The sequence below is a fragment of the Vibrio sp. 10N.286.52.F8 genome, from assembly GCF_041468745.1.
Classification (GTDB): Bacteria; Pseudomonadota; Gammaproteobacteria; order Enterobacterales; family Vibrionaceae; genus Vibrio; species Vibrio crassostreae_C.
In genome coordinates this window covers 172,623-230,293 of record NZ_JBFRJF010000036.1, presented here as the reverse complement: position 1 = coordinate 230,293, position 57,671 = coordinate 172,623, and the positions used below count along the sequence as shown (strand labels likewise).

Annotated in this window: 43 protein-coding genes (2 of these 43 cut by a window edge); 14 read left to right on the top strand and 29 right to left on the bottom strand. The window is 45.9% G+C overall.

The features are described 5' to 3' along the window. The 5 genes from AB4133_RS17980 to gcl form a co-directional block, all read right to left on the bottom strand. A protein-coding gene (locus tag AB4133_RS17980) for a TetR/AcrR family transcriptional regulator (RefSeq protein WP_017065015.1) crosses the window boundary here: on the bottom strand, positions 1 to 296 show its start. 319 nt of this gene lie to the left of the window's left edge; 296 of the gene's 615 nt are visible here — the first part of the coding sequence; its start codon is at positions 294 to 296; its stop codon lies beyond the left edge, outside the window. A gap of 163 nt (positions 297 to 459) precedes the next feature. Next, positions 460 to 1,770: a glycerate kinase gene (locus AB4133_RS17975; RefSeq protein WP_372225221.1), complete on the bottom strand. Its 1,311-nt coding sequence runs from the start codon at positions 1,768 to 1,770 to the stop codon at positions 460 to 462. A gap of 242 nt (positions 1,771 to 2,012) precedes the next feature. Further along, positions 2,013 to 2,909, bottom strand: a complete 897-nt coding sequence (locus AB4133_RS17970) for a 2-hydroxy-3-oxopropionate reductase (RefSeq protein ID WP_017067345.1) — start codon at positions 2,907 to 2,909, stop codon at positions 2,013 to 2,015. A gap of 37 nt (positions 2,910 to 2,946) precedes the next feature. Next, positions 2,947 to 3,723, bottom strand: a complete 777-nt coding sequence (gene hyi / locus AB4133_RS17965) for a hydroxypyruvate isomerase (RefSeq protein WP_017065018.1) — start codon at positions 3,721 to 3,723, stop codon at positions 2,947 to 2,949. Positions 3,724 to 3,876: 153 nt separating this feature from the next. Next, positions 3,877 to 5,649 carry a glyoxylate carboligase gene (gene gcl, locus AB4133_RS17960; protein ID WP_372225219.1) on the bottom strand — a complete coding sequence of 591 codons (1,773 nt, stop codon included), beginning with the start codon at positions 5,647 to 5,649 and terminating at the stop codon, positions 3,877 to 3,879. Between the two features lie 314 nt (positions 5,650 to 5,963). On the opposite strand from gcl, the gene aceB reads away from it, so the two are divergent. Together aceB and AB4133_RS17950 are read left to right on the top strand one after the other, a co-directional pair. Continuing rightward, positions 5,964 to 7,589 (top strand): malate synthase A, encoded by a 1,626-nt coding sequence (gene aceB, locus AB4133_RS17955; protein ID WP_372225218.1) that lies wholly within the window; start codon positions 5,964 to 5,966, stop codon positions 7,587 to 7,589. 102 nt (positions 7,590 to 7,691) lie between these two features. Beyond that, a complete protein-coding gene (locus AB4133_RS17950; RefSeq protein WP_008220964.1) occupies positions 7,692 to 8,132 on the top strand; it encodes a heme-binding protein in 441 nt (146 codons plus the stop codon). Between the two features lie 99 nt (positions 8,133 to 8,231). Here AB4133_RS17950 and AB4133_RS17945 read toward each other — a convergent pair whose 3' ends face one another. Beyond that, the gene (locus AB4133_RS17945; protein WP_017061583.1) at positions 8,232 to 8,714 is read right to left on the bottom strand and encodes a MarR family winged helix-turn-helix transcriptional regulator; all 483 of its coding nucleotides are present in this window, start codon (positions 8,712 to 8,714) and stop codon (positions 8,232 to 8,234) included. Positions 8,715 to 8,837: 123 nt separating this feature from the next. Here AB4133_RS17945 and AB4133_RS17940 point away from each other — a divergent pair, with 123 nt between their 5' ends. From AB4133_RS17940 to AB4133_RS17920, 5 genes are all read left to right on the top strand, one after another. Further along, positions 8,838 to 9,731: a DMT family transporter gene (locus tag AB4133_RS17940; RefSeq protein WP_372225216.1), complete on the top strand. Its 894-nt coding sequence runs from the start codon at positions 8,838 to 8,840 to the stop codon at positions 9,729 to 9,731. A gap of 143 nt (positions 9,732 to 9,874) precedes the next feature. Continuing rightward, positions 9,875 to 10,798 carry a LysR family transcriptional regulator gene (locus tag AB4133_RS17935; RefSeq protein WP_017071978.1) on the top strand — a complete coding sequence of 308 codons (924 nt, stop codon included), beginning with the start codon at positions 9,875 to 9,877 and terminating at the stop codon, positions 10,796 to 10,798. 171 nt (positions 10,799 to 10,969) lie between these two features. Further along, the gene (locus tag AB4133_RS17930) at positions 10,970 to 12,652 is read left to right on the top strand and encodes a hypothetical protein (protein ID WP_372102155.1); all 1,683 of its coding nucleotides are present in this window, start codon (positions 10,970 to 10,972) and stop codon (positions 12,650 to 12,652) included. 73 nt (positions 12,653 to 12,725) lie between these two features. After that, positions 12,726 to 13,379, top strand: a complete 654-nt coding sequence (locus AB4133_RS17925) for a hypothetical protein (RefSeq protein WP_372056015.1) — start codon at positions 12,726 to 12,728, stop codon at positions 13,377 to 13,379. A gap of 367 nt (positions 13,380 to 13,746) precedes the next feature. Then, positions 13,747 to 14,598 (top strand): DMT family transporter, encoded by an 852-nt coding sequence (locus AB4133_RS17920; RefSeq protein WP_372225213.1) that lies wholly within the window; start codon positions 13,747 to 13,749, stop codon positions 14,596 to 14,598. Positions 14,599 to 14,769: 171 nt separating this feature from the next. On the opposite strand, the gene AB4133_RS17915 is transcribed toward AB4133_RS17920, so the two are convergent. Genes AB4133_RS17915 through AB4133_RS17905 form a run of 3 tightly spaced genes read right to left on the bottom strand, consistent with a single transcriptional unit; the run spans position 14,770 to position 17,355 of the window. Beyond that, a complete protein-coding gene (locus AB4133_RS17915; protein WP_372129825.1) occupies positions 14,770 to 15,951 on the bottom strand; it encodes an MFS transporter in 1,182 nt (393 codons plus the stop codon). After that, positions 15,941 to 17,059, bottom strand: coding sequence for a phosphotransferase (locus tag AB4133_RS17910; RefSeq protein WP_372225211.1), 1,119 nt, complete (start codon positions 17,057 to 17,059; stop codon positions 15,941 to 15,943). The genes AB4133_RS17915 and AB4133_RS17910 overlap by 11 nt, the downstream gene beginning before the upstream one ends. A gap of 11 nt (positions 17,060 to 17,070) precedes the next feature. After that, on the bottom strand, positions 17,071 to 17,355 hold the full coding sequence (locus AB4133_RS17905) for a GNAT family N-acetyltransferase (RefSeq protein ID WP_371724941.1): 285 nt from the start codon (positions 17,353 to 17,355) through the stop codon (positions 17,071 to 17,073). Between the two features lie 274 nt (positions 17,356 to 17,629). Here AB4133_RS17905 and AB4133_RS17900 point away from each other — a divergent pair, with 274 nt between their 5' ends. Continuing rightward, positions 17,630 to 18,376: a flagellar brake protein gene (locus AB4133_RS17900; protein WP_017067648.1), complete on the top strand. Its 747-nt coding sequence runs from the start codon at positions 17,630 to 17,632 to the stop codon at positions 18,374 to 18,376. Positions 18,377 to 18,560: 184 nt separating this feature from the next. Here AB4133_RS17900 and AB4133_RS17895 read toward each other — a convergent pair whose 3' ends face one another. Then, positions 18,561 to 20,921, bottom strand: a complete 2,361-nt coding sequence (locus AB4133_RS17895) for a Lon protease family protein (RefSeq protein ID WP_137001363.1) — start codon at positions 20,919 to 20,921, stop codon at positions 18,561 to 18,563. Between the two features lie 240 nt (positions 20,922 to 21,161). Here AB4133_RS17895 and AB4133_RS17890 point away from each other — a divergent pair, with 240 nt between their 5' ends. Both AB4133_RS17890 and AB4133_RS17885 read left to right on the top strand, forming a co-directional pair. Continuing rightward, a complete protein-coding gene (locus AB4133_RS17890; RefSeq protein WP_171733388.1) occupies positions 21,162 to 21,656 on the top strand; it encodes a hypothetical protein in 495 nt (164 codons plus the stop codon). Between the two features lie 12 nt (positions 21,657 to 21,668). After that, positions 21,669 to 23,297 carry an ABC transporter ATP-binding protein gene (locus AB4133_RS17885; protein ID WP_372225209.1) on the top strand — a complete coding sequence of 543 codons (1,629 nt, stop codon included), beginning with the start codon at positions 21,669 to 21,671 and terminating at the stop codon, positions 23,295 to 23,297. Between the two features lie 196 nt (positions 23,298 to 23,493). Here AB4133_RS17885 and AB4133_RS17880 read toward each other — a convergent pair whose 3' ends face one another. Together AB4133_RS17880 and AB4133_RS17875 are read right to left on the bottom strand one after the other, a co-directional pair. Then, positions 23,494 to 24,507 (bottom strand): LacI family DNA-binding transcriptional regulator, encoded by a 1,014-nt coding sequence (locus AB4133_RS17880; protein ID WP_137001361.1) that lies wholly within the window; start codon positions 24,505 to 24,507, stop codon positions 23,494 to 23,496. Positions 24,508 to 24,603: 96 nt separating this feature from the next. After that, positions 24,604 to 27,678, bottom strand: a complete 3,075-nt coding sequence (locus tag AB4133_RS17875) for a GH116 family glycosyl hydrolase (protein WP_372225206.1) — start codon at positions 27,676 to 27,678, stop codon at positions 24,604 to 24,606. A gap of 64 nt (positions 27,679 to 27,742) precedes the next feature. On the opposite strand from AB4133_RS17875, the gene AB4133_RS17870 reads away from it, so the two are divergent. Further along, a complete protein-coding gene (locus AB4133_RS17870) occupies positions 27,743 to 28,690 on the top strand; it encodes an aldose 1-epimerase (protein ID WP_372225204.1) in 948 nt (315 codons plus the stop codon). A 141-nt stretch (positions 28,691 to 28,831) separates the two neighbouring features. Here AB4133_RS17870 and AB4133_RS17865 read toward each other — a convergent pair whose 3' ends face one another. The 11 genes from AB4133_RS17865 to AB4133_RS17815 form a co-directional block, all read right to left on the bottom strand. Continuing rightward, positions 28,832 to 31,246 (bottom strand): GH36-type glycosyl hydrolase domain-containing protein, encoded by a 2,415-nt coding sequence (locus tag AB4133_RS17865; protein WP_372225203.1) that lies wholly within the window; start codon positions 31,244 to 31,246, stop codon positions 28,832 to 28,834. A gap of 108 nt (positions 31,247 to 31,354) precedes the next feature. Further along, positions 31,355 to 32,446, bottom strand: a complete 1,092-nt coding sequence (locus tag AB4133_RS17860; protein ID WP_372052400.1) for an ABC transporter ATP-binding protein — start codon at positions 32,444 to 32,446, stop codon at positions 31,355 to 31,357. Then, positions 32,446 to 33,795, bottom strand: coding sequence for a GH1 family beta-glucosidase (locus AB4133_RS17855; RefSeq protein ID WP_372154568.1), 1,350 nt, complete (start codon positions 33,793 to 33,795; stop codon positions 32,446 to 32,448). Before AB4133_RS17855 ends, AB4133_RS17860 begins: the two co-directional genes overlap by 1 nt. Before the next feature lie 17 nt (positions 33,796 to 33,812). Then, the gene (locus tag AB4133_RS17850) at positions 33,813 to 34,661 is read right to left on the bottom strand and encodes a carbohydrate ABC transporter permease (protein WP_017061568.1); all 849 of its coding nucleotides are present in this window, start codon (positions 34,659 to 34,661) and stop codon (positions 33,813 to 33,815) included. A 46-nt stretch (positions 34,662 to 34,707) separates the two neighbouring features. Continuing rightward, entirely contained in the window at positions 34,708 to 35,694 is a 987-nt protein-coding gene (locus AB4133_RS17845) for a carbohydrate ABC transporter permease (protein WP_017070431.1), read from the bottom strand. 67 nt (positions 35,695 to 35,761) lie between these two features. After that, entirely contained in the window at positions 35,762 to 37,009 is a 1,248-nt protein-coding gene (locus AB4133_RS17840) for an ABC transporter substrate-binding protein (protein ID WP_017083012.1), read from the bottom strand. A gap of 18 nt (positions 37,010 to 37,027) precedes the next feature. Continuing rightward, positions 37,028 to 38,035, bottom strand: a complete 1,008-nt coding sequence (locus AB4133_RS17835; RefSeq protein WP_372225200.1) for a LacI family DNA-binding transcriptional regulator — start codon at positions 38,033 to 38,035, stop codon at positions 37,028 to 37,030. 446 nt (positions 38,036 to 38,481) lie between these two features. Then, positions 38,482 to 40,500, bottom strand: coding sequence for a methyl-accepting chemotaxis protein (locus tag AB4133_RS17830; RefSeq protein ID WP_372225198.1), 2,019 nt, complete (start codon positions 40,498 to 40,500; stop codon positions 38,482 to 38,484). Positions 40,501 to 40,699: 199 nt separating this feature from the next. Then, entirely contained in the window at positions 40,700 to 42,040 is a 1,341-nt protein-coding gene (locus tag AB4133_RS17825) for a carbohydrate porin (RefSeq protein ID WP_372225196.1), read from the bottom strand. A 373-nt stretch (positions 42,041 to 42,413) separates the two neighbouring features. After that, positions 42,414 to 44,474, bottom strand: a complete 2,061-nt coding sequence (locus AB4133_RS17820) for a prolyl oligopeptidase family protein (RefSeq protein ID WP_372225193.1) — start codon at positions 44,472 to 44,474, stop codon at positions 42,414 to 42,416. Between the two features lie 11 nt (positions 44,475 to 44,485). Further along, positions 44,486 to 45,403 carry a LysR family transcriptional regulator gene (locus tag AB4133_RS17815; RefSeq protein WP_017061562.1) on the bottom strand — a complete coding sequence of 306 codons (918 nt, stop codon included), beginning with the start codon at positions 45,401 to 45,403 and terminating at the stop codon, positions 44,486 to 44,488. Positions 45,404 to 45,637: 234 nt separating this feature from the next. Here AB4133_RS17815 and AB4133_RS17810 point away from each other — a divergent pair, with 234 nt between their 5' ends. The 3 genes from AB4133_RS17810 to AB4133_RS17800 all read left to right on the top strand — a co-directional run bounded on the left by AB4133_RS17810 (position 45,638) and on the right by AB4133_RS17800 (position 51,691). Next, positions 45,638 to 47,332 carry an L-lactate permease gene (locus tag AB4133_RS17810; RefSeq protein WP_017061561.1) on the top strand — a complete coding sequence of 565 codons (1,695 nt, stop codon included), beginning with the start codon at positions 45,638 to 45,640 and terminating at the stop codon, positions 47,330 to 47,332. A 201-nt stretch (positions 47,333 to 47,533) separates the two neighbouring features. Then, on the top strand, positions 47,534 to 48,673 hold the full coding sequence (gene lldD, locus AB4133_RS17805) for an FMN-dependent L-lactate dehydrogenase LldD (protein WP_010432610.1): 1,140 nt from the start codon (positions 47,534 to 47,536) through the stop codon (positions 48,671 to 48,673). A gap of 162 nt (positions 48,674 to 48,835) precedes the next feature. After that, positions 48,836 to 51,691, top strand: coding sequence for an FAD-binding and (Fe-S)-binding domain-containing protein (locus tag AB4133_RS17800; protein WP_372225190.1), 2,856 nt, complete (start codon positions 48,836 to 48,838; stop codon positions 51,689 to 51,691). A gap of 130 nt (positions 51,692 to 51,821) precedes the next feature. Here AB4133_RS17800 and AB4133_RS17795 read toward each other — a convergent pair whose 3' ends face one another. The 6 genes from AB4133_RS17795 to AB4133_RS17770 all read right to left on the bottom strand — a co-directional run. Continuing rightward, complete coding sequence (locus AB4133_RS17795; RefSeq protein WP_102501619.1) at positions 51,822 to 52,064, bottom strand: hypothetical protein; 243 nt, start codon at positions 52,062 to 52,064, stop codon at positions 51,822 to 51,824. Between the two features lie 160 nt (positions 52,065 to 52,224). Next, positions 52,225 to 53,961, bottom strand: a complete 1,737-nt coding sequence (locus tag AB4133_RS17790) for an ABC transporter permease subunit (RefSeq protein ID WP_372225187.1) — start codon at positions 53,959 to 53,961, stop codon at positions 52,225 to 52,227. Positions 53,962 to 53,965: 4 nt separating this feature from the next. Continuing rightward, positions 53,966 to 55,477 carry an ABC transporter substrate-binding protein gene (locus tag AB4133_RS17785; protein WP_372225184.1) on the bottom strand — a complete coding sequence of 504 codons (1,512 nt, stop codon included), beginning with the start codon at positions 55,475 to 55,477 and terminating at the stop codon, positions 53,966 to 53,968. Positions 55,478 to 55,542: 65 nt separating this feature from the next. Next, positions 55,543 to 56,394, bottom strand: coding sequence for an ABC transporter ATP-binding protein (locus AB4133_RS17780; RefSeq protein WP_108110863.1), 852 nt, complete (start codon positions 56,392 to 56,394; stop codon positions 55,543 to 55,545). Next, entirely contained in the window at positions 56,391 to 57,149 is a 759-nt protein-coding gene (locus AB4133_RS17775) for an ATP-binding cassette domain-containing protein (protein WP_372225181.1), read from the bottom strand. The genes AB4133_RS17780 and AB4133_RS17775 overlap by 4 nt, the downstream gene beginning before the upstream one ends. 220 nt (positions 57,150 to 57,369) lie before the next feature. Further along, positions 57,370 to 57,671: the 3' end of an MATE family efflux transporter gene (locus tag AB4133_RS17770; protein ID WP_372225178.1), read on the bottom strand. Its footprint extends 1,036 nt past the window's final position; the window shows 302 of its 1,338 coding nt (coding positions 1,037-1,338); the start codon falls outside the window, past its right edge; the stop codon is at positions 57,370 to 57,372.

Here is a 57,671-nt window from a genome sequence, read left to right as displayed (position 1 = left end):
TGTGGATGATCGCGAGAAATGATCAGCTTGGTTTGAATATATTGAGACAAGGCTTCAACAGGATCGCTGAGCTCTTCAATCGGACGAGACGCTTCTAGTAAAGGCTGAGTGACGGTTTCAAGCACAGCGTTGTAGAGCTTATCTTTTGAGCTGAAATAATAGAATACGTTAGGCTTGGGAATGTCGGCCGCTTTCGCGATATCGGCCATTTTTGTTGCAGCATAACCATGAGTGGCGAATTGTTCACACGCGACTTCGATGATTAAATCTTGATTCTTTTGTCTGATCCTAGACATATTGCATCCTTTACAGCTCGTTACTAAAATCATAGTAATCAACGTGCTTCATTAGTCCAGAAGATAATCTCAGAACTCAAGGTCACCGCATTGATAACAATAAAATGGCCGCTCTATTTGTTAAGAAGCGACCATTCCATACCGTGTTTTTGAACTGTTCAAGTTAAAGAATCAATATTGCGCGGAAGTCATTCACATTTGTCAGCGTCGGCCCCGTGGTAAGAAGCACATCGACTTGCTTGAAGAAATCGTAGCTGTTGTTGGCATCGAGGTAGTCTTGCGCTTTAAGCGACAGGCTCGAACCTTGTTGCCATGTTTGAGGCGTGATCCATGCGCCCGCATTGTCTTCCACGCCATCAATCCCGTCGGTATCAGCAGCCAATGCAAATATGTTGTCTTGGCCTTTAAGCTCGTTATATAGGCTCAACAAGAACTCACAGTTACGCCCACCGCGACCATTGCCTTTAACGGTTACTGTGGTTTCGCCACCGGAAAGTATCACGCAAGGCGCCTCAAATGGGTGCTTGTGATTGGCCACTTGCTTAGCCAACGCAGCGTGCACCTTCGCAACATCTCGCGCTTCTCCCTCTATGCAATCACTCAACACATAAGCCGGAATGCCTAAGCCTTCAGCTTCTGCTGCAGCGGATTCCAATGCCGACATCGGGGTCGCGATAATATGGTGCTCTGCATTTTTCCAACATACGTCATCTGGCTTTACGGTTTCTGACTCTGGATTATTTAACCATTCAAATGCCGTGCGTGGTGTTTCTATTTGGTAACGCTCTAAAATTGCCATCGCATCAAAACGCGTGGTGGTGTCGGGTACGGTTGGGCCAGAGGCAATCACACTAATGTCATCGCCCGGCACATCTGAAATCGCCAAAGATACGACTCTTGCTGGGTAAGCAGCCTTTGCTAGTCGCCCACCTTTAATCGAAGATAAATGCTTGCGAACACAGTTCATCTCATCAATGGCAGCGCCTGATTTAAGCAACGCCTTATTGATTTGTTGCTTCTCTGCTAGGCTGATGTCACCACCGGGCAAACTTAGCAAAGCAGAGCCACCGCCTGACAGTAGGCAAATAACCGTGTCGTCAGCACTCAAACCACTCACCAATTGCAGCATACGTTGGCTCACTTCTAAGCCCATCGCATCTGGCACGGGGTGCGCCGCTTCAATCACTTCGATATGTTCGCAAGGGGCGGTGTGTTCATAACGAGTCACCACCAAGCCTTCAAGGTCACGCAACGCAAGGTCTTGTTGTTTCTTTACCTGCCAAACCGCTTCAAGCTCTGCTGCCATTGATGCGGCCGCTTTTCCTGCTCCTATCACCACAGTACGCCCAGCTTGATTAGCAGAGCGATAAAAAATGTCTTGAGGAAGAAAAGGTTCGATGTGATTTTTAGGTAGCGCCTGATTAACAGCACTTGAGAAAAGGGTTTGCAGAAACTGCTTAGCATCAATGTCCATCAGCCACTCCTTAGTTGACGGAGAAAAAAAGAACCCCGATACAAGGCCAAAGGGTGCCTGCTAAGATCAAGTTGGAAAGGAACAACTTCAACCTCTGCCTCGTATCAGGAACGCGTATAAAAGGAGACGAAACTACGCGATTTATAAACAAACTGTTGGGCTACGAATCGATAGCAGCCCTAATTAATTAACGGATAATCGGTTGATTGACTAACCACTAAACGGACAAACCGTTAACTAGATTAACGAATCGAGTGGTCAGAACGTTTCTCAATCGCTTGGATAAGCGCAGAGTGGTCCCAACCTTCGCCACCCATTTCGGCACACTCGCCAAACAACTCTTGAGCGTTAGCCGTATTAGGTAGTGCAACCCCTAGCTCTTGTGCGCCCGTTAGCGCTAAGTTGAGGTCTTTTTGGTGAAGTGAGATTCTAAAGCCCGGGTCGAATGTGCCTTCAACCATACGCTCACCGTGCACTTCCAATATCTTAGAGTTAGCAAAGCCACCTAATAAAGCCTGACGTACTCGCGCTGGATCAGCGCCTGCTTTCGAAGCAAAGACTAACGCCTCAGACACGGCTTCGATATTCAGAGCAACAATGATCTGGTTCGCCACCTTACAGGTTTGACCCGCACCGTTGTCGCCCACCAGCGTAATATTCTTACCCATGATTTCAAATAGCGGACGTGCTTTGTCAAAGGCGTCTTGCTCACCACCAACCATGATAGTCAGCGCTGCATTAATAGCGCCTACTTCGCCACCTGATACCGGTGCATCAAGGTATGAAGCACCACCTTCATTGATTCGCGCTGCAATTGCTTTGGTCGCGATTGGCGAAATTGAACTCATGTCGATAACCAGTTTTCCAGCTGCACCGCCCGCCATTAGGCCTTTCTCAACACCGTTGTCACCAAACAGGACATCTTCCACTTGAGGGGTATTCGGCACCATTAGGATAATGATATCCGCTGCTTCAGCCGCTTCCGCTGGTGAGTGGCAGACCGTTGCACCCGCTGCCACAAGATCGGCAGGTGCTGCATTAAAGTGATCCGACAGAATCAAATCGTGACCTGCTTTTTGAAGGTTACTCGCCATAGGTTTCCCCATGATGCCAGTTCCGATAAATGCAATTTTAGACATGTTGTTCTCCTTAACGTTTGAGGGTTACCAGACGCAATTAACGGTACTGGTGTAGCCAACCAAGGCCTTCTGTCGTCGTTGTTTTTGGCTTGTATTCGCAGCCAACCCAGCCTTGATAACCAAGCTCATCAAGATAATTGAGCACGAATGGGTAATTGATTTCTCCAGTCCCCGGTTCGTGTCGACCTGGATTGTCAGCCAGTTGAACGTGTGCGATTTGACCAATGTTCTGCTGCATGGTCGGCGTAAGATCGCCTTCCATAATCTGCATGTGATAAATATCGTATTGGATAGAAAGGTTATCGCTCCCTACCTCTTTGATGATCGCTTTGGCTTGCTCAGTCGTGTTCAAGAAGAAGCCCGGAATATCACGGGTATTGATCGCCTCTATCACTAAGCTAATGCCTTCTGCTGCTAGCGCGTTCGCCGCGTAATGCAGGTTAATCACAAACGCCGATTGCGCATCTTGTTGGGTCACACCTTGCGGAACAATCCCGGCCAAGCAATTCACTTGAGCACAGCCGAGCGATTTTGCGTAAGCGATGGCTTTAGGTACACCCGCTTGAAACTCTTCAACTCTTGCTGGGTCTACCGCGATACCGCGGTCGCCAGCGTCCCAATCACCCGCAGGCAAGTTAAATAGCACTTGCTCTAGGTTATTAGCCTCGAGCTTTTGTTTAATCTCATCCGCATCAAAGGCATATGGGAAAAGGTATTCGACACCTTGAAAGCCCGCTTCTGCGGCAGCTTCAAAGCGATCCATAAAATCAACTTCCGTGAATAACATTGACAAGTTTGCTGCAAATTTTGCCATGACTCTGTCCTTATTCTTTATTTGGTGAAACTATGACTGTTTAGTGAAGCAACGGTTATTTGATGGAGCTACGGTTGCTTAGTAAGGCTCCGATTTCTTGGAGACTTTCCGTAGAGCTAAACCTCAGCTCTACGTATACACATGACTTAATGATTACTTGTACGCTAACGCTGTTGGGGCATCGCCGCGGCTTTCGGCAAGTGGCTCAAATTCGTTGATGGCATTGATCTCTACGCCCATCGCAATGTTGGTTACTCGCTCAAGAATCAGCTCAACGACCACTGGCACCTTGTGCTTGTTCATCAGCTCTTTGGCTTGCTCAAACGCTGCCGCAATTTGCTCTGGTTCACGAACTCGAATCGCCTTACAACCTAAGCCTTCAACAACGGCTACATGGTCAACACCGTAGCCTTCAAGCTCTGGCGCATTCTGGTTATCGAACGCCAGTTGTACACAGTAATCGATATCAAATTGACGTTGCGCTTGGCGAATCAAGCCTAAATACGAGTTGTTCACCAACACATGAATGTATGGCAGATTGAATTGCGCGCCGACTGCCAGTTCTTCAATCATGAATTGGAAATCGTAATCTCCAGAGATAGCGACAATATCGCGATTTGGATCGGCTGCTCGTACACCTAATGCGGCTGGTGTTGTCCAACCCAATGGGCCAGCTTGACCACAGTTGATCCAATTACGCGGCTTATAAACATGTAGGAACTGAGCGGCAGCAATTTGCGACAAACCAATGGTGCTCACATAACAAGTGTCACGACCAAATGCCTTGTTCATCTCTTCATAAACACGCATCGGTTTCATTGGTGCTTCATCGAAATTGGTTTTACGCAGCATGGTCGATTTGCGTTCCTGACACTCGCTTGCCCAAGCATTTCGGTTCGGCAATTTGCCAGCGTCACGCCACTCTTGCGCCACTTCAACCATTAGCTCTAGCGCTGCTTTCGCATCAGAGACAATGCCTAAATCTGGGCAGAACACGCGGCCAATTTGCGTCGGTTCAATATCAACGTGAACAAACTTTCGGCCTTCGGTGTAAACATCGACAGAGCCGGTATGACGGTTTGCCCATCGGTTACCGACACCAAACACAAAATCAGAGTTCAGCATGGTTTCGTTACCGTAACGGTGAGAAGTTTGTAGCCCTACCATGCCTGCCATTAATTCATGATCATCTGGGATCGAGCCCCAACCCATCAAGGTTGGAATCACAGGAACTCCAGTGATCTCGGCAAACTGTTGCAACAATTCGGACGCGCCAGCATTAATCACGCCACCACCCGATACAATCAGCGGTTTTTCCGATTGAGACATCATGGTTAATGCTTTCTCAACCTGCGCGCGTGTCGCTTGTGGCTTATAAGGTTCTAGCGGTTCATAGATATCGATATCAAATTCAATCTCAGCCAGCTGAACATCAATCGGTAGATCAATCAGGATTGGACCCGGACGACCCGAACGCATTAAATGAAAGGCTTTTTGGAATGCACGTGGCACTTGAGCCGGTTCAAGAACCGTAGTCGCCCACTTAGTGACTGGTTTAGCGATAGATTCAATATCAACCGCTTGGAAGTCTTCTTTGTGAAGGCGAGCACGCGGAGCCTGACCTGTAATACATAGGATTGGGATTGAATCTGCAGACGCCGAATAAAGCCCCGTGATCATGTCCGTTCCCGCAGGGCCAGAGGTACCAATACACACACCGATATTGTCTTGATTGGTACGCGTGTACCCTTCGGCCATATGCGATGCACCCTCTACATGTCGAGCTAAGACGTGGTCGATTCCTCCAAGCTTTTTCATAGCCGCATACATAGGGTTAATTGCTGCGCCGGGAACACCAAATGCGATGTCTACACCTTCACGTTTAAGCACTTCTACCGCTGCTTCAATCGCTTTCATAATTGCCATTCGAACCTCCATTTCATATTGTATACAATTAAACTAACTTTTGTGTACTATGAATCATCCTCAGCATTTATCAAGTCCAATTTGAAACAATTTTGTTACATCAACCTATCCTATTGAACAGCAATTAAGCCTGAAAAGCTTACAATTCATTGCTTTACATAAAATATCTTTACGTAAAAATAAATCACAAAAAGATCAAATGATAAATAAATGTTAAATACCCTTTGCTTGTTTACAATTTATGCAATATAAATATCCTTAAAAAGAGCATTTTGTATACAAAATGACATCGTATTGTGTAAAGGAGACAAGCAATGATGAATGACGTGAAAGAGAGAGAAGATGTGCTGTGTATGCAGGTGCTTGGGAAGATGGACAACTCCGAGTACAAAGAGATCTTGTCTAAAGATGCATTAAAGTTCTTAGAAGCCCTTGTTAATAAGTTTGGAGATCGCCGTCATACCCTGCTAAATGACCGCGAAATAAAACAAACTCAATATGACAACGGTAAGTTACCCAATTTCAGAAAGGACACCATTTCCATTCGCCAGAATAAAGAGTGGAAAGTGGCTACACCGCCGCCAGAGTTACTGGATCGCCGCGTAGAGATCACCGGACCTATCGAAAGAAAGATGGTGATCAACGCGCTAAATTCAGGCGCAAAAGTCTTCATGTGTTGCTTTGAGGATGCGTCTTCCCCGACTTGGGCCAATATGGTCGAAGGGCAAATCAACCTAAGAGACGCCAACCTTGGCACCATTAGTTACTTCGATGAGAAGAAGCAGAAGCGTTACCAATTAAACGACGATCCTGCACTGCTGATCGCACGCCCACGAGGCATTCACTTGCCAGAGCAGTCCATTCAATTCAACAATCAGCCTATCGGCGGTTGCTTGATGGACTTCGCTTTGTACTTTTTCCATAACTATCAGTCACGTGCAAAACAAGGCTTAGGTGTTTACTACTACATTCCCAAGCTTGAGAGCATGGAAGAAGCACAGTGGTGGGACGATATTTTCAGCTTCACCGAAAACTATTTCCACGTACCCAAAGGCACCATTCGTGCGACCGTGTTGATTGAAACTCTGCCAGCCGTATTCCAAATGGAAGAGATCTTATACGCCATGCGTGATCATATCGTAGCGATGAACTGTGGCCGTTGGGATTACATCTTCAGCTACATCAAAACGCTGAAAAACCATAAAGACCGCATCTTGCCAGACCGCCACGGGATCGGCATGGATCAAGAATTCCTCAACGCCTATAGCCAACTGTTGGTGCGCACTTGTCACGCTCGTGGCGCATTAGCAATGGGTGGGATGTCAGCCTTTATTCCAGCAAAAGACCCGCAAGAAATGGCACGTGTAACCGCCAAGGTTATCGAAGATAAACAAAGAGAATCTCAGAACGGACATGATGGCACATGGGTCGCACACCCTGCACTGGTTGATTTGGCAATGTCGATCTTTGATAAGCACTTAGATGGCAAAGTAAACCAAATGGATTTCCAAAGCCCAGAGCATGTGATCAATGCAGACTCGTTGCTAAAGCCTTGTGAGGGCAGTCGCGACGAAGTAGGAGTACGTAAGAATATACGCATCGCGCTGTATTACATCGAAGCTTGGATTCAAGGCTACGGCTGTGTGCCTATCTACGGCCTCATGGAAGATGCCGCGACTGCTGAGATCTCAAGAGCCAATATCTGGCAGTGGATCCACCACGGGGTAACACTCGATGATGGCCAAACCTTTACCAAATCATTATTCCACTCTTGGCTTTACCAAGAGCTAGACACGATAAAACATGAAGTCGGAGACTCGCGCTATACAGCAGGTCGATTTGAAGAGACAGCTGATCTTTTCTATCAACTTTCTACAGCCGAAGAGTTCGCTGCCTTCCTAACTTTACCCAGCTATGGGCTATTACAAGAGTCCAGTTAGGACTCTTGTACCGAGCTGAATCAGTCAATGATATTCACAACAAGCGTAATGATTGGCTGGCTGAGCTTGGTACGTATGCCCCTTGAAAAACTAGGAGATAACATGGGAAGTTTGACTCTACAACAAGCGTTAACCATCATCGATGGAACCTTAAAAGCAGGAAACAAAATCCACACAGAACCTTTGACGGTCGCCGTCTTAGACAGCGGTGGCAAGCTGATTTCTCTGCAACGTCAAGACGGCTCTAGCATGATGCGACCAGACATCGCGATCGCTAAAGCGTGGGGGGCACTCGCACTGGGTTGTTCCTCTAGAAAACTCGCCCAAGATGCTGACAACCGACCAGCATTCATCTCCGCCGTAAACGTACTCGCACACGGAAACATGGTGCCAGTGCCAGGGGGCCTACTGATTCGAGATAAGGATAAAACGGTACTTGGTGCGATTGGGGTCAGCGGTGACATCTCAGACATCGACGAAAGTTGCGCCATCAACGGCATTGGTTGTGCAGAACTGTTCAGTGACGAGATGCTGCAAGCTTAACTCGCCAATTCGCTGTACTTGAAGTTCTTAAACAAGCACAAAAAAACCGAAGCGATTAAGCTTCGGTTTTTTATTGAATCTAAAGGAAGATCAGAAAAACTACTCGTACGCGCTCAACCATGTTTTCAGAAGTTGGTTGGTGTTCTTCTTCTGACTCGCAGACAATGATTTAACCAGTTTTTTCTGCATTTCGACATGTTCAGTCATCATTTGGTCAATCAGAATAAGACCATCTTTTGTTAACTGAACACTCACGCTGCGTCTGTCTTCTTTGCTGTGTTCACGACTGATCAGCCCTTTGGCTTCTAGCTTATCAAGGCGATTGGTCATCGCGCCAGATGTCAGCATCATGGATCCAATCAGTTCAGATGGCGTCAGTCGGTAAGGCTTCCCAGAACGTCGCAACGTCGCCAGCACATCAAACTCACCCAGCTTCATGTCGTATTTTTTATGAAGCTCGGCAACTTGCGTCTCCATATACTTGGCAATACGCATAATCCGACCCATCATTGCCATAGGCTCAGTATCTAGTTCGGGCTTTTCCTTTGCCCATTGCTCTACTACGCGGTCGATAGCATCCATTTGCAATCTCGCTCCGTTGTTAGTCTGATTACTTCAAACTAGTTTAACATAAAGATACTTTACAACCACTAGTTCTCAGTATACAGTTCACACAATAGTTATCTTAACGTAAAGATATTTTAAATGAACATATTATTAGCAATGATCCCCGCTTTCTTTTGGGGAACAACTTATGCAGTGACGCAATTTACGCTACAGGAGTGGCCACCATTATTATTGGGTGCTTTGCGTGCGTTACCTGCTGGTTTGTTATTGCTAGCAGTAAAACCAACACTGCCTAAAAAAGGCGAGTGGCAAATCATTTTCACACTGGGCCTTATCAATATCGCGACCTTCTTTGGCTTGATCTTCGTGATGGCGCTAACGCTGCCTTCGGCAATCTCTGGCGTGGGCATGATCTCCGTGCCGGTGTTCGCGATGATCTTCCACTGGGTAGTGAAAAAACAGCGCCCGCATCTGATTCAGGCCCTTTCGGGTATTGGCTTGATCACCTTAGCGTGGATACTGTTTAACCCAAGCCAAATTGCTCTGAACCCAATCGGTTTAGGCGCAATGTTCGCCGCAATAATGTGTATTGTCATCGGCAGCAGCATTACCAAGTCACTGGGTAACCGCATGCACTGGTGGAAGGTATTAACGTGGCAGTTGATTCTGGGTGGTACGATTTTGTCTGTCGCGTCTGGCGTTCATGCATTCATCGACCCACAGCCTTATATTAATGCTGTCACTCATTTCGATACTCGCAACGCTATGGGTCTATTGTGGGTGATTGGACTGAACACAGCGCTGGGTTACGGCATGTATGTGTGGTTGCTACAACGTATGTCGGTGGTTGATTTCACCTTCGGCGGTATTGCAAACCCAGTTGCGGGCATCTTGACCGGTATGGTGTTAATGGGTGAATCATTTACTCCAGTCCAATATTCACTAATGACTGGCATGATCGTGATGTCATTGATGCCGCAGCTTATCCTTGCAGTAAGACAAACCAAACAAGTTAAGCCTGTTACGCAATAGAATTTACATATAGTAACGACCTACACAAAAACCCGCCAAGTGCGGGTTTTATTTTACCGACTTCACATCTATATAATATATCTATTTGTTCTCTAACGACGCACACCTTATTATGAATTCAATCATCAATTCAGGCGTTCGATATGGCAAAAGATCTCTTCTCCAACTTAGACTTAAATCTTCTTCGCACTTTTATCATCTTGCATCAAGAACGAAACATGCGAAAAGCAGCTGAACGTCTCTTTGTATCTCAACCAGCGGTCAGTAAAGCCCTACAAAGGCTGCGTGACCATTTTGACGATGAACTGTTTGTAAAAACACACCATGGCTTGCGCGCGACTGATCACGCGACAATGTTAGCGGAAAGCATTTCACCAATCTTGGATGATCTTTCTTCAGCACTCAATAATAGTAATGAATTCAACCCTAGTGAACTACGCGGGCCCCTCAAGTTAGCGTTATCTCCTTTCCTCCTTAGCTCACTATCAAGTAAGTTATTCAAAGCAATTCGCTCTCAAGCTCCGCATGTTCAAGTTCAGCTATTAAGCTGGTCTAAAACAACGATGGCTGACATCATTAATGATGAGGTGCTGATTGGTTTCAATTATGAAATTAACCACGCCCCCAAGGAGCTCTTACAACAACCGATAGCCCAAGACAGTTTTAAAGGTTACTTGAGAGAAGGCCATCCTTATCAGAAAGATTTTATTGAAATCAAAGATGGCGTTAAGTTTGAGCTAGCTACAATTATTGCGATAGATTGGAACTCTCATCAAACACTTGCAGAAAAAATAATGAAAATCAAAGGACTAGAAGCAAGAATAGGCTTCCGTTCAGAGCTGCCATCAGCGGTTATTGATGTAGTACAAAACTCCGACATGATGTTCCCTGCCTCGAAATTTTTAGGCATAGAGAAGAAAACCTCCTTACGGGCCATCGACATCTTATTTGACAACAAGGATATCAACCCTATCGTGTGTGCATACTTTCACCACAAACATCGTAACAGTCCTACAACTCTATGGCTTAAGAAGATATTGGATAACCTTCTCAATAATAACCAGTAGTTATCACCCTCTTTACTCTGTTTCATTAATAACTAATCGTTAAGGCCTCTATTCTTTTAAGGAATTAGAGGCTTTTTTATTCAGTCCATATACTTCTCTCATCGGCTAGGAACGCCACATAACACTGCAAGAAGCAAACCTTGTTCCTATACAATTATTTGAGAGTAAACCATGAAACTAAAACTACTAAGCACTGCTATCGCAGCGACATTCCTTGCTGGCTGTTCTTCTTCTGGTAGCAGCGATAACGGTACAAGTCCTGAACCACAGGTTGGCGTTGCTGATGTTATTTACAACGAAGAACTACGAACAGCATATATCATCGGCGATGAAGGTAACAATGCTGTAGTGATTGGAGATGGTGAAGGTAACGCTGTAGTAGCTGTAAATGGTGAAGTATTCACTATCCAAGGTGATGTTGTTGTCGACGCGAATGGCGATATCGTTGGCACAGTGGTTACAGACAATAGTGTTGCGACCGTTTATATCAACGATAAATCATATACATTAGCTGTTGAAAATGGCCGATTGATCATCGAAGGTTCAGTGTTAGACCCAGAATTTGGTGATGACGAATGGGGACCTTCTGCTGGCAATGAATTCTTTGCTAATTACATGATTGTAGACGACCTTGGAATGCCTGTAGCGCTTATCGAAGGTGACAACGGTAACTACATGTGGGTCATCCAAGGAGAGGATGCTTATTACCTTAACATCAACGGTTCAGATGCTAAACCAACTCACAAAATCGTAGATGGTGAAGTGCTAACGATGTCTGGTGAAAGCACTGGGATCACGGTAGAAACTCATCGTACTGATGGTCAAATTACACATTTAACATTCAATACTCCTCGCGGTGAAGAAATTATTATTCGCCATGAAGACGGCCGTTTAATCGCTACTGTTTTTGGCCACGGTCATGAACACGAAGGCCCTGATTCCGCGCCTACTTACGGTGATATAGATGACGTTTTAGGCACAACTATCATTACTCTAGACAACGGTGAGACACTGATTTTAAAAGATGGTGTTTTATACCACCCAAGTTCAGATAGCGGAGCTGTGCTCAATGCTGATGGAACAATCACTAATATGGATGGCGAAGTTATCGCTCACGCTGAAATGCAAGAGCTCGGTTTTGTTGTAAGCTTAGAAAATGGCGCAGAAATTACGTTCCGTAATGACGATGGACGCCTTTTCGCTGCAATAACTGGCAAACCAAATATTGAGAACCCAATTGAACGTCCAGCTCCAATAAACCCTATTGAAGGTGAAGCGTCTAACGAATTACCAACTATTGGTTATGACCTCGATGGCAATACTCTTACTGTCACTCTTCTAGATGGTACTGAAGTCGAGATCAAAGATAATGGCGTAACTGGTGGTGTAATTGTTGGGCCAGAAGGAACAAAAACAGTTTCAAAAGCAACTATGGACGCTTATAAACAAGCAGCTGAATTACTATCCATTGATGAGCAAAAAGCTCTTGTTACTGTGTTCTTAGTAAACCAAAGTGGTGACGTTATTAATGACGACGCTCGCAGGGCTCTATGGCAAACTCAAAAAGACTCTACGTTAGCTTGGGCTAAGCAGTCACCAGAAAATACAGCTAAGATGCTACACATCATTGCTATTGAAGTCGATGAATTAGGGAAAGCTCCATACTCTCTAGGTTACTACCTGTTGACCGGCAAGAAACAAAGTATTGATGATATTAAAAACACGGCACAGGATAAAGTAAGAGGCCTTTCAGATATCCAGAAGCAAGAGTTAAAAGGTAAGATTCAATCTCTTTCTCAAGAGCAACGTCAGCAAATTAAACAAGCAGTAAAAGACCGCGCTAACCGCAGCTAATAAAAAATAATAAATATAAAAGCAAAGGAGCCGCTTATTAGCGGCTCCTTTTTATTTGAGAGTTGAGAACACGATGAAACGACTATTGATCACTTTATTGATGCCCTTCGCCATATATGCAAACGACCATCAATTACAAACATTAAGCTACCACGAGCCGAGTTTAAGTTTTCAAACAGCTAAAGCTGGAGACAACTGGATAGGTACAGTATCCGGCGTAATTCAAGCAACTGAAGAAGTGAACATCAGTGCAGAAATAGATTCTGAAGGATATTTAGAACTAGGTACAGGCTATGGCGTAATGCTAGGTGATTACTACACAGAAGCTTTCATCAGCTATGGTCGTGCCGATTTTTTTGATATTTATGATATTGGCTTATTCAGCGGAACAGCTCTAACCAACAACATAATGGTATTTGGTAACACATCCCATGAATGGCGAAAATTCCCTTTATTCGATTTAAGTGATGCGAGCCGAGAATGGAAAAGTACCATTGGGACCAGTTACTCTCCCACACAGTTTATGAACTTTGCTTATTCATTCAGTCATGACCGCCAATTAACGGGGTCAAAAGGTTATTACAACAGCCAAGACGTCACTTTTACGCTGAAACCCAAATGGGTGGAACCGTATGTGAAATATACATTCGGTCAAAAGCGCGTTAGTCCAAGTGACCGTACCCGTTCTGATGGCATCGTTGAGCTAGGCTTCAACCTTCGTTTTTAGTTTACCGTTTCGTGTGGTAGCTCTCACCCCTTTATAGTCTGATTAAATAAAGGGGCTTTTTGCCTCGTACTAAGTCTTTAGTACCAAGCAAGAATAAAACAATCACCTTAAATAATGTTCTCACTTCAGCCTCAATTTCAACCTTCTATCTCCCACCAACCCCTCAAAAAGAACAATAACTTTAACTCACCCTGCCTTTGTGAAAATAAATTATTAAAAAAGATTACATTAGAGATTTAATTTCTATATTTCATTTCAATTAGAGATAAAAAGACAAAAACTTTCTCCGACGACCTACTTATACTGTGCCACGTCGTTAATGCGCCACAAGCTTATGATTTAAAATAATTATTAATGAGTAGTCACCATGAATTCGAAGTCGCTAACTATTTTGCTTTTTGTCTCTGTTTGCTTAATTTGGGGAACCACTTGGTTCGCTATGGAAGTAGCATTGCATTCTATCCCACCTATTTTTGCTACTGCGTTGCGCTTTTTACTTGCAGCACCTCTGCTTGCAGTATTGGCGAAAGTCTTCAACCAACCACTGCTGTTCCCTAAAGGTAAGCGCCAATGGCTGCTTATTGTTGCGTTGATGTATTTCGCGATTCCGTTTACGTTGATGATCTATGGCGAGCAATACATCTCTTCAGGTTTAGCGTCGATCATCTTCGCCAACATGCCTGTGGCTGTGATGTTGATGTCTGGCTTATTCTTAGGTCTACGACTAGCGAAGCACCAGATATTCGGGTTGATCGCTGCTGTTGTGAGCCTATGTCTAATCCTTGGTAATGAAATGCAGATGGGTGGCGATGACTACCTAATTGGCACGGTTTGCTTAGGCCTTGCTGTTGCGATTCACGCAGTGATGTATGTGCTGGTTCAAAAGCACTGCAAAGGTATTGAAGTACTAACCTACAACGCCGTACCGAGCCTGATTGCTGCTTTATTCTTATTCGCTGTTTCAGCTGTAGGTGAAAACGTGAATGTTGAATCCTTCACTGGGGATTCAATCTCAGCCGTGGTTTACCTAGGCTTTGTCGCGAGTGTTGGCGGCGTTGTGGCTTACTTCAAATTAGGACAGGTTTCGACCCCTTTCCAAGCGTCTATCTGCTTTTTGATTTTCCCGGTAGTAGCGCTGCTAATATCTTGTTACGTCAACGGTGAAGTTCTGTCTGAACAATCATTGTTTATGATGATCCCCCTGCTTTGCGGCATTTGACTCACCAAGGCACCAAAGGGAATTTTCAAGCTGCGTACCGAATTAAAAACCGTAAGAAACTGATCCGCGTGAAACCTATTTTGCGGATTAGATATACATATCCCACATAAACAAAAAGCTCCAATATCACTATTGGAGCTTTTTGCTTATTTCATAATATCGAGACCAACATTAGCGCCAGCTAAACATTCGCACTTCGTTGCCCTCTTCAGGTTTCTTCGGAATGTTTAAAGATAGCGCTAGAGAAACCACGGCCATCACTGCACCAATATAGAAAACCGTTGCAGGAGAAGACAACCAAATCACACCAAACACCACTGGAATAACGACCGCTGCAATATGATTGATGGTGAAAGAGACACCAGCAGTTGATGCCATGTCTGCCGGGTCTGCGATTTTCTGGAAGTAAGTTTTGATCGCCAGCGCCAATGCAAAGAACAGGTGATCGATCACGTAAAGTGCCGCCGCCCATTCCGCGCTTTGCACCAAACCATAACCGACAAACACACCAATCAAGCCAACATACTCGAAGATCAACGCTTTACGCTCGCCAACCACACCGATAAATCGACCAATGCGCTTCGCAAACAAGAAGTTAAATAGGTAATTAACCAAGAACAACAATGTGACGTCGGCAGCCGAGTAACCAAACTTCTCTACCATCAAGAAGCCTGCAAACACAGTGAAGATTTGTCTTCTCGCACCGCTCATAAACGTTAGCGCGTAGTAGAGCCAGTAACGCTTTCGCAGCACCAACTTCTTATTCTGTGGCGTCTTGGTTTGAAATTCAGGGAAACCAAAGGTCATCACCAATATCAGAATAAAACCAATACCCCCAGTAATACCGTACACCCATGCAAAATCGAGCTTGAGCTGTTCTAACATCACCCAAATTGAGCCATAAGTGATTAATGAGGCCAACGCGCCAACGGAGATCATTTTACCCAGCATCTCGGGCGCTTCTTCTTTACTCAACCATTGCAGTGACAAAGACTGCTTGAGCGTTTCAAAATAGTGAAAGCCCGTCGACATTAAAATGGTAGTCAGCAACAATCCAGTGAGTGAGGGGAACAGACCCGTAATCGCGGTGCCTACAGTGAGCATCGCCAGCGATATCAACATGAAGCGTTGCTCACGAATGAATGCCAACACAAACACTACGGTAAACGCTAAGAAACCCGGGATCTCACGCACACTTTGCAGCAAGCCAATATCCGCACCATCAAAGTTCGCCTTCTCAATCACGAAGTTATTAAGTAAAGCCATCCAGCTCGAAAACGCGATCGGTACAACAATCGAAATCAGTAATAAAAAGTTTTGCGGCGTTTTCCAACTCGCGGTTCTATCGAACATTGACGGACTCCTGTTCGTCTAATTGAGTGAGCACTCGTAAGGTCAACTGCTCAGTATAAGGGTTAATCTTCCAATGCTCTGGGCTCCAGCCTTTTACGAAACGTTGGAAATCGGCCCACGCCACGTAAAGCATTGGTCGCCATGCTGCTTCTACCTCATCAAATGAAAGGTGTGGCTGATAGTACGCCAATGCCTCTTTCAAGTAGTGGAAGTAAGCATCTAGTACTTCTGATTCAAGCTCTGCGCAATCTTGTGGCCTAATCGCGCTGCTCATGAACAAGGCGACGTCTTTCATCGCACAGCCGTAACCCACATATTGGAAATCGACCGCAGCTGCTCGCTCGCTTTCAGAATCAAAACAAAAATTGGCGAGCTTGGCATCGCCATGGACTAAGGTTTGATATGGACACTCTTTGAGTAAACGGTCGATGTGCTTGGCTTGATTCTTCAATGGTAAATCAGCCAAGGCATTGAGCTCATCAGGACGTGTATCTAGATGCCAATAAGTACCGACTTGCCACAATGATGACAACTGCTCTTGATTGATATTGATATGCTTTGCGTGAAAGTTAGCGAGCCATTTAAGGCAAGCATCGCGTTGTTTTTGCTCTTCTCTTGAGTAACTAGATGCCTGATAGTCAGAAGCAGCAAGCACATCAAACTGAGAGATCAACGGGAAGCCAATATCCGCTAAGTCTTGCATCACTATCAGCCACTCATTCTCTTCTAGTTCACATTGCAGCCCAACAGGTACAGGGCAGCGCTCGTCCCATTGTTGGGTGAATGACTGATACCAAGCTGTTTCCACTTGGTAAGAGTGTACCTTTCGTTGGTGAGAGAGTTTGGTATTCCAACCCTTTGGGTGTTCAGCTTTATCTGGCAACGCGACATGTTTAACAATCACACTCTTGAGTTCCGCACTGCTTTCTTGAGAAAAGACTAAGCGAACTAACTCGCCATATCCACCCCATAGGCGTTGAATCACTTGGACATCAAACCCTTCATGACAACCCAGCGAGGTCGCTATTTTTTGATAAAGCTCTGGCTGATTTTGACTTGAACCCGCTTCAGGTTGAGCTCGATTATTCGACGATATTGATTGAGACATATTACTCGTTGTTATGCTTTATCGGATAGAAGGTGTGACCACTGTGGCTGCCTATTCATGTAGTGAACCACATAGCTACAAACCGGCACAATTTTGAAGCCCGCTTGTTCAATTTCAGGCAATACCGACTCCATCATCACCTTCCCAAAGCCCTTGCCTTGCAGTTCATCAGGAATGCGTGTCGACGTGATATGTAGTACATCGCCATCCTTTTTATACTTAACTACCGCAAACTGATCTGGTTCTAACTCAACCGTGATCTGGTTCACATCTTGATCCCATTTAACTGCCTGCATTCTCAACTCCTGCAAATAATGGATACGACAAACAATTAAAGTTTGAAGTATGAATTCCTTGTAATAGACTAACGCAAGTGCATATAAATAAAACTAAGTACTTACAATCAAAGAAAATATTATTATAGCGTGTGGTTATAAATAAAATTCAAACCAATTAAAAGCACTCTATAAATTGCGTTAGTACACCTACTGAATCTAGCACGTAATAACCCCTTGTTAGCAAGTTACCAATATAACTAACAGACGCATGTTGGCGCATGGAGAACATATAATGAACGCACCCCTGAAGAAGCCTTTGGAGCATAATCAGGCACTTCAAGACCCTCGTAATCGCACCGTTTCCACTATCAATAGCACTGATGCACTGGCCATGATTGAGCACGGCAGTGAGCTGACATTAAATGTCTCGACTCCCGTTGGCACGAAGTTTCTCGCCACCACCAGGTTTATCGGAACGCACAGTGATAACTGTATTGTGGTTGAGGTTCCCGAGGTATCCAATGAAGATCTGAACTTTTTCTTTCAAGAAGGTTTTTGGATGACCGCTCGTGCGTATTCTCTACGAGGTGAAGGCGCGCTTATCCACTTTAGAAGCCAAATTCACCATAAGATTGGTGAACCCTTCCCTATTCTTGTACTTTCAACACCAAGCACGATGCAAGTGACTCAGCTGCGTAAAGAAACACGCTATGAAGTGAATCTGGCTTCAAGAATCATCTTCAACGACCAGCGAGCAAACTGTGAGATAAGAGACTTATCGAAAAGTGGTTGTCGTTTCGTTACCTCACCAACCTCTCGTGCGATTCAGATTGCCGATCGCGTGTCTATTGAGATAACCCCTGAGAACTACAATGGCCCACTGATTCCGCCATTGCGAGGCATCGTCTGTAATTTACAGAAATCGACGCACTACGCTCGATACGGTGTCGAATTTGATGATATTGGCAGAGCTAACGCCAAACACTTATTGGCAAAACTGAAGTTCGATGGCACCAAGCTCTGCTTGCGAAACGGTTAACACCATTTAACACGCAACTTTTACCGAATACCGTAAGCTGACCAAATACAAATAGCTCACTGGCAAACTAAACCTCAACCAACAAAAAAGCCATCGACTCAGAATCGATGGCTTTTGCGTTTTGGCTGTTTGTTTATTTGTTTAGCTATCTATTTAGCAAATAGTTTGTATCTAGATATTCAAACTATTTGCGCAGTGCGTTCAGTTTAGCTTGGGCGATACCAAATATAGTATCAATTGGATAACTACCCTCATCACTCGCCTCACCTGCGGCTTTGCCTGTGAACAGTTCAATCGCTTCTGTTACATGGTCAATCGCCCAGATATTAAACTCGCCCTTTTCAACCGCTTTCACAATATCGCTACGCAGCATCAGGTTGTGAACATTTGAACGCGGGATGATCACCCCTTGTTCGTTTGAACGCCCTTTGATTTCACACACATCAAAGAAACCTTCAATTTTCTCGTTCACACCACCAATAGGCTGAGACTCACCAAACTGGTTCATCGAGCCTGTAATCGCGATGTCTTGACGGTTTGGCTGCTTAGAAAACGCTGACACCACCGCACAGAACTCAGCCATACTCGCACTGTCACCATCGACGCCACCATACGATTGCTCGAATGTGATGTTAGTGGTGAGCGGGACTTTGGCTGTCTTGCCAAATACGGAAGAAAGGTAAGCCGACAAGATCATCACGCCTTTTGAGTGAATGCTGCCACCTAGGTCTACGTTTCTTTCAATATCAATCACTTCACCATCACCGTAAGCGGTGGTTGCCGTGATTCGGTTCGGTGCACCAAACATATGATCCGTCGTACTAAGTACAGAAAGCGCATTCACTTGCCCAACCGCCTGACCATCAACATGGATCAGTGTTGTGCCGTTGGTAAACGTCTCCATTACGCTGTCTTGCAATCGTCCTACACGCATCTGTTGGTTCGACAGTGCTTGGTCGACGTGGGTAGAACGAATCAGGTTCGATTTCGCCCCTCTCGCGACGTAGTTAGACTCACGAAGCAGGTTCGCAATATGTGCCGAATGCAGCGATAGCTTGCCTTGGTCACCGGCCTGACGTGAGCTGTGCTCAATGATGCGAGCAATCGCTTTGCGGTCACAATGCAGCATGTTGTTGTCGTGCACGATGCTCGAAATAAAGCGCGCGTAATGCATTTCAGAATCGGGAGTACGCTTCATCTCATCTTCAAAATCGGCCGTCACACGGAACAGTTCACCAAACTCTGCATCGTAGTGCTGCAGCAGTTGGTAAGTTCGGTAATCGCCAAACAGGATGATCTTAACGTCCAATGGAATCGGTTCTGGATCAAGCGATACCGCGCCCGTTAAGGTCACCTCTTTTTCTAATGAAGTGAAGCTCAATTGACGTGAACGCAGCGCTCGCTTCAAGCCTTCCCAAACGTACGGCTGCTCAAGTACCTTCACCGCATCCATCAGCAATACGCCACCGTTAGCTCTGTGTAAGCTACCTGCACGAATCAATGAGAAGTCTGTAAAGACAGTGCCCTTGAACGTTGCCGTTTCTACATAGCCAAACAGAGAGTGATAATTTGGATTCTCTTCCACCACGATCGGCAGAGTCTCCTCCTTTTGGCTCACAATCACGTTAACCTTGTAGCGACGCGGCATTTTCTTATCCAAAGAAGCGGTTGCAACTTCGGCTTGCTCAGTGCTCTCTTCTAAGAAGATGTCAGCGTTGTCGACAATGTCTTTACGCAGTGCCGTTAGGTACTTTTTAATGTCTGGATATTGGCTGTAATCCTTCTTCAATTGCTTGATGAAGTGCGTGATCACGTCTCGCGCCGTATCATCATTCAGTTTTTGAATTTTCTCAGTGTACGTTTCTTCAAGTTCCGTCAACTCACGAGAAATGGTTCGCAGACCGACTTCCAATCCATCAATGGTTTTATCGAACTGGTCTTGCTCTTCCGGCGAAAGCAGATCAAAGCTCTCTTCGGTATGAAGATCATCACCATTCATGGCCACAAACTGGTAATCACCCTGAGTGGTGATCGTCAGGTTAATGCCCTTGTCTTTCGCTTCTTGGCTAATGCTTTCTAACGCGGCTTGTTGCTTAGCTGCTAATTGGTTTTTAAGCCTGTCAGCACGGCTAAAGTACATCTCGTTATCAAATGCTAGAGGCATACCTTTCAGCAGTTTACGCATCAATTTTTCAATATCTTGCTTTAAGCTGCTGCCAACGCCACGAGGCAATTTCAGTACCTTAGGTGTACGAATATCTTCGAAATTCGCGATATAACACCAATCAAAAAGCTCCTGCACTTCTTGAGGGTGACGGTTCAGATAGCGCAAGATCATGGTGCGTTTACCCAGACCATTTCGCCCTATCGCATAAATGTTGTAACCCTTTTCCTTGATTGACATCGCGAACTCAACGGCTTTTTGTGCCCGTTCCTGCCCGACGATTTCGTCAATTGGAGCCAGTTCTTTGGTCGACTTACATGGTAGCTTATCTAAATCCGCTACCTGATACAGCTGTTCTGTATTGAGTCTTTGCATCGCCATCGCCGCCTCCTTAGTCCTTCATTACTTGGGTGTAGATAAAATCAGTGTAGATGTAATTTCCTACAAATTTAGTGACTTACGCTACACAGCTGTTCAACTGAACAAATAACACACAATTTAAGCCATTTTTAGGAATAGCTCGTCATTTAATTCACCAACTTAACATGTGAATGATTTTAATTTGCAATTGATAATAAATATCATTAACATTTTCTGATATTATAAATTGAGGATGTGGATATGGAAATTGAACGATGCTGGATGCACTACCTAAAAGCTGAACAGTTAATGGAACAAGGTCACTGGCCAGAAGCACAACGCCTTTATGGTGATGTTCTAACCTCACTTCCTCATCACATCCAAGATGCAGCATACCAAAGCGATATCAAGCCTTGCCAATTTGCCTGCTTGCTTGCCGGGTTAAGAGACGCGAGCGTCGCTCAATCAGAGATACTCAACCGATTAGGTCAGCACCAACAAGCCTTCGATACCTTGAATCAATCTTACGCTCTGATGCAATTTATCTCTCTGGAGAACACTGAGCTGATTCAACGTACCTTTGGATTATTGGAAAAGCAGAGCGAAGGTTTGCTCAATCACCTGATCGCTTTTTGCAGCGCTCAGCGCAGTTCGCATTGGATGCTCGAACTAGAACAAATTCAACGTGCTCATCACCATTTTGGGCAACTTAAAACCACGTCAGAAGTGAAATCTTCACCTAATGTCTTAAATTGATAAGGATATATCATGTCGGACCGGGCCATTCTTAAAGTCAATAACCTCTCCGTTAGCTTCACAACCAATGATGGAATCATTGATGCGGTAAAAAAGGTTAACTTTACCCTTAATTCTAGCGAAACCTTGGCCATTGTTGGTGAATCAGGTTCAGGTAAATCAGTCTCTTCTAACGCACTCATGCGTTTGCTCCCTGATAACGCCATCATTGATGCTCAATCTGAAATAGAATTTGAGGGGCAATCAATACTTGGCAAGACTGAACGAGAAATGCAGTCGATTCGTGGCGACAGAATCGGCATGATCTTTCAGGAACCGATGACCTCTCTCAACCCATACCTGCGCGTGGGCACACAAGTGGCAGAAGCCATTATGTGTCACCGCAATGTATCGAAATCAAAAGCAAAACAGCGTGTGCTAGAGCTCTTCAATCTTGTGCACTTGCCAATGCCAGAAAAGTCGTACACCAAGTACCCTCACGAATTTTCGGGTGGTCAGCTGCAACGCATCATGATCGCAATGGCGCTGATTAATGAACCGGATATCCTGATTGCTGACGAGCCTACAACTGCATTAGATGTAACGGTTCAAGCTGAAGTGCTTGCTCTTATCAAAGAGATCCAAGGCAAGATGGGAATGGCAATTTTGTTCATCACCCATGACTTAGGTGTGGTGAAACACTTTGCAGACCGCGTGCTAGTGATGTGTAAAGGTGAGCTCGTAGAAGAAGGGATGACTCAATCTTTGTTCGATAGTCCTAAACATGATTACACAAGAATGCTCATTAACTCGATTCCGAAAGGCGCTAAGGTTCCTGTTGAGGCGACAGCCCCAGAACTATTGTGTGCTGACGACATCCGAGTTCAGTTCTTGGTGAAATCACACTTTATCAAGAGTAAAAGCCAGTACTTCGAAGCCGTAAAAGGCATTTCGTTGAATCTTAAGCAAGGCGAAACGCTAGGCATTGTTGGTGAATCTGGTTCAGGTAAATCAACCCTTGGACGTGCATTAATCGGCTTGCTGCCGAGTACCGGACGTATTGTTTACAAAGGCCAAGACGTTAGCTTATTAAATGATAAAGAGCGTCACAAGCTCAAGAAAGATGTCCAAATGGTGTTCCAAGATCCTTATGGTTCTTTATCACCACGCATGACAGTTGGGGAAATCATCACCGAAGGCTTAACGGTGCATCAACCTCATCTATCCAAGCAAGAACGTTTAGAAAGAGCGCGCAAAGCATTGATTGAAGTTCGCTTAGAGCCGAATTCAATAAACCGTTATCCACATGAGTTCTCTGGCGGGCAAAGACAACGTATCGCGATTGCTCGCGCACTGATTCTAGAGCCCTCTTTCATTTTGCTGGATGAACCGACTTCAGCACTCGATCGCTCAGTACAACTGACCGTGATTGACCTGCTGAAAGACATTCAAGCCAAGCACAATATCGGCTTCCTGTTCATCAGCCACGATCTCTCGGTAGTGAAAGCACTGTCGGATCGCGTACTGGTGATGCAGAAGGGCGAAGTAATGGAAGAAGGGTCTGCAGAAGAGATTTTCAATGCGCCGAAAAACAACTACACCAAGAAATTAATCGCTGCGTCATTCGACTTAGAAGATAAATCGAAAAAAAATGCCGCATAAAGGGAACTAATCAACATTAACAGCGTCTTATAATTACATTCTGAATAATCTCCTAATGGATTGAAATCTAGAATGGATATAGCAAAACTGGTTTGGCCGCCAAAAGAGAAATGTCGCATGGATGCGACATTTTTCGTTTCTGAAGGGAAATAATGTGTCTTTGACTGTAACTCCCTATGATTCAATCATTTCACAACTAACGATACAGAGACTTGGTCGACTCTCTGACGATTAAATCTATCGGTGGTAGTCGTGCTTCATGCCTCTCACCTGAAAGTAAGTTCAAAATCGACTGAGCACACACCTCTCCAATCTCTTCAATTGGCTGCCTTAATGTTGTTAACGCAGGTGTGAAATACTTAGACGTTGGCAAGTCATCAAACCCAATCACTGACACATCTTCTGGCACTTTGTAGCCGTGATCATGGAGCGCCTTAATCGCGCCGTAAGCCGTTTGATCATTGGCAGCAAACAGGGCTGAGAAGTGAATCTTAGATTCAATTAATTCCACGGTTTTCTCATAGCCAGTTTCACTACTGAAATCCCCTTGCTTGACGAGCTTTGGCATCACCTTAATGCCCGCCTCTTGCAGCGCTTTCTTATAGCCTTCAAAACGATTACCCGCATCTGGTTGACTCGAAAGCCCTTTGATATGGGCGATGTTCACATGCCCTTGTTGTAATAAGTGAAGCGTCGCCATGTAACCGCCTAGCACATTATCGATATTGATTGAACGAACGTTGTCTTCAGCGAAATCATAACCGACCGCGACAATCGGGATGTCTTGCGCGTACTTGGCAATATCCTCTTTGGTGATGCTGCCTGTTACGATGATCATTCCATCGACATTGCTCTTAGCCAGATACTCTAAGGCGTGTATCTCGAGCTTTTTTTGCCAATGCCCGGTTGCTATCACTAACGAATAGCCTTGAGCTATCAGGGTTTTCTCCATGTCATTGAGAATACGGCTGGTATAAGGGCTGTCAGGGTGTTGCACCAACACACCAATGGTGAGTGAACGTCGGTTGGTGTTTTCTTGCATTTGGAAGTTAGGTTTGTAGCCCGTGTCTTTAATGGCTTGCTCAATATTTTGGCTTTTATCGTCAGACACATAAGTGGTTCGATTAAGGAAGCGAGACACGGTGCTGGGAGAAACACCAGCCAGTCTTGCTACATCGTATACTGTTGTTTTTTTTGTTTTAGTGCGCATCTCGAATCCCTAATCAAATGACATTCGGGGAGCTTTAAGCTCCCCATCAGTTTCAACCTGCATACCACTGCTTTAGCTGAAAATCGTGTCATTAAGTTAATACAAGTAGGCGAAGATCATCCCCGGTCTAAAGTAACGACCAGCCGTATATTTCAAGCCAGTACTCAGTAACCATTTGTGTAAGCCTGCCAGCTTTTCTAACGGAATTTCACCGCTCACCATTTTAACAAAGTTATCAGTATCTTTCGTCAATGTTGGATTGATCCGACCGTCAGACAGCACACAGTTTTGACATTTAAGTACACTTAGCCAGTTTTTCGCATCATTTTGTGTCAACTTAAAGGCTTCCATAAGATCTTTCTCATTGACAGACACAGAGCAGTTGAACCCTTCTGGCGCTGCAAATGGAATTTTTGAATAGTCATACAGCGCGGTATACACGGTATCCATCAATGTTTCTGCTTGCTGAGATTTACCCGCCAGACTCAACGCCGTTGCGACACTAAACTGCACACCAATCCATACGTCTTGTGCTTGGAACGCTTCATGCGGCGAACCATCGGCCAACGTCATATTCGCAACCCCAAGCTTAGGGCTGTTAATCTCAAAGTTGTGCTTATAAACATAGTCTAGTGCGCGTTGGATGTTCTCTTGCGGAAAAATACCCTCGAGTCCGATGAGTTTTAGATAACTGTCGGCCAACAAGGCATCACCAAAACTGTTGTCAGAATCTGGCACTAAATCTAAGTATTCTTGAGTAAAGGCTTGTGGCGCCGTCTCACTCAGCAAGCGTTTCTTAGAGACTCTTTGAGATACCTTACTGATGCTGATGGAAGTATCCGTTTCATTGAGATAGGTATTGAGCGTGTTCTTGTCAGCAATCGCATCACCAGTCAATGAAAGTCCTAAGGTTTCCAGAGCTTGATAGCCTTCACCTGTTAAATGCTTAGCTTGAACTGGCGTCACGAAGAAGTGGTAGTAACCCTCTTTGTCATCCCACAAGCTTTGCTCAACCGTGGCTAACGCCTTTTTAGAACGCGTTAAGTAACCGCTAGCTCGCACGCTTTCACCCATCAATTGTGCAAGTTCACTCGCCGCTTGCAAGCCAGCAACCCAAAGGCTCGCACAATAAATTGAGATGCCATGTGACGCTAGGTTATCAAAGGTATCGTCTGTGCCACGGGTTAGCGGCAAATCATCACCCTCAGCGATCAAATTCGATAAGAAATCGATGCTTTCAGTTACCGCTTGCCAGCACTCATTAACCACAGAGAGATCTTGGGTGTTTTGATAATGGCGGTACACCATCAAAATGTATTTCGGCGCTAAGTCCTTCCATTCTTTCACGTTGTGCCAACTGTAAGCATCTGGCTGGATGTCGAATGGGCTACCCAAATCGTGGATTACTGCACCTCGAATCGCACGCACACCTTGGTACTTTTCATCAATCAATTCAGCATTCGGGGTCGCTTCATATTCCCAGTAACGGCGCTGAGTGAAGTCTTCAGCCAAAATCGCTTTTGAGAACTCTTTCATTACGCAGCCATCAAGCTCCGGCAGCAAGTAAAGCAGTGAAAATGAGCCGTAAAAATACACATCCAGAGAGTTAAAGAATGGGTAATCAACACACTCTTTCACTAGGAACTTATTTTCTTTATCCCATACCGTAGATTCGGCTAAAAACGATAGTGAGTTCATCGCCATCGTCGCATAGCGCAGCGCTGATTCAGGCTGTGATATTTTGCTTTGAGCTTGCTCTAGGAAAGCGATCTGTTGCTCAATAATCTTCTGCTCAATCACCTCAAGCTTTGGCAAAACATCTTGTAACATCGGTAAGGCAGGCTTTGCTTGTGGGTAGAATTGCGTGTAAGCCTTGTCTGAGTGCCAGCCATTGAGCATAACTTTACTGTGTGCCATCACCTGTGCGAAACGCAGGTCAACGGATTCGCCCGGCTCCAACTCAACCTGAACCACGACCAATGCACTCAATGCTTCGCGCCCAGTGTAGATCCCAGTTTGGAATTCTGTATTAGTACGGCCTGTTTTCAGTGCGAACTCGGTTTGCTGGGTCACTTTCGAAGTATAAAGCGTTGGCTTAACAGACACCGATACCTTGCCAGATTTAGTCAAACGGTTTTCGGCTTGAACACCAAACACCACCTCACCCTCAATGTCACTTTGATAAGGGGACTGACTAGTGAGCTGAACACCAGTAAAACTGTGGCTTTCATCATTGACCTTCACCGCTTTATGCTGCTGAGCAATCGGGTTTTGAGATAAGGTACACGCCGAATCTTGAATCCCATCACGACCTTTTCGGTAGGTTGAACCAATCAAGTTTTGTAGAGGTTGAGCAAGAGTAATCACGCGTGTTTGCTGTGATTCATTAGTAATCTGGAAGTGGTTCCAGTGCATAGGCATAGAGCAGAGGCGCTTATCCTCTTTAACGATCGGCGAGACTACCTTTCGCTTTATATTAATACCATCAAAACTATTATATTTATATTCAGCTAATGGATATAAAGCCTTATATTCTATATCGCTACCATTAACACTTTCTATATCACTATTATTTCCCGCAGTTAGTGATAGCTGTCTCGTTGTATCATTTATTAACAAACCATTAAAGAAATCTAAGGCTACATATAATTGACAATCAATCGACGATGAATCTGATTCTATTAATAATTGAGTCTTATTAGAAAATTCGACATTCCACTTTATAAACTTGTCTTTATTTTCTTTATAGAAATTACCATTTTCTAATGCGGCACGAATGAGGTTAATCGCATTCGAAATGTTTTCTTTATCTATCTTCTTTCCATCGAATAGCGCTGGGTAAAAATTCAGATGCACACTAAGCTCTTGCTCGTTAACAACCTGAAGCGCTTCAATGGTCGGCACATCCATCACTGACGCATAAAAATCATTAAAATTAATAATTTGCTCTGAACAGTCGACAAATATTCCTGGAATAAAGCTGAAGTTTGGCGTGTTACCATTTGGCGTCAATGTAAAAGTATTACCGATACCACCGATCGCCATACCTGTATTTTCTGGTGTCGTAGAAATTGGCGTGTACCAAGGTTGAATAAATTCAACTGCGTCGCCCTTTTTACACAAGTGTTCTGAATTTCCTGAATAGCTTGAATATGTAATTTTATTATTCATGTTAAAACCGCCATTGAATATTTTTTTCTTCTTGTTAATATCTTTCAAAAATGGAGACATCAACATGTTTAAAATTATAAATGAAAAATTTGGAAATATTGACTCTGTCACATTAATAAATCAGCAGCATGGTATAGAACTTCAAATAATCAATGGGTTTGGTGCTGTTATAAATAAATACATTGTAAATAACAGTCCATTCTCTTTTATTTGTGGCTATCAGAATTATGATGAACTGATCAACCAACATCCGTTCTTTTCCCGCAGTGCTAAATTATTCCCTTTTCCAAATCGTTTAAACTTAGGTCGCTACAGTTTCGACAACCAAAACCATCAACTCCCAGCTAACTTCCCTTGGTCTGATCACGCCGTACATGGCTTGCTCTACAACCAACCTTTTTCAATCAAAAACAGCGCAGCCAATGAAAAATCAGCCAGTGTGACGCTGCAATATCAGACATCATCTTTACACCCTGCTTTCCCGTTCGCTTTTAACCTTGAAGTCACCTTCACTATCGACACAACGGGTAAGCTCTCTTGCTCAACAACTGTCTCTAATTGTGGTGATTTCGCCTTCCCATTCGGTGATGCTTGGCACCCTTATTTCTCGCTCGGCAATGACCTAGAACAGTGTGAATTGACTATGTCGCCTTGCACTGAGGTCGTACATGAGAACGACCTACCCAATGGTGAAAAACAGGCTTTTGACCGTTTGTCTTTGGGTGACTCCCTGACCAGTCAAAGCTTAAATCACTGCTTTGAATTTGATTCCAAGACAACCAACCAACTTGCGTTTACGCGCTCAGATTCGTCTGCCGCAATTCGCTACCAACAAGATGAAAGCTACCCATTTGTTCAGCTTTACACGCCAACTAGCGAGCAAAGTATTGCAATAGAACCAATGACTTGCCCAGCTGATGCGTTCAATAACCAGATCGGCTTATTGACACTTAGCCCGAACCAATCTCAGACCTTTACTTGGCAATGCCAAGCCAACTATCAACCCAACTAAGGCAAGCAAAGTAAGACAGCCGCTGAATGCGAAATCAGCCCCCAGAGAACGCATTGCTAACGAAACAACGCAACGAAAGAACCAAACTAAAGAAGCAAACTAAAGAAGCAATAAAGGGCGCATAAAGCGCCCTTCTCTTTGTTAACCTAAAATCACCTCGATGGTGTGCTCACCAGAGGTAAACACTGGCGCTTTATTACCTGAAATTAGGTCACCGTTGACCTTCATCTCTGCCACTCCCTTACACACGTTATTTGGGTTGGTAACATGGATATTGTAGGTCGCGCCACGGAACTGACGACGCACTTTGAATTCAGGCCACTCAGCAGGAATACATGGGTCCACCAGCAAGCCATCCACTTCAGGGCGAACACCCAGAATCCACTGCGTACCCGCCACGTAAGTCCAAGATGAAGTACCAGAAAGCCACGCATTACGTCCTAAACCGAACTGTTTGTGCTCGTCACCCAGAATGTTTTGTGGGTAGCAGTAGGGTTCAGATTCAAAGGTATCGATGTCATCGTTCTTAGAAGCCGGGTTGATTTGACGGTAGTACTCGTAAGCACGCTCACCGTTGCCCATTTTCGCTTCTGCGATCATCACCCATGGGTTTGAATGCAAGAAGATACCGCCGTTCTCTTTCGCACCTGGTGGGTAAGTCGATACACCACCTAATTGTGGATTAAAGCCGTTGTAACCCGGTGTTGAAAGCTTGATGCCATTGGTAGTGTTTAGTTTGTTGTAAACCGAATCTAGCGCTTGTGTGGCACGTTCTTGTGTCGCGAAACCAGAAATCACAGGCCAGCTTTGACCGTTGGTGTAGATCTGCCCTTGCTCGTTCTTGTGAGAGCCAATCGGCAGGCCTTGCTCATCAAAGTAACGCACAAACCATTCGCCATCCCAACCGCACTCATTAACTGTGCTCTGCATTTGTTGGTATTGCTCTTTGAACTGAGCGTCCAGCTGTTCCTCACCGCGTAACTCACAGAGGTCCAACATATCGAGCAGGGCTTTACCGTACATGTTAGCGACCATCATCGACTCAGCACCCGTTGGCAGGTTCACCGTGTCATTCCAGTCTGCAAAACCTAATAACGGTAGGCCGTGCTCACCCGTATTGGTGTAGGTAAACTCGATCGCGCGACACAAGTGATCCCAAACGGTACCTGTTTCCACAGGGTTGCCCGCTTTGTCTTTTTGGTAGAACGGAATATCTTTGTTCAAGAAATCGGCATTGCCTGTCTCTTTCACATATTGGGTCACTGCGTAGATGATCCACAGATGATCGTCACCGTAGTAATCCGGGCGATCTTCCTCTTCACGTGAGTCACCAGCGTTCGCTTCCATGGTTGATGGGAAGAACTGGTGCATCGCAGAACCATTGATGTTTTGCACTGATAGTAAGCGCTCAATGAACTCACGCGCCTCTTCTGGCATATGAGTAATCACGCCCAACGTATCTTGCGAAGAATCACGGAAACCGATACCACGGGCGCCATAGCCAAGCTGGTATAGAGACAGGTAACGAGACCAGTTTTTAGTGGTGTGACACTGACGTGGGTTATGTACGTTAAGCATCGAGTTCATTGCCGGATCTGGCGTTTCAACCTGAACCGCTTGCAAGTATGTATCCCAGTGCTCAGCCAGTTCAGCGAAAGCCGAATCAACCACTTGATGGTCACGATATTTAGCCAGCAGAGGAAGTGCAGCTTCTAGGCTCTGTTCTTGCGCGATTTGTACAATCGTACGTTCTGTCTGCTCTGGAGATAACCAACCCAAACGCAGGTTAAGCGCGCCAATGTTGTCACCACGCAAACACTCAGTATTGCCAAGCTCATCGTTTTCTAACGCTTGCGGGGCAGCCCATGTGCCGTAACCAAATTGACCAAGGAATGATTGGCGATCACCATCAAAAGACGTCGCAGGGCGATCCGCTGTCATCAAATTTACCGCGTAATCACGCTTCATAAAGGCATACTGCTCAAGCACGGTATGACCCGATTCTTGCTGGTGTGCTTTCAGTGTCATGGTTTGTGGAACCCAATCCGCATTCAATAGCTGCTTAAGCGCATCGAAGTGCGTGAATTCATACACCGGTACCACATCAACGTGCAGCGCTTTGTCTGAAATGTTGGTGACTTTGATGTCTTGCAGCAATACTTGGTCTGCTTTTGGTACGAAGAAGGTCGCTTCACAACGCACACCAAACGCTTCTGCAATGATGGTGGTGTAAGACAGGCCTGTATGGTTTTCAAACTTATCTAGCGGCTTCAGAGTCGGAGTGTAGAAGGGTGAGAACACCTCTACATTACCCGCTTCGTCACGCACCTTGAGGTACATGGTCGAACCTTTGAAATCTGAGTTTGGCAGTTGTGCGATGTACTTGGTGATACGGTTCAGTGCCGGGTCGCCCTTACACAACAACACACCGCCATTGCTATCGACAATGCCACCAAAATCTAATGTGCCAACATAGTTACACCATTTAATCGGTGTACATGGCGTGGTTGCTACGTATTCTTTGTTTTTATCGTCAAAATATCCGAATTTCATCATCACTATCCCTAGCCCCTCCCAAATCAGGAGGAGCCAAAACAATTTGTCGTAAGTAGGTTGGTATCAGCTCGTTAGCTGACTTAAATTGACTGGCTAGCTCGTAATTGACTAGCTCGCTAGCGAATTCTCACTCAGTGCATCGAATAGGTGGAAAGCATCCAAATCCAAGTAAAGCGTCAGATCTTTTACATCCACTTCAGCGGCTTGGGTTTCAACCATCAGCGGTTGACCGCCAATTTCTGTTTTCAGAAGAATGCTCGCGCCTAGTAGTTCCTTGTCTTTGATTTTCACAGGGAATGGCAGCACGCGGTCGTGGTCAACTTGCTCGGCACGTAGGTGAATATCTGTTGGACGAACACCAAAATGCAGAGCTAGGTTCTTAGATGCCAGAGACTTAAAGCGCTCAGGCAGTGGGATATGAACATCGCCGATTTCAACGAAGTACTCGCCTTCTTTTTCAATCAGTTTTGCTTCCAACATGTTCATTGATGGGTTACCAATGAATTGCGCGACAAACTTGTTTGCCGGACGCTGGAACACCTCGGTTGGTGTACCAACTTGAGCAACATATCCGTCTTTCAGGATCACGATGCGATCCGCCAATGTCATCGCCTCGATCTGATCGTGGGTTACGTAGATCGTGGTGGTTTTTAGTTCACGGTGTAGATGTTTGATCTCTTCACGCATCACGCCACGAAGTTTTGCATCTAGGTTAGACAGCGGCTCATCAAACAAGAAAACCTTAGGCGTACGAACCATCGCACGGCCCATTGCCACACGCTGACGCTGACCACCAGAAAGCTCTTTCGGCTTACGGTTCAGTAGTGGATCAAGCTCTAGCATTTTCGCCGCTTTTAGCACTTCTACGTCGATTTCTGCTTTTGGCATGCCCTTCAGCTTCAGAGCAAATGCGATGTTCTCGTACACTGTCATGTGCGGGTACAGCGCGTAGCTTTGGAATACCATCGCTAAGTCACGATCTTTAGCATCGACCTTGTTCATCACTTTGCCACCAACGACGATGTCACCAGAGCTGATGCTCTCTAGGCCTGCAAGCATGCGTAGTGTTGTCGACTTACCACAGCCAGATGGGCCAAGGAAAACCACGAACTCGCCGTCTTCAACCGTAAAATCAAACTCTTTTACAACTTCAACATCGCCGAATGATTTTTTGATGTTCTTAAATTCTACTTTAGCCATTATCTGTTCTCCTCAGCGCGCTCTTGAAGCATGTTTCGGTACGCAATTGCGCTCTGTTTCAGTGTTCTTTCTTGAGTGGTGTAATCAACATGGACAATGCCAAAACGTTGGCAGTAGCCGAATGCCCACTCAAAGTTATCCATCAGACTCCAAGCGAAGTAACCATCGACTTTCACACCCGCTTCAACTGCGTTGTGAACTGCTTCGATGTGGCCTTGGAAGTAACGAACACGTTGTTCATCCATCACTTGTCCGTTAACACGCTCATCGTTACCTGCTGCACCATTCTCTGTGATGTAGATAGGCGGCATATTTTCGTAGCGAGCATCCAGCCTTACCAATAAATCGGTTAAGCCTTGTGGGTTGATCTCCCAGCCGATGTAAGTGTGTTCAGCATCAGTCTGTTTTACTGATTCAATATCACCATTCTCGTTGAAGCGAGCGACATTGCGTGTGTAGTAATTGATACCGATATAATCAACAGGTGCGCTTATGATGTCTAGGTCGCCTTCTAGAATCATCGGCATGTTCATCGCTTGGCGCTCGACAACTAGCTGTGGGTATTCACCTTTCAATACTGGGTCGATGAACCAGTGGTAGTTCTCCGCTTCACAGTAATCTGCGGCACCTTGATCTTGTGATGTTAATGGGTAAGCCGGAGTCGCGTTAAATACCACTCCATGCTTAGCATGAGGCGCATTCTTACGCAGAATCGGCATCGCCAAACCGTGTGCCAACATTAGGTGGTGAGACGCTAAGTAACCCTCTTTCTCACCCTTGATGCCTGGTGCGTGTTCGCCCCAACGGTAGCCTAGGAATGCAGACACAAACGGTTCGTTCAGCGTTGTGTAAACATCAATCTTGTCACCGAAGTAGTTACTCACCACTTCTGCGTATTCTGCGAACTTGTAAGACGTTTTACGATTCAGCCAACCACCTTTGTCTTCGAGGTATTGCGGCAGATCCCAGTGATACAGAGTTACGTAAACCTTCATGCCACGAGCATGACACTCATCGATGATCTGCTCATAAAACTCTAGGCCTTGCTGATTCACCACACCGTCTTGCGGCAGGATACGTGGCCAAGCAATGGACAGGCGGTAAGCATCAACACCTAAGCCTTGAATCATCTCGATATCTTGTTGCCACAGATGGTAGTGATCACACGCCACATCACCATTGTCGCCGTTATCGACCTTACCCGGCGTCTTACAGAAAGTGTCCCAGATAGACGGTGTACGACCGCCCTCTTCAACGCCGCCTTCAATTTGGTATGAAGATGTCGCGACACCGAATACAAATTCCTTACTGCGTAACTTTGAATCACTTGGAAGTTGATATTTATTCATTGTTATAACCCTTAAACCTAACCTTTGACTGCGCCGGACGTTAAACCACTGATCATCTGTTTCGATGCGAACAGGTAAGTAATCACGAGCGGTAAAATAGAAATTGTTGTACCTAGCATTACCGCGCCCCATGGCGTATTCGGAATACCTTGAACACTTCGAAGTGCTTGCGTAATAACATAGTTATCTGGGTTATTTAGCACCACGAGAGGCTGCATAAACATGTTCCAGAAGAAAACGAACTGAACGATAGCCAGTGTTGCTAAGGCAGGCTTCATCAGTGGCAATACCACACTCCAGTACGTTCTGAACTCACCTGCACCATCCAATTTCGCTGCTTCAAGTAGCTCTTTTGGAATCGATGCAATCACGTGCTGACGCATCAAGAAGATACCAAACGGCGTGGTTGTGAACGGTAGCCATACCGCCATGTGGTTATCCAACAAGCCTAAGAATTTCACGATCATGAAGTAAGGGATCAGGCTAAGCACTGGCGGAATCGCCATTGAGCCAACCAACATGCCAAACAACACGTTCTTACCGCGAAACTTAAACACAGCAAACGCGTAACCACCCATGCTACAAAACAGCAGCGAGATGGTTGTGCCCAAGAAAGCCACGTAAATCGAGTTAAACATCGCTTTCCAAAACGGCATGATTTCTAGCAGTTTTGCGTAGTTCACCATTAGGCTGTCGCCAATCGCAAAGCTGATGCCCGAGCCGAAGATCTCCGAGCGGTCACGTGTTGAAAGCAGTGCTGACCACACAAACGGGAACACCGTAATGATTGCGGAAACAATCAGTAATATGCCGAGCATGACCATCAAGATCTTAGTCATGATGTACATGGTGCGTTCGCTTGGCATTAGGCCACTTAATGGTGAGGTATTTGTCTTAATTGATGTCGACATCTTAATGTTCCCCTAAGCCTTTCTTACCGAAGAATAAAAATTGAACCAAAGTACAAGACGCGATCAGTGCAAACAGAAGCCATGAAATTGCTGACGCTGTGCCCATTTCTAACCATTCCCAACCCACTTTGTAGAGGTACATAGAGATAGTTAAACCAGATTGACCCGTACCACCTGTACCACGCGTTAGAACGAACGGTTCTTCAAACATTTGCAGGTTACCGATGATGGTCATGGTGATTGCAAAGAAGATGAATGGACGAATCATTGGTAGTGAGATGTTCCAGAAGCGGCGGAAGGCATTCGCACCATCCATACGTGCAGCTTCTAAAATGTCTTTAGGAATCGTCATTAAACCAGTGGTGTAAAGGACGATATTAAAACCGGTGTATTTCCAGAAAACCATGATCGCAATAGACGGCTTCACCATAGTGGCATCGTCTAACCAGCGGATTGGTTGAAAATCGTTAACCCAAGCAAATGCCCAACCAAACAGCGTGCTATCGGCTAGTGCCATTAGCGTTTGGTTAATAATTCCTGAGTTAGGAGAGTACATGTTGAAGAAAATCAGTGATGCTGCGACCGTTGATGTGATGAACGGTAGGAAGTACGCCGATGTTAGCCAGTGACGCATACGGTCACCCATTGAAACCAACATGTAAGCCACTGGAATAGCGACTAAGTGCTGAGCAACACCCGATGTGATTGCTAGCCACAATGTGTTCTTTAATGAACGCCATAGCCATGGGTCAGTCAAGGCAATGTGATAGTTCTCAAAACCAACGAACTCCATTGCATCCATGCCCTGTACTGGGTTCCATTCGTGGAACGACAGATAAACAGAGAACAACAGCGGGAAGATCCCAAATACAGAAAAAATGATCAGAAACGGCAGAAGGAATCCATACGGTGTAAGCGCTTTCAGATTTAGACGAGAAAAAAGGCTTTTGTCCGCAGGTTCTATCGTTGTGCTCGCTGTATGATTCATAGTAACGACCTCTTAAAAAAGGAAGCGCGTTATCCACGCTTCCTCACTTACTCAAAGTAATAACAAATTAAAGATTACGCGTACGACGCTTGATTAGACGCTCTGCCTCTTTAAGCGCAGTCTTGATGTCTTTACCTTCATCAAGTACTTCCATCAATGCGTTCTCTAAGATAATAGAACGTGCAACGTGGTCGCCTTGTGCTGGAGAGACCGGTTTGATGTTTTGCGCCACTTCAGCAAAAAGAAGACGGGCTTTTTGTCCGCCTAGGAACTCCATCTCTTCTTGGAAAAGCTCATCGTCATACGTTGTGATGTTCGCAGGGAAAGCGGCAATCGTTTCGAAGTGCTTAAGCTGTACTTCACGGTCAGTCGTCATGTATTCAATAAGCGCCCAAGCTTCATCTGGGTTGTCTGATTGAGTTGGAATTGAAAGGAATGAACCACCCCAGCTGCCGTAGATACCATCAGGTAGGTTTTCTACTGCCCACTTGCCTTTAGTTTCAGGTGCAATCCAGTTGTTTAGGTGACCAAGAAGCCAAGCGCCAGAAAGTTGAGTTGCAAATGTGCCGTTGCGGAAGCCTTCGTACCATTCGTTAGACCAAGCCAAAATGCGGCCGTCTAAGCCTTTGTCGCGAATCTCTTTTGCTACTTCAAAAGCGTGAACAAAACGCTCAGATGTCACCACTGGGTTGCCATCTTTATCGAAGTACAGACCTTCACCTTCAGGAACGGTCGTGAAGATAATCGCTTGTGCCACGTCGGCTGCCGAAGCGATAAGTTGTACGTTTTGCTCTTTCAGTTTTTCACCAGCAGCAATGTATGAATCCCAATCTTTGATTGCTTCTTCTACATCAATGCCCGCTTTTTCGAACACGTCGGTACGGTAGTACATAACACCTGGACCTAGGTCGACAGGGATACCATACATATCGCCGTCAGCGCCTTTACCTTGTGCCCATGCGTATGGTGCGAATCGTTCTTCGTATTTATCTGCACCGTAGTTTTCAGACAGGTTAACTAGGCCGCCAGATCCAACAAATGGACCAATTTTCTCAACGTCGACAACAATCACATCACCGGCACCAGAGCCCGTTGCAAGGTTCGTTGTGAGTTTCGTGTGGTGGTCACCGTGGTTGTTCATAAGGTAATCAACTTTAATCCCCGTTTCCTTTTCGAAATCAGGCAGTAATACCTTCAGGCTGCTATCGAAATCAGGGAAACCGTCGAAACGAATTTCTTTGTCTGCTGCATTTGCAGCTGTTGTACCTAATCCTAAAGCAACCGCGCATGAAAGCGCTAAGGTCTTAAATTTCATGTTCTATCCTTAATATTTTTATAGGGTAACTGGTAAATCCGATACCGAGTTTCTAGTGACCAACGTCGGCAGCAATTTAAAGTTCACGTCATGTTTTATTTTTTTTAGCTTCTGTAGAGTGAGCTGTACTGCTTCAACGCTCATCTCTTCAATAGGGAAATTAATGGTGGTCAAACTAGGGGTCAGATAGCGCGCGAAGATGGTGTTATCGAAGCCGACAAGAGAAACGTCTCTCGGAACAGACAATCCCTCTTTATGCAAAACTTCGAACGCGCCAAATGCCATGTGATCGTTTGAAGCAAATACCGCCGTAAAGTGGCATTTTCTGTTGATCAACTTCTTCATGGCGCTGATGCCTGTCTCTTCAGTAAAGCCCGCTTCCGAGACTAATGCTTCATCGTATGGCACACCCGCTTCTTCCAAGGCCTTTCGATACCCCTGCAAACGCCCCCTAGCATCTGCTTTATCTAAAGGCCCGGTAATACACGCGATATCTGTATGTCCCTTTTGCAAAAGATATTGAGTAGCGAGTAGCCCCCCGACTTCGTTATCAATATCAATGCAACTCATCGCCATTTCTGGGATGAAGCGGTTAATTAAAACCACAGGGGTCCCCTGTTCTTCCAATTCAATTAAATAATCATCACTGAGCAGTTGAGTATGAAGAATCAAAGCATCAACACGACGCCCCAACAGAAACTCCACAGACTCACGTTGCCCTTGCTCAGTATTCGAACCCGCTGTAACCACAGCGTGGTAACCAAAGCGGCGTAGGTTTTCCTCTATGCAATGCAAGATGCCTGAATAGAAAGATCCGCCCAGTTCTGGAACAACAACACCCACACTTCCGGTACGACTTGAAGCCAAAGCCTGAGCGATAGAGTTCGGGCGATAACCCAGCTCTTTGATCGCCTTTTCAACCTTTAACTTCTTGTCGTGGCTCACTCTACTGGTGCCGTTAATCACTCTAGACACTGTCGCTTGAGACACACCTGCATGCTCTGATACGTGTTTAATTGTTGCCACTCGAACCTCGATACTTCATTAGCTTGTAACCGCTTACAAAACGATTATTAAGAAATTACGTTTTAGTTGAAGTGAGTGTCATCACACTAAACTTGGAGGTAAAAAGGCTGGATTTGGAAATCTTGAAAGCGCTTACAGATTCACTTCACGCCATGAAACTGTTTCATGAGATTCTTGCTCACCTTATCAAAACAGCGAGCGGTTACTTGCTGCCAGGGTGAAAGTAAGAACGCTTAAACTCCATTTATCAAAAAGTACTATTCGGTGATAAACCTCATCAGACAGTAATATACAGAGCAATATTGACCTCATTATTTCAGTGGTCATGCAAAATTGTATGGGAACATTTCATAGGTACTTCGAATTCGCTTTGCAGAACCCGAAACTTGAAACAACAACGCCCAGCAAAGGCTGGGCGTGAAACAGTAGAGAGCTTAGAGTCGCCTCTAAATCTTGTTTTCTGATTGCTCGGCGAGCTTAAACTCTTGAGTTAGTGAGAATTGCTGCTGCGACATGGTTTCAAGCTGTTGACCATGAGAAAACAGAACCTGAGATCGTTGAGAGTTGTCCTCTGCCAAGGTGTGTATCTGGCTGATGTTTTTTGTGACTTGAGAAGCAACCACTTGGTGTTCCGTGGTTGCAGTCGCGATTTGATGACTCCTTTGCTCTACCTCATTGAGCAGATCAGAGACCGTCGATATTGAGTGATTCACTTCGCCCGTTTGCTCAACACATTGAACCATCCCCACCACACATTGATTGATTTGCTCCACCGCCAATTTAGAACTGGTTTGCAACTGTTCAATCTTATTGTGGATCTCTTGCGTCGAAGCATTGGTTTTTGCCGCTAACACGCGAACTTCATCCGCAACCACAGAGAAACCACGCCCTTGCTCTCCAGCTCGCGCCGCTTCTATTGCCGCATTCAACGCCAGTAGATTAGTTTGCTCAGAGATCCCAGATATCACATCCAAAATGGAGCCAATGCTGGCACTTTCGCTTTCGAGCTGGCCAATGGTCGCTGTTGATTCTGCTAACTTACGCTCTAAACTGCCCATTAACTCGACGCTTTTATCCATGGTCTTCTGACCAGCACAGGAACTCGACACCGCTTCGGTTACAAGCGTTAGCGTTTGATTAGCGGCTTGAGTTATTTCGGTCACCGAGCACTCGATCTGCTCCATAGCTGTTGCCACCATCACGGTCTGATTGGTTTGGTCTTGCATCGCCTCGCTCAATGAACGGCTCGTGCTTTGATTCTCTATGGACGCCTCTTTTAAGCACGTCGACGAATAACGCATGTTCTCAATCATTTGAGTCAGATGACTGATCACTAAGTTGACCTTGTCGCTCACTGAGCCGAACTCATTATTGGCTTGATACTGCACCATCGCGCTCAAGTCTTTATTGGCAACTTGGTCGAGTGCACTTTGTAGCAGCTTGCTTGGTTTACGGATACCTTTGGCAATATTCAACCCGATCAACAGAGCAATAAGCACGGAAGCAAGTGCAATAAAACCCTGCATCACAAGGGCTTGCTGTGAAGAGTCCATCGATTCGTGATACAGGCGTGTCGCGGTGTCTTCGGCGTACATTGAAAGCTCATCAAAGTGACTTAACTGTTGATCGATTAGCTGTTCAATTTCCTGCTTTTGAAGGGAGATAGACTCATCGAGTTTGACGGTTTCTTTATGGGTAGCGACTGAGCCACTGGCTGAAAACGCGTGTGAAGCGAGCAACGATAAAGACTGTTTACTGCGGCGCAGCAAAGATGAATCCAGATTATCTAAACCTGCGACCGCTTGTTCGAATCGCTCTTTGCGACTTTGTAGGCGACGCTCTACCCCACGAACCTCCGAAGATGTTTGCAGAGAAAAAGCTTCATTCGCTTCTGCTGCAATCAAACTCAACTGAACCAACAAGGCTTCTACCGCTTTTTGCGTGTTGCCCGAACTCGTACTCGCCAATTGATTAACCAAGGTGTTATTGAGTTGTCCTACCACAGATTGAAATTGTTCCTGATCCATCGAACCGAGATCTTTACTATCCAAATAAGAGACGTATAAGTTTAAGGACTGTTCTATCTTATTGATGGTGGCAACGCCCGCTTCTTCAATATTTTGGAGCATGGGTTCAAGTGGTGAGCCCGATTCAGCCTTGCCATCAAACCAATTTAACTGCTGCTGATATCGCTCGATATTACTCAAAACGGTTTGTTTCAGCGGTTCGAGCTCATCAATGTAGTTGGCGGATAAATAGGGAGTAGTGCTGCGATTAATATCCAAAAAACGGATGGTGAGCGTGGAGGATTGGAGCATTAAAGGAGTGGCTTGTTGAGTGATGGTTTCGATGTGTGAGGTTATGTTCTTGTTGCTGCTGATACTCAACCATGCGCTACCAAGCATGATCACGATCAGCGTGAAGAAACCTAAATAAACTCGAGACACGATGGAAGAAAGTCTCATCGTTATTCCTTGATCTAGTGGCGAAAAAAAGGGCACAAAAATGTGCCCAAGAATGGAGTTAATTGAAACGTGCCCTAATCAATCTGCCTTTAGGGCTAAAATGGACAGTATTACGTGCTCTTAACAAGCATAGATATTTGAAAGCATGGCTCCTTGAAAATATGCCGAATTCAAAGAGCAGCGCTTTCTATACCTGTGATTACCACCAAGCTTCAAACATTGCGCCGAACGACAATGTATCAACATTGGTTGTCTTCACTGTGTTGCCTTTCGTTTCTACATCACCCACGGTTGTGTAGAAACGAAGCATTGGACGGCTCCAAGGTAAGCCACCTAGAGAAACGTTTTGAGAAAGCGTTACTTTCCATGCGTTCTCTTCACCGTCGTCATCGTAATCAACCATGCCGTAGCCCGCTTCTAACCATGTAGAATGAACATCATCCCATTGGTACTGTGGACGAACGATACCAGCGTATTCCGTGTTCTCGCGGTCTAGATCAGAGCCAGAATTGTCTTTGTAAGACACTAAGTAATCAATGATGAACTGTTCAGATGCAGCGTAGCTACCCTCAACACTTGCATACAAAGTCTGGTAATCACCTTTAAGGTCATATACCGATGAATCTGCACCGTCACCGTACTTAACAACCAACTTGTTAGACTCACCCAAGCCTAATGTTGCACCTACCAAGTAAGCCGTTTCATCACTGACTTTTTGACCTGGAGTCACGACAGGCTGCATTGAATCTGTCACTGGATCGTATACGTACTCAGTCGTCGTAGACGTATCCGCTTCGCTCGATGCAAAACCGTAGTTCGCGTAAAAATCCAGATTACCAATACCTGCGTCAATACTGTGTAGCTTCGCTGTCACGGCGTATCGGCCATTGTCATTTACGAGGCCGCCTTTCACTTGGCCAACAAAGCCCATATCTAGCTTAGCGCCGCCGAAATCTAGGTTGTTAAAGCCAGCGCCTTGACCATCGTGTGTCATCCAGAAGTAATCATTCAAACCTTGTTGCGGACGTTGATGGAAGTCGCGACCAGCCCACATGTAAAGTTCTGGTTGGCTTTCAAATACGTTAGTTACACCAGCGTACATTTTTTTCATGCTCAGGCCGCCGTCGTCAGCCCAAGCGTCTGCTTCCCAGTGGTCAGCCATGAATACGACGTCCCAAATCGCACCGTTGTCAGCTTGGAAAAGCTTAGCTAACTGAACCTCACCACCATTGGCTTCGTTACCCAAACGACCGACAGAACGACCTGTTGTACCGATGTCTACGTAACGCTCATCACCGCTCTTGTAGTGAGCGCCGTAACGAGCATAACCAGAGAAGACGATACCGTCTGGCACAGTTGTTTCTGAAGTTAGAACCGCTTGTTGCTGATCATCAACATACTTGATGTCCCCAACTTGAGATTCCAACTCTTGGATTCGTTGCTCGAGAGCAGCAAGATCCGTTTCTGCAGCAAAAGAAGAGAGTGAAGCAAGCGAAGCCGCCACTGCGACCGTTATTGGCAAAATCTTAAATTTTTGCATTGTAATTCCCTATTATTTTTTTGAGTTTTCATCGAACAGGGAAATATTAAGCAATGAAAGCGTTGAAAAGTTGGTCGCTGTTCACACTGATAAATTAGGTCGAGAGCCATGAAACTTTTAGAAAAGTCATACCCAAAACTATTAATTTAATATCAGAAACTTAGGAAAGGAAACGCGTGAAATATCAGCTTGAAATCGCTTTCATTTCATCAATAATGGCGGGATCTATCACGGAAAAGTGTATGTAAAAATGAAGGAAATATGGTGCAGTTTTGATAAGTTTTCATATATATGAAAAGCCTCAAAATCTAAGGTCGATTTTGAGGCTTTTTAGTCTGAGTCAAACACCCAATTATCTAGAATCAAGTATTATCTAAAACGAATCTAGAGATTCAACGCCCATATTAAACAGCGTAAACGCATAAATATCGGCAGTGAGATCGATCGCTTTACTCAATGGCATTCCAGCACCATGCCCTGCATTTACGTCAATACGAATCATCACGGGCGCACTACCTTCATGCTTATCTTGCAGCTCTGAGATGAACTTATAAGAGTGAGCCGGTACTACGCGGTCATCGTGATCAGCGGTCGTCACCAATGTTGCTGGATAATCCGTGCCACGCACCACATTATGAACCGGAGAATAGCCAAGCAGATATTCGAACATCTCTCTGTTCTGCGCGGATGTGCCATAGTCGTACGCCCACCCTTCGCCAGACGTGAATGTGTGGTAACGCAACATGTCCAACACCCCAACAGCAGGCAGAGCCACTTGGAACAGCTCAGGCTTTTGTGTCATACAAGCTCCTACCAGCAAGCCTCCGTTAGAACCGCCGCGAATCGCCAACTTATCGCTACTGGTGTAGTTTTCTTCAATTAAGAACTCGGCAGCAGCAATGAAGTCGTCAAAGACATTCTGCTTTTTCTGCTGAGTTCCCGCTTTGTGCCACGCCTTACCATACTCACCACCGCCACGCAGGTTCGGCACCGCATATACGCCACCCAGTTCTAGCCAACTGCCAACCGTGCCCGAGAAAGAAGGCGTTAGGCTAACGTTAAAGCCACCATAGGCGTACAACATGGTTGGATTATTGCCATCTAACACTAATCCCTTCTTATAAGAGATAAGCATCGGAACCTTGGTGCCATCCTTCGAGGTATAGAAGACTTGTTTAGACTCAAATTGATCCGACTCAAACGGAGACTCAGAGCGTTGGTAGATTTCAGAGCTTCCAGATTCAACATCAAAAGAGAAAATCGTTGGCGACGTTACATAGTTGGTAAAGGTGTAATGAAGCTGGGTTTGCTCTTTTTTACCACCCAAACCACTAGCCGTTCCTAGCCCGGGTAAATGAATTTCACGAACTAGGCTACCTTGGTAATCCAGCTGCTCAATCTTAGACACCACATCGACCATGTAATGAGCAAACAAGTAACCACCACCAGTGCTGATATCTAACGGCTGTGGCTTTTCAGGAATGATATCGAGCCACTGTTGACTGCTAGTATCAAAGCTCACCACCTTGCCATTAGGCGCATCGAGATTGGTGTATAGAATGAAGGTCTCATCTTGGTTATCGATGAGATAAGTGTCGCTATCCACATGATCAATCAGCGTGTTCAGCGATTGTTCCTCTGAACCTAAATCGATATAGAACAGTCTGTTACCCGATGTCGACTCTCGCCCTAGAATGGTCAAGTAACGGTCGTCTTCGGTGGTGTAACCCGACACATAGCGGTGCTGCTCGGCGTTATTCTCACCAAAAACCACTTTGTCGTTGGCTTGCTCTGTACCCAACTCATGGAAGTAAAGTTTGTGCTGTTCGGTACGTGCAGAAAGCTGGCTGCCGTCTGGCTTGTCGTAACTAGAGTAATAAAAGCCGCGATTACCCAACCAAGAAATACCGGTAAATTTAGCGTCTGTGATTTCGGCTTCAAGCTGCTGTTTAGTCTCGGTATCAATCACAAAGATCTTGCGCCAGTCGCTACCACCCTCTGAAATACTGTACGCCACTAGGCTGTAATCTTTAGAAAACGACACCGCACCCAGTGATGTAGTGCCATCTTCCGAGAAAGTATTCGGATCTAGGAAAATTTCTTCTTGTTGCCCTTCTTTGTGACGATAGAGAATGCTGTGATTCTGCAGGCCATCGTTCTTATAGAAATAGGTGTACTCACCTCGAACAAACGGCTGCGAGCTCTTTTTGTAGTCTTGCGCTTTCGCTAATCGCTCTCGCAGGTCATCGCGATACGGAATTTGAGCAAGGTAATCGAACGTGACCTCATTTTGGCTCGCCACCCACTGCGCGGTTTCGTCGCTTCTGTCGTCTTCTAACCAGCGATAAGGGTCTTCAACTATGTGATCAAAATAGTCATCGCTGACGATCTGTTTGTTGGTGACTGGATATTGATACTCTTTTAAATAGCTCATCGTGATCCTTATTAAAAATAATGTGAAATCGTCAGGTAACGCGTTCTGATGTGTTCAATCAATAACTTAATCTTGTTCGGTGGCTGGCGCGTAAAGGGGTACACCGCATAAATACCGAGCTTCTTGCCGACTAAGTCAGGGAAGATGTCCACCAGCTGGCCGTTACGAATGTCGTGATAAACCAGACAACGCGGCACATACGCGACCCCATGACCGCCCAACGCCGCCTTTCTTAATGCCGTCGCATTATCAGTAGAAAAAGAGCCCGAGACGCGCACTATGTATTTATCGTTATCGGTAAAGCCATCTTTGCTATGCAGAAACTGCCATTCGCTAGCACCCGTTGTTTGATAGGCGTATTGCAAGCAATTGTGCTCAACCAAATCCTTGGGCTGCATCGGCTTACCGTTCTTAGCGATATAAGATGGCGAGGCACACACCACCCATTGTGAATCCAATATATGACGGGCAATAAGGCTGGAGTCTTCCAAGTAACCGGTTCGAATGACCAAGTCGAGACCATCTTCAACCAAATCAACAAATCGATTGTTAAGAGACATATCGACCGTTAAACCTGGGTGCATATTACAAAACTCGGCCACAGCGTCTGCCAGAATCAAATCTCCGGAGATAGTAGGCACTGACATTTTGATATGACCACTGACATTTTCACCAAAGCCTGAAACTGCGTCCATAGCCTCTTGAGCTGCCTGCTTCACATTTTTGGCCCCGTGTAACATTGCCTTGCCCGCCTCAGTCAAGGTCAATTTACGCGTGGTTCGATATAATAATTGCACGCCAATCTCTTCCTCTAAACGCGCAATTCTTTTACTAACTACCGAATTTGTAAGGTTATTTTGCTCTGCCACCTTACTGAAGCTGCCTAGTTCTACCACCTGTGAAAACAGGATCAAATCGTCTGCTCGCATCTGATTATGCCAATTTTGGAATTAATTATTTTCATTATTTCCCTATATCAATAAAAAATAAAGGGGTAAATTCACGCCAAATTAACAAAACAATTACAAAAACAGTCATTCCAATTACAAGATTCGCCTAAAGAAGGTTCCCGTTTAGAGGCCAAAGCGATTCAAATAATGACAAACCATAACGTGATCTTTACTTCAAACATGAACGTTTGAAAACAGTACGAGGAAGTACCCATGAGTGAAACTCTACTAGCCCTATTGGCATTTTCACCAATAGTTGTTGCAGCGATTCTGCTGGTTGGCCTTAACTGGCCTGCAAAAAAAGCGATGCCTGTGGCATTTGCCTTAACCGTTGCTATCGCCCTACTTGCTTGGGACATGTCTGGCACTCGCGTGCTGGCTTCTGTATTCCAAGGCTTCGGCATTACAGTGTCGGTTCTCTGGATTGTGTTCGGCGCCATCTTCTTATTAAACACTTTGAAACACACCGGAGCTATCACCACCATCCGCAACGGATTCACTGATATATCCGCTGACCGTCGTGTTCAAGCAATCATCATTGCTTGGTGTTTCGGTTCATTCATTGAGGGCGCATCTGGCTTCGGCACACCAGCTGCCATCGCTGCACCACTGCTGGTTGCTATCGGCTTCCCTGCGCTGGCTGCGGTACTGATGGGCATGATGATCCAATCTACGCCAGTATCATTCGGCGCGGTTGGTACACCTATCATCGTTGGTGTGAACAAAGGATTGGACACGCACAACATCGGTGAAAGCCTGATTGCTCATGGCTCAACATGGGATGCTTATCTACAACAAATCACGTCAAGCGTTGCGCTAATTCATGCTTCTGTTGGTGTGATGATGCCTGTATTGATGGCAATGATGCTGACTCGCTTCTTCGGTAAGAACAAAAGCTGGACTGAAGGTTTAGATATCCTGCCGTTCGCACTGTTCGCAGGTGCTGCTTTCACTATTCCTTACGCACTAACAGGTGTTTTCCTAGGCGCTGAATTCCCATCACTGATTGGTGGTTTGGTTGGCCTTGCGATTGTGGTTACTGCAGCAAAACGTGGCTTCCTCGTACCAAAATCAAAATGGGATTTTGAGAGCGAAGACAAGTGGCCTGCAGAATGGCTAGGTTCTCTGAAAATCGACCTTGACGACAACAATCAAGGCCATAAGAAGATGAGCATGGCGATGGCATGGGCACCATACGTGCTGCTAGCGGTGACCTTGGTTGCGAGCCGCGTGAGCCCTGAATTCAAAGGCCTACTGAAGAGCGTTAGCCTATCGTTCAGCAACATCCTTGGTGAAACCGGTGTGAGCACTGCGATTCAGCCTCTGTATCTACCGGGCGGTATCTTGGTCTTCGTCGCGCTGGTTGCTGTTCTCATGCAATCTCGCAGCGCAACGCCACTGGCTAAAGCCTTCGGTGAATCGAGCAAGACTCTGATTGGCGCAGGCTTTGTGTTGGTGTTCACCATCCCAATGGTTCGTATCTTCATTAACTCTGGTGTGAACGGCGCAGATTTAGCAAGTATGCCCGTAACCACGGCAAACTTCGCAGCTGACCTCGTTGGTAGCGCATTCCCAGCATTGAGTGCAACGGTTGGTGCGTTAGGTGCCTTCATTGCAGGTTCGAACACAGTTTCAAACATGATGTTCAGCCAGTTCCAATTCGAAGTAGCGCAGACTCTGACTATCTCTAGTGCGGTGGTTGTTGCTCTACAAGCCGTTGGTGCAGCAGCAGGTAACATGATTGCGATTCACAACGTGGTAGCGGCATCAGCAACTGTTGGCTTGCTAGGACGCGAAGGTGCAACCCTACGTAAGACAATCATTCCAACGTTCTACTACTTGGTGATGACAGGCATCATCGGCCTAGTGGTTATCTACGGATTCAAAATGACCGACGCACTTATGTAAACCATAAGTCGTTCAAAAGCACTTGGCGTTAATACTCAATTCCCCGACAGCGACACCGTCTAATAAGACAGTTGATGAGTTCCGGGATGGATACTAGAGCACATCAACACCCATGGGTATTAACGCCATTTTCCCGAATTAAAGCAGCCCAAACCAAGCTCTCAAAGAAGAGCAACATCCCAAGAATTTAGGACTGAAATTATGATCATATCCGCATCGACTGATTACCGCGCCGCAGCAAAAGCGAAATTACCACCGTTTCTTTTCCACTACATTGATGGTGGCTCTTACGGAGAACATACCCTACGTCGCAACACGGCTGACCTAGCTGAGATTGCGCTAAAACAACGCGTACTCAACGACATGTCGGACCTAAATTTGGAAACCGAACTATTTGGCGAGAAGCTAGCGATGCCAATCGCACTGGCGCCTGTTGGTTTAACGGGTATGTACGCAAGACGCGGTGAAGTACAAGCAGCAAAAGCCGCCGACAACAAAGGCATCCCTTTTACCATGTCGACCGTGTCGGTATGTCCGATTGAAGAAGTTGCACCTAAGATTGAACGCCCAATGTGGTTCCAACTTTACGTGCTAAAAGACCGTGGCTTCATGAAGAACGTATTGGAACGTGCCAAAGCGGCAGGCGTGACGACACTGGTCTTCACCGTTGATATGCCAGTACCCGGCGCTCGTTACCGTGACATGCACTCAGGAATGAGTGGTCCAAATGCAGCAATTCGTCGTGTATTTCAATCTATGCGTCATCCTAGTTGGGCGGTGGATGTTGGTCTGTTGGGTAAACCACACGATCTTGGCAATATCTCTACTTACCGAGGTTCTCCAACCAAACTGGAAGACTACATCGGTTGGTTGGGTGACAACTTCGACCCGTCGATTTCATGGAAAGACCTAGAGTGGATCCGTGATTTCTGGGACGGCCCGATGGTCATTAAAGGCATTCTTGATGAAGAAGATGCAAAAGACGCCGTGAGATTTGGTGCAGACGGTATCGTAGTTTCAAACCACGGTGGTCGTCAGCTAGATGGTGTTCTATCAAGTGCTAAAGCACTGCCTGCAATTGCAGATGCGGTAAAAGGCGACACCAAGATTCTGGTCGACTCTGGCATTCGTACTGGCTTAGATGTGGTTCGCATGATGGCGATGGGCGCAGACTGCACCTTGCTTGGTCGCTCTTTCGTCTACGCGTTAGCAGCGCAAGGACAAGCAGGTGTTGAGAATCTACTCGATCTTTACGACAAAGAGATGCGCGTTGCCATGACATTAACAGGCGCGAAGACAATCAAAGACTTAACTCGTGAATCTTTGGTGGGGCTAGATTAAGCGGCCACGATTCTGATTTAGGTTCAGACTAATGCTTTGGTCTACTTAGACTGAAGTTCAATCGGTGTCACAGCAATTACACTGCCGTTGTGACACCGTTTAAGCACTGGAAAATAAAATAAAAACAAATCAGTGCCAAATAAGAAGCACAAGGAAGCAAAGATGGAGACAAACACATCCCATGAGCGAGTAATAGACGCACAAACTTATCAGCAGCTTGAAGCGATACTGGCTCAAAAAATAGAAACAGAACGCATTGTCACTCAAGAGGCAAAGCGATTGGCTTACGGCACCGATGCGAGTTTCTATCGCTTGGTGCCGAAAATGGTTCTAAGGCTTAAAAACTTAGACGAAGTGATATTCACCATTCAAAGCTGCCGTGAACTCGATATTCATTTTACCTTTCGCGCCGCGGGTACCAGCCTTTCAGGACAAGCGGTGTCAGACTCGGTACTCATCACCCTAACCGACGACTGGCGTGGTCATGAAATTGTCGATAACGGCAATCAGATCATTCTTCAGCCCGGTGTGATTGGTGCTGATGCCAACAAATACCTCGCTCCTTTCCAACGTAAAATCGGCCCAGATCCAGCTTCAATCAATACCTGTAAAATCGGTGGTATCGCGGCGAATAACGCCAGCGGCATGTGCTGTGGTACTGCGCAAAACTCGTATCGCACCGTTGAGAGCATGAAAATCGTATTGAGTGATGGATCCCTGCTTGATACGGCTGACAACGCAAGTGTTGAGGCATTCAAGCAATCACACAAAGCTCTGTTTGAAGGCATTGTTGATTTACACAAACAGACTAGCTCGAACCAAGAACTCGCAGACAGAATCCGCCACAAGTACCGCCTTAAAAACACCACTGGCTACGCGCTCAATGCACTGGTCGATTACCACGACCCAATTGAGATCATCAAACACCTGATGATAGGCTCTGAAGGCACGCTAGGCTTCATCGCTGAGATTACCTACAACACGGTGATCGAACATCCGAACAAAGCTTCGGCTCTGTTGGTGTTTGCCGACATCGAACAAGCCAGTAAAGCCGTTACTACGCTATCAAAAACACCCGTTGCTGCGGTTGAATTGATGGATGGCAGAGCGCTGCGCTCAGTAGCTGATAAACCGGGTATGCCTGCATTCATGCCGAACTTGGATTTAGAAGCCGCAGCGATTTTGGTTGAATCACACGCCAGCTCCCAGCCGGACTTAGATTTACAATGTAAATCAATTTTGGACGCATTGACTGAATACACGATTGTTGAATCGGTGCCTTTCACTTCCGATCCAAAGACAGTCGCAACTCTGTGGGGCATCCGAAAAGGCATGTTCCCTGCCGTTGGAGCCGTTCGTGAAGTTGGCACAACCGTTATCATCGAAGACGTGGCTTTCCCTGTCGAAAACCTCGCTAACGGTATTCGAGAGCTACAAGAGCTGTTCGACAAATACGACTACAGCGAAGCGATCATTTTTGGTCACGCCCTCGAAGGCAACCTGCACTTTGTATTTACTCAAGGCTTCGACAGTCAAACAGAAATCGATCGCTACGGCGGTTTCATGGACGATGTTGCCGAGCTGGTTGCGGTGAAATACCAAGGTTCTCTAAAAGCAGAGCATGGTACTGGTCGTAACATGGCGCCTTATGTGGAATTGGAATGGGGCAAAGACGGCTATGCCTTGATGCAACAGATCAAAGCGCTGTTTGATCCAGAAAGACTGCTCAACCCCGGCGTTATCATCAACGACAACCCGAATTCACACATCACCAATTTGAAGCCAATGCCTGCTGCCGATGACCTTGTCGACCGCTGTATCGAGTGTGGCTTCTGTGAGCCTGTTTGTCCGTCTCGTACGCTCACTCTATCACCACGCCAACGTATTGTTTTATATCGCGAGCTACAACGCCGTCGCGCTGCAGGCGAAGAGATAGAAGCAAGCGAACTAGAGAAAACCTTCGAATATCAAGGCATTGATACCTGCGCCGCAACCGGCCTATGTGCCGAGCGTTGCCCCGTTGGCATCAACACCGGTGATTTGATCAAGAAGCTTCGTATTGCCAAATACGAGAAATTTACACCAATCGCTAAGTGGACAGCGGATCATTTCTCGACCACCACCAAGCTGACCAAGGCCGGCCTCAAAACCAACCAAGTGGCGAGTAAAGTATTAGGCGCAAACACGGTCGGTAAGCTAACCAACGGCTTGCGCTCTATCACCAAAGGCGCGACGCCGGTTTGGATGCCTGAGATGCCACAATCCAATAGCCACTCGCTAGTCTCATCACCAGTGACAGCAGAATCCTCAAGCAATCACAAGAAGGTGGTTTACCTCCCTTCGTGTGCGAGTCGAACCATGGGGCAACAGAACGATGCGGGCGACCAACGTCCTCTAACTGAAGTGACCATGTCTTTGCTTAACAAAGCCGGATTTGAGGTTATTCTTCCGAAGAAGCTAGACGACCAATGTTGTGGCATGCCTTACGACAGCAAAGGGATGACCGATTTAGCCCAATCTAAAGCGCAACAGCTCGAAGAAGTGTTGTGGCAAGCCAGTCGTCAGGGTGAATACCCAGTCTTAATGGATACTAGCCCATGTGCTAAACGCAGTATTGAACAGTTCACCAAACCGTTAGAGGTATTAGAGCCAACAGGATTTGTGAATCAATACCTGCTTGAACACCTGACGCTTGAGCCGCTACAAGAGACCGTGATGCTGCATGTGACTTGTAGCTCTCGTCGAATGGGTTTGGAAGGCGCGATGTTGAGCCTTGCTAAAGCGTGTACCGAAGAGGTCATCGTTCCTGAACATATTCAGTGTTGTGGTTGGGCGGGTGATAAAGGTTTTACTACGCCAGAACTGAACGAGGCTGCGGTACACCCACTCAAAGAACAAGTACCGAGCAACTGTACTCGTGGGTTCAGTAACAGTCGAACCTGTGAGATCGGTTTGTCACACCACAGTGGCATTCCGTATCAATCAATCTTGTACTTGGTGGACGAAGTCGCGCAATAGCGGAGCCTCCCCACTTAAGGTATCGAGCAATTAGCTTAAACCTAAAACGAAAAATGGCAGCCCAATCAGGCTGCCATTTCTTTATTCGATTTAAAACGTATTACCGAGCTAGATATTGATGAGCTAACGGCTACTGAGCTAGGCGTATCAACTCTTCTGGCGAGTAGTGTTCTGCTTCTGCACCTTTGGCGATTAAGTCGATCACTTGGAACTCATTCATGTCACCAAACTCTTTAGTTAAATAATCACGAAACGCTTTCTCATTCGGCCATTTACCTCGCACGATATAGCCCTCTTCTTTGTCAAAGTCTTCCGTTTCAAAAAAGGAAAAGTCGGTCATACCAATATTGTGGCAATACAAAACGAGATACATGTTGAATCCTTAACGCTGAACACTTAACTAAGCTAAAAACCGATCGACAACCGATCCGAAAGCCAATTCAAAAAAACAGGCTCAAGGTTACAACATAAATGCCAAATCGAACACTCAATCGAATAGCACGTCGAAAACTTAAGCAGCCTGTTCTTTTTCGTTAATCATCAAACATCATATTAATTGCAGCACCTAACAGGATCAGACCAACAATTGGTCCCATGACAGCGATTGGCGCGCGTTCAATGTAGGGCAAGTTCTCAGCAATCATCAAACCCCATTCCGGTGTTGGTGGCTTTGCCCCTAATCCGATGAAGCTTAGCGAGGTCAGGCTCAATGTGATTACTGGCAGCCTCAACATCGCGTGCCTTAGCAAAGGTGGCAACACATAAGGAAGCAAGTAGAAACGGAAGATTCGAAGCTTGCTGGTGCCCCACAATGGCGCGAGATGCGTATAAGGTTGAGCCTTTGCTTCCACGATTAAGCTTGAACAATGTGCCGCCAATGGTGCCCAAGATACCAATACAATCGCGATTAATGCGCTGTTCGGATTCATGCCCGTTAAGCCAGCAACCAACAGGCCAGCAATGATGTAAGGAATACCCTTAGTGATCTCGATAAGACCTTGGCTAAAGCGGGTATTGAAGCCCATGATGATGCCCGTCACCAAGCTCAAAAACGTTGCCAAGATACCCGCTTGGAAGGTCGAGACCATGCCCGAACCGATTCTCGCCAGTAAGTCTCGGCCAATGCCATCTGCACCCAAAGGCGCTTGCCGACTAGGGTCTGCTAGGCGAGCAAACTGACTGGTATATGGGTCACGAAATGCAGCCCATAAAACGATAGCAATGAGGAAAGAAAAGATCGCAAAAGCAGTGACACGTTTAGCTCGATTCTGGGTAAAACGAAACGAAGAGTGACTACTAATCAGCTTACCGCTTTTCAGGCTGTGACCCAGAATCAGCTGTTGAACAAACAAGCTCAAACTACTCACGCCAATCGAAAACAGCAGCAATACCAACAGGCCGCCTTGCAACATTGGTAAATCTTGCGCCTTAGCTGCGCCTAGAATCATGCGCCCGATACCCGGAATCGAGAAGATAAGCTCAACCGCGACCGCACCACCCGTTAAGCCAATCACGATCATCGCGATTTGTGGGATCAGGCTGCTCAACGCTCTTTTCAACGCAAAACGAATAATTTGGTTGGAGTGAACGTTGGCACTGAGCCAAGTGATCACCCAAGGTTCATTTAAAACGCGTTGTAAACTGTCTCTAAGTAGACGACTAAATAGGCCACTGGCGGGCAATGCGAGCGCTAAACTCGGTAGCCAAATATCTTGCCAACCTTGCCAACCATACGGCGGCAGCCAACCTAACCAGATAGAGAACACCAGTATTAATACCGAGGCCACCACGTACTCTGGCAAGGATATTAATACGGTGCTTAAACTGCTGTAACTCTGCCCTAGTTTGCCCTTCTTCCAACTGCGCAAGGTAGCAAGTAAACCTGCACCGCACAGTACGAAAGTCATCACAAGTGCACTCGACATCAGAAACAGAGATGTCGACGCTGTTTTTTGAATGCCTAATGCAACCGAAGAACCATCAATCCAAGATTTACCTAGGTCACCCGAAAAAGCACTTCCTACCCAGTCAATCAGGCGCTCGCTTGCCGAACGGTCAAGCTGAAGATCAGCTCGCACCGCTGCTAAAGCTTCAGGCGTAAGCAGGTGTTGTTGCCCCGCCCTCGCACGCAGAATGGATTGGCTTGGGTCGATACCTGCAATGTCAGGCATCAAGCCAACAAGAATCACCACCACAATCAGTGAGGCGATTCTTGATAACCAAGGCGTCAAGAGAAATAAGGTTCGACGCAGAGTTTCAGCAGATAGCATCTATTTAGTTAGCCTGTTTCGCTTGTTTGATCTGTGTAGTTTGGTCAACTAAACGGCGCTCACTTGGGTCACGAACCACATTACTCACGCGCTCGCTTTCACCTTGAATCACACGTTCGTGAAGCAGTGGAATAGCCGCGAAGTCGTTAAGGATTTTTTGCTCAGCTTCGATGATCGCTTGCTGACGCAGTGCGCCTAGTGGTTGCAGATCAGCGTGAGTCAGTGCTTGGTCTACTTCTTGAGAACAGAATTGACCAAGATTGAATGAACCCTTACAGCCAAAGTCACTCATCATGTAAGCCACTGGGTCTCCCGAATCTAGAACCGTTGCACGAGAAAGGATGAACGCATCAAACTTGCCTGACAGTGCATCGTTTTCAATCTGAGCGTATTCACGGATATCCAGCTCAACGTTAAAACCAGCCGCTTCAAGTTGTTGTTTAAGCAGTGCTGCTACTTCTGGAAGCTCTGCACGATCGGTAAAGGTACCGATAACAATGCTTTCACCGCTTGCTTTTAGAGTTTTGTCTAATGCCTGACCTTCAGGTCGAATTGGTTCAGCCCAAGCAAGAGCAGGACCTAATAGACCTTGTGCAATATCCGCGTGGTTCTCATAAACGGTATTCACGATTTGCTCTCGGTCCACCGCAGCAGCCGCAACCTTACGCAAGTTAATATCGCTGAATACGCCTGACTTGTTGTTTAGGTAAAGCGTATTGGTACGAGGCATCGCCACTTCATAAAGTAGGTTCGGATCAATGGTCGCGATTTGTGAAACGGGCACTGCTTCAACGATGTCTGCCGTGCCTGTTCTTAGAGCCGCAGCGCGCGCAAAACCGTTCGGAACGTATTCTGCAATCACAGATTCAACCTGTGCTTTTTGACCCCAGTAGCCATCAAAACGTTTCAGTTTCGCACTGGTTGTACCGTTAATTTCAGTCAACTCAAACGGACCTGTACCTGCACCCATTGGGCTAACACGGCCATCTTCTTGGTAAGCACTTGCTGCAAGAATCGCTAATTGAGGGCTTGATAAACGGCTTGGTAAAAGAGGGTCATCAAAGCTGGTCTTGATCTCTACGCGGTAGTTGTCCATCGCTTTCACTTCGAGATCGACACCATCTAGAATGCGTGGCTTAGGTGCAGCCTCAAGCGCTTTCTGCAAAGAGTTCACTACGGATTCTGCGGTTAATGTAGAGCCATCGTGGAATTTAACGCCTTGGCGAATCGTGAACTGCCAAGTCAGAGGATCAAGATGTTTCCAATCAGTCGCTAGCATTGGTTCTGCTTCTGAGGTTGGGCTCAAGTTCACTAACGTTTCAGCCGTGCTCCAACGTGATAGTTTGAACGCATCATCAGAAAGTGGCGATAGGCCCGTTCTTGGTGGCTGCATCATCGCAACACGAATTTCAGATTTGACCGCCGCATCGCTCGACTCTGGTTGAGAGTCAAAACAGCCCGTCAAAGGCAGAGCCAACGCAAGCGCGCAAGCCAGTTTGATTGAATTAAAACGCATAGTTATTTTTCTCTGTAAGCTGTATTTCGTTAATAAGCAGTATTTCGTAATAAATAAGGTTGTGTTTAACAAGTAGATTTCGAAAGTGGCTGAGCTTCGATCAGCAACTGAGTCGCAGGGTGAGCAGGTGTGCTCATCACTTGAGGTGTCGGTCCATGCTCCACCATCTCGCCATGGTCAAGAACCAGAATTTCTTCACAAAGCGCCTTTGCCGCACCGAGATCATGCGTCACCAAAACGATTCGCATGTCGCGCTTATTTTTCAGTGAGTTAAGTAAATCCAGCAACCTTTGACGGTTCACAGGATCAAGGCTAGCAGTCGGCTCATCGGCCACCAACACTGCGGGTCTAACGACAAGAGCCCGAGCGATAGCCACACGTTGAGCTTGGCCTGTAGAAAGTTGATTCGGTTTCAGTGATAACAAAGTGGCAGGTAAGCCCACGTCCAATAGCGTCTCTTCAATAATGCTTTCATGATTACCAGAAACGTCTAAGTTGCTTAGCGGTTCGGCTAAGATCTGTCGAACGGTATAGTAAGGGTTGAGACTGGTATGAGGTTCTTGTGGTACCAACTGGATCAAGCGACACACCGTTGCTTGCGTTTTGCTATTGCGAATCGGCAGCGAATGGCCAAATAGGCTGATTCGGCCAACAGTCGGTGATTTTAGGCCAAATAACAGCTCAATCAGTGTCGATTTTCCGGCGCCAGAACGGCCAACAATGGCTAAGCTTTTGTCTTCAACATTGAGGTCGATGTTCTGTAGCGCTTGGAACGCCTTACCACCCAGCCAACTTGGCACTGAGTAATAATGAACTCCGACATTCTCGAACTTAATCTCGATCGGTGTTTGTGTTTCTGAATCTATCACTGGCATTAACGGCGAGACTTCTGAATTTAGTGGTAAGGTCGGGCTCATTCGATTAAGTCTCTCAATGAACAACAGAAAGCGTGAGAGCTTGATTCAAGCGCATGTTTTGGTGCGCCGTAAGCCACCACTCCACCATCATCGATGACCAACAACTTGTCACACGCTAATGCGCTGTGCAGGTCATGAGTAATCAACAAGCCACCGATTTGTCGCTGTTTAACATTGTCTCGAATCAGCTTAAGTATCTCTTGCTCTGTCACCGGATCTAACGCGCTGGTTGGTTCATCGGCGATGATGAGATCGGCGTTACTCAGCAAGCCAATCGCAATACAAATCCGTTGGCGTTGCCCTCCCGAAATTTGGCTCGGATATAACGGCAAGATGGTTTTAGGGTTAGGAAATCCAAGCTGCACTAACAATTCAGTGAGTTTGATCTTGTCTTGTGATTTAAGCTTAGTGCGCGTCCCCGTCAATGCCAAACTGAGTTGACCTTCTATTGAAACCAGAGGGTTCAAAGCTTGAAGCGCATCTTGGAAGATAACTGCGGGGCGCTGTGTGGCAGTTCTTTGCAACATAGGCAAACCACACACAGCTTCACCAGATAGAGAAATATGACCTTCAACTTCAATCGTCTCTGGCAGAAACCCGGCAATAGCGCGAGAAAGCATCGACTTACCAATGCCTGACGGTCCCATGATCGCCAACAGCTCACCGCGATAAACATCGAAGTGGATATCTTGGAAAAGGGTTCTCGAAGAGGTTTTGATCGTTAGGTGGTCAACAGACAAAAGTGGGGCGTTCACGCAGATACTCACAGATAGATGTTATAACATAACAACATTATCATTTAGCTGAGGCGATGAAAAGCGGACATTGAACTGTATCGCGTTTTACTTACAATTTTATTGACCATTTATAGTGAGTCATTACATACAAAAAAGCGCTCACCAAATTTATCGTATAAAAATAGTAAAGCGCTTTCATAAAATATTAATAATGTATTAAAGATGGCAATTAGACAGCTTAGTTAATGGCACCCTGTACTGCATCTTTGACTGGGTAACACTTCTGCTTAACTTGTGCGATGAACGGATACAGGAACGCAATACGCCCAAGATAGAACAGAGTAAACGCAAGCCACAAACCATGATTGCCCCAAATATCGATGGTGAATGCCTGTACCGCTAAGAATACCAACAAAGTCACGATGCTTGAGTCTCTAACCGGACGCGTGGTTCCCGTTCCGGTAAAGATGCCGTAAACCGTTAAGCCAAAGCCAGCCACTAGCGGGAACACAATTAACCACGGAGCCATCTCTTGGTACA

Bases quoted from the DNA above. Each gene is read 5' to 3' on its own strand.
- AB4133_RS17800 (WP_372225190.1), top strand. From the start codon at position 48,836: ATGGAGACAAACACATCCCATGAGCGAGTAATAGACGCACAAACTTAT.
- AB4133_RS17925 (WP_372056015.1), top strand. From the start codon at position 12,726: ATGAAACGACTATTGATCACTTTATTGATGCCCTTCGCCATATATGCA.
- AB4133_RS17905 (WP_371724941.1), bottom strand. From the start codon at position 17,355: ATGCAGGCAGTTAAATGGGATCAAGATGTGAACCAGATCACGGTTGAG.
- AB4133_RS17940 (WP_372225216.1), top strand. From the start codon at position 8,838: ATGAACATATTATTAGCAATGATCCCCGCTTTCTTTTGGGGAACAACT.
- AB4133_RS17895 (WP_137001363.1), bottom strand. From the start codon at position 20,921: ATGGCGATGCAAAGACTCAATACAGAACAGCTGTATCAGGTAGCGGAT.
- AB4133_RS17840 (WP_017083012.1), bottom strand. From the start codon at position 37,009: ATGAAATTTAAGACCTTAGCGCTTTCATGCGCGGTTGCTTTAGGATTA.
- AB4133_RS17915 (WP_372129825.1), bottom strand. From the start codon at position 15,951: ATGTTCGATAGAACCGCGAGTTGGAAAACGCCGCAAAACTTTTTATTA.
- AB4133_RS17945 (WP_017061583.1), bottom strand. From the start codon at position 8,714: ATGGATGCTATCGACCGCGTAGTAGAGCAATGGGCAAAGGAAAAGCCC.
- AB4133_RS17875 (WP_372225206.1), bottom strand. From the start codon at position 27,678: ATGAATAATAAAATTACATATTCAAGCTATTCAGGAAATTCAGAACAC.
- AB4133_RS17870 (WP_372225204.1), top strand. From the start codon at position 27,743: ATGTTTAAAATTATAAATGAAAAATTTGGAAATATTGACTCTGTCACA.
- AB4133_RS17900 (WP_017067648.1), top strand. From the start codon at position 17,630: ATGAACGCACCCCTGAAGAAGCCTTTGGAGCATAATCAGGCACTTCAA.
- AB4133_RS17780 (WP_108110863.1), bottom strand. From the start codon at position 56,394: ATGAGCCCGACCTTACCACTAAATTCAGAAGTCTCGCCGTTAATGCCA.
- AB4133_RS17825 (WP_372225196.1), bottom strand. From the start codon at position 42,040: ATGCAAAAATTTAAGATTTTGCCAATAACGGTCGCAGTGGCGGCTTCG.
- AB4133_RS17810 (WP_017061561.1), top strand. From the start codon at position 45,638: ATGAGTGAAACTCTACTAGCCCTATTGGCATTTTCACCAATAGTTGTT.
- gcl (WP_372225219.1), bottom strand. From the start codon at position 5,649: ATGGCAATTATGAAAGCGATTGAAGCAGCGGTAGAAGTGCTTAAACGT.
- AB4133_RS17930 (WP_372102155.1), top strand. From the start codon at position 10,970: ATGAAACTAAAACTACTAAGCACTGCTATCGCAGCGACATTCCTTGCT.
- AB4133_RS17920 (WP_372225213.1), top strand. From the start codon at position 13,747: ATGAATTCGAAGTCGCTAACTATTTTGCTTTTTGTCTCTGTTTGCTTA.
- AB4133_RS17850 (WP_017061568.1), bottom strand. From the start codon at position 34,661: ATGCCAAGCGAACGCACCATGTACATCATGACTAAGATCTTGATGGTC.
- AB4133_RS17885 (WP_372225209.1), top strand. From the start codon at position 21,669: ATGTCGGACCGGGCCATTCTTAAAGTCAATAACCTCTCCGTTAGCTTC.
- AB4133_RS17935 (WP_017071978.1), top strand. From the start codon at position 9,875: ATGGCAAAAGATCTCTTCTCCAACTTAGACTTAAATCTTCTTCGCACT.
- AB4133_RS17950 (WP_008220964.1), top strand. From the start codon at position 7,692: ATGGGAAGTTTGACTCTACAACAAGCGTTAACCATCATCGATGGAACC.
- AB4133_RS17890 (WP_171733388.1), top strand. From the start codon at position 21,162: ATGGAAATTGAACGATGCTGGATGCACTACCTAAAAGCTGAACAGTTA.
- AB4133_RS17820 (WP_372225193.1), bottom strand. From the start codon at position 44,474: ATGAGCTATTTAAAAGAGTATCAATATCCAGTCACCAACAAACAGATC.
- AB4133_RS17845 (WP_017070431.1), bottom strand. From the start codon at position 35,694: ATGAATCATACAGCGAGCACAACGATAGAACCTGCGGACAAAAGCCTT.
- AB4133_RS17880 (WP_137001361.1), bottom strand. From the start codon at position 24,507: ATGCGCACTAAAACAAAAAAAACAACAGTATACGATGTAGCAAGACTG.
- AB4133_RS17910 (WP_372225211.1), bottom strand. From the start codon at position 17,059: ATGTCTCAATCAATATCGTCGAATAATCGAGCTCAACCTGAAGCGGGT.
- AB4133_RS17815 (WP_017061562.1), bottom strand. From the start codon at position 45,403: ATGCGAGCAGACGATTTGATCCTGTTTTCACAGGTGGTAGAACTAGGC.
- AB4133_RS17795 (WP_102501619.1), bottom strand. From the start codon at position 52,064: ATGTATCTCGTTTTGTATTGCCACAATATTGGTATGACCGACTTTTCC.
- AB4133_RS17860 (WP_372052400.1), bottom strand. From the start codon at position 32,446: ATGGCTAAAGTAGAATTTAAGAACATCAAAAAATCATTCGGCGATGTT.
- hyi (WP_017065018.1), bottom strand. From the start codon at position 3,723: ATGGCAAAATTTGCAGCAAACTTGTCAATGTTATTCACGGAAGTTGAT.
- AB4133_RS17970 (WP_017067345.1), bottom strand. From the start codon at position 2,909: ATGTCTAAAATTGCATTTATCGGAACTGGCATCATGGGGAAACCTATG.
- lldD (WP_010432610.1), top strand. From the start codon at position 47,534: ATGATCATATCCGCATCGACTGATTACCGCGCCGCAGCAAAAGCGAAA.
- AB4133_RS17855 (WP_372154568.1), bottom strand. From the start codon at position 33,795: ATGAATAAATATCAACTTCCAAGTGATTCAAAGTTACGCAGTAAGGAA.
- AB4133_RS17865 (WP_372225203.1), bottom strand. From the start codon at position 31,246: ATGATGAAATTCGGATATTTTGACGATAAAAACAAAGAATACGTAGCA.
- AB4133_RS17785 (WP_372225184.1), bottom strand. From the start codon at position 55,477: ATGCGTTTTAATTCAATCAAACTGGCTTGCGCGCTTGCGTTGGCTCTG.
- AB4133_RS17790 (WP_372225187.1), bottom strand. From the start codon at position 53,961: ATGCTATCTGCTGAAACTCTGCGTCGAACCTTATTTCTCTTGACGCCT.
- AB4133_RS17975 (WP_372225221.1), bottom strand. From the start codon at position 1,770: ATGGACATTGATGCTAAGCAGTTTCTGCAAACCCTTTTCTCAAGTGCT.
- aceB (WP_372225218.1), top strand. From the start codon at position 5,964: ATGATGAATGACGTGAAAGAGAGAGAAGATGTGCTGTGTATGCAGGTG.
- AB4133_RS17830 (WP_372225198.1), bottom strand. From the start codon at position 40,500: ATGAGACTTTCTTCCATCGTGTCTCGAGTTTATTTAGGTTTCTTCACG.